Source organism: Streptomyces sp. NPDC030995, from assembly GCF_055571215.1.
In genome coordinates this window covers 1-57,671 of record NZ_JBVIFS010000034.1, presented here as the reverse complement: position 1 = coordinate 57,671, position 57,671 = coordinate 1, and the positions used below count along the sequence as shown (strand labels likewise).

Below are 57,671 nucleotides of genomic sequence, written 5' to 3'. Positions count from 1 at the left end.
GTACGAGGTACGCGCACCCGAGGAGGCCGCGCTGCTCACCATGGCCTGGCTGCTGCGCGCCGGCGACGGCTCCGGCGCGGCGGAACTCGTCGAGGAGCTACGGCCCCACTCCCACGAAGTCCGCTTCGCCCCGCGGCCCGCGAAGCTCCCCTCCCCCGGCCCGGACCTCGCACACCGCCGTACCGTCGGCGAGGCCGCCGCCCTGCTGGCCCGCCGGAAGCCCCACGCGGGCGTCGAGGCGCAGCGCGAGGCCCTCACGGTGTGGCGGCCCTTCGAGGACGAGCTGCTCGCCCACTGGCTGCGCACCGACACGGACGGCCCGGAGTGGAATGCCGCCGGCGCCACCCTGTTGGAGCGCTACCGAACCCTGGCGGCCGCCCACACCCGCTGCACCAAGCACCTCGACCCCAAGTCGAACGCCTCGATCCTGCGCCGCGCACTGGAAGCGATCCTCGCAGGCCGGGAGTTGGCGCCCCGGCAGGCCGGCCTGCTGCGGCATGCCGTGACCTCGACGGCCGCCAGGCGGGACCGACCGCGACAGCCGGACCGGCCCACGCACCACGAGTTGGCCGCGCTGGTGCTGCGCCGGCTCTCCGCCCACCCCGTGGACCGGGGGCTGCCGCAGGCCCAGCTCGGGCCGCTCCTCGGCCCGGTGACCGCCGAGGAGGCCTCGGAGAGCGGCTTGCCCGCCGGGACCGCGATACCGGCGTCGGTGCGCGAGGTCGTCGTCGGCGCCCTCGATGCGCCTTTGGAGGTACTGCTGGAGCACGGGGCGATCCCCTCCGCGGAGGTGCTGGCCGAACTGGCGCCCCAGCTGATCGCGACGCACCACGCCCAGGGCTACGCCGACGCGTCCCTGCGCACCCTGATGGCGGCCGTCCACCGTCCCCGGCGCCACGTCACGAACGTGTGGCTCCCGGCGGCGTACCACGTAGCGGTGTCCGACCTGCCCTGGGTCCGCGCGGTCGACCGGTGGCACCGGCACGAACCGGCGGTTCGGGCCCTCACGGCCCTCACGTGGCTGACCGAAACGTCCCTGCGGGTCTTCCCGGGCACCGGACTGCCCACCCGCCTCCTGTACATGATGTCCCAGCTCGCCGTCCGGGCGGAGCTGGCTACGCCCATCCTCCTGGAGCCCTTCGCGGACGATTTCAGCGGGGCGGCCTCTCCACGCCTTCTCGACGCGGCCTGGAACGCCGCCGCACTGCTGCGCGGCACCCTGTACGAGCGTTACTACGGCATCGACTACGCCGCGGTGCGGGACCTGGCGGAAGCGGACGACCGGGACGGCATCTCGCGACTGTGCGCCGAGCGCGCCGGCCGTCCCGTGCTCATGCCCCAGCCGCACCACTGGCGGCCGAGCCCGACCCTGACCATGGACCCGGCCGTCACCGAACAGGCCCGCATCCTCACCACGTTCAACCTCGCCACCCTGGTCCGGTACGCGGGCATCGCCCCCGGGCCCGACTGGGGCGACCTGGCCCGAGGCGCGTTCGCCGCCGCGACCCGCCCCCGGGCCACCGCCAAGCACACGGAGTGCGCTTGGCGGCAGCTCGTCTTCCACCTCTCGCTGTGCGGCGCGGACGAGCAGGCCTCCGTACTCACCTGGATCGACGCGCGGGCCGCCCGGCTCCCCGTTCGCACCGCCGCCCGGATCGCCCTGCCGCTCGCGGGGCTCCGGCTCGCCGCGGCGGGGCGCGGGGGCGGTGGCGGTAGCGGTAGCAGTGGCAGGACTGCTACATCGGGTACTCGGTCTTTTCTGCGAGCTTTCCGTCCTTGAAGCAGAAGCGGAGCACGGTCTCCTTGCCGTTCTTGCTGTCACCACTGGAGAGGTACCAGGCACACGTGCTGCCCTCGGGCTCGGCCGGGCCGCCCTCCTTGAGGGCGCTCTTGACGAAGCTCTCGCCCGAGGGGAGCTTGCCGCGGACCTCGCTCTCCGCGTCGCCGACCTTCGCGGCCTCGTAGACCTTGGGGTCGACCAGGGTCTTGTCGGCCATGTCGAGGACCTTCCCCATGCCGAAGACCACGGCCACGAGGAGGCCGACGCCCACTACCAGCGCCACGCCGCACCCGATCAGACAACCCTTGCGCTGAGCCACGCCCGTTCCTCCGTGTCGTTTCGCGTCCGGCGGCGATCGCCTGGACTCCCACACCCTCACAAGGACCGGATGCCGCGGGCTGTCCTCGAAAGTCGTCGGCTCCCGCAACGATCGTCGTTCGAGGTCGGACCCCCTGTTCGGGGTATACAGGGAGGAGATCGACTATTCGGGCGAAGCGAGAGGAACCACCGTGAGCGAGCACACCATCGAGCCTCTGATCGTCGTCGGCGTGGACGGTTCGAACCATTCCAAGGAGGCCCTGCGCTGGGCGGTCGCGCAGGCCGGGATGATGGGCGGCCGGGTGCACGCCGTGATGGCCTGGGAGTGGAACCGCAATCCCTTCGCGGTCGGCGCGGCGCCCGAGCAGGCCTCCGACGGTGAGGCGGTGAGCGCCGAGGAGACGGCCCGGCGGAAGCTGGCGGACACCGTCGCCGCGGCCGTCGGCGCCTCGCCGGGCGTGCCGGTGTTCCGTCGCGTCGAGCAGGGAACCGCGGCCCAGGTGCTGGTCGACGCCTCGAAGGAGGCGGACCTGACCGTGGTCGGCACCCGCGGGTACGGCGGTTTCAAGGGCGCCCTGCTGGGCTCGGTGAGCCAGCAGGTCGTCCAGTACTCCACCAGCACCGTCGTGGTCGTCCGCGAGGGCGAGGACGACGAGGACTGACGAAGCCGGCGAGGACCGATGAGTGGCGCGCGCCGACGGCAGGCACGGCCAGGGTCTGGTCCCTCAGGCCCCGGGGGTCACGGCACCAGGTCGCCGGGGTCCGTGTTCGCTCCGCAGAGGATGACGGCGACGCGCTCGCCCAGTGGCTGCGGCGCGCAGCGCAGCGCCGCGAGGGCGGTGGCCGCGCCCGCCTCGACCACGATCCGGTGCTCCTCCCAGAGCGCGCGCCGGGCAGCCGTGATCGCCGCGTCGGGCACGAGGACCGACCGTACGTTCTTCTCCTGCGCGGCGGCCAGTGCGTCCGCCGAGACCCGGGTGGCCCCCAGCGAGTCGGCGGCCACGGAGTCCACGGCCACGTCCACGACCCGGCCGGCCGTCAGGGCCGCGTTCAGGGCCCGGCAGTTCTCCGGCTCGGCCGCGATCACCCGTACGTCGTGTTCGCGCGCCGCGGTGGCGACCCCGGCGAACAGTCCGCCGCCGCCGACCGCGACGACCACGGTGTCCAGCCCGGGCAGGGCGGCCCGGATCTCGTCGAACAGTGTCCCGGCGCCCGCCGCGATGAGCGGGTGGTCGTAGGCGTGGCTGCTCAGGGCGCCGCTGTCGGCGGCGAACTCCCGGCAGGCGGCCAGGGCTTCGGCGTACCGGTCGCCGACGAGCCGGACCTCGGCCCCGTATCCGCGCAGCCGGTCCACCTTCACCCGCGGGGCGCTCTCGGGCAGGAACACGGTCGCGGGCACGGACAGCGTGCGGGCCGCCCAGGCGCAGGCGAGCCCGGCGTTGCCGCCGGAGGCGATGGTGACTCCCGCGGCCGGCAGCGTGCCGGCCCGGTGGTGGGCGGCGAGGAAGTTGCGGGCGCCGCGGGCCTTGAAGGAACCGGTGTGCTGGAGGTGCTCCAGCGCGTACCAGACCCCCTCGGCCGCCGGGACCACGGCGACGGGCCGTATCCCTCCCGCGATCCGGTCGGCGGCGGCGCGTACGGCTGCGTAGTCGAGCTGCTGTTCCATGGTCGGACTGCCTTTCGGGCGGCGGGCGTTCAAGCGGCGGGCTTTCGGGCTGCGGGCATTCAGGCGGCGGGGCTCGGGCCGCGGGCATTCAGGCGGCCGGCTCGGACGACGGCCGGGCCGCCTCGATCAGCTGGCGCAGGGCGCCGTAGTACACCTCGTGGTCGGTCAGGGCGGGCAGTACGTCGGCCAGTCCGCCGGAGAGCACGGGGAAGCGCTCCGGATCCAGCGCGGCCAGGGCCGCCCGCGAGGCGGCGGTGGCTCCGGCCGGATCCCGGTGGTCCACGAAGGCCGCGCTGCCCAGCGTGAGCAGGTACATGCGGCGGTAGACGGTCATCGCCTCGGCCGCGGTCATCCCCGCGGCCACGCTGTCGGCGAGGGCGGGCTCGACGAGCCGGGCCAGCAACTGCCGCCCGAGCCAGGGCCGGCCGCCGCGCAGCACCAGCAGTCCGGGGTGGGCGGTGAGCAGCAGGTACAGCGCGCGGAAGCGCTGCTCGGTGGCCTGCGCCCAGTCCGTGCCGGCGGGGATCTCGGGGAGCTGCGCGGCCAGGTGCTCGGTGCACAGGTCGAGCAGCCCGGCGAGGTCGACGCAGCGGCGCTGGACGGTGGCGTGGGAGATGCCGAGCCGGTCGGCGAGGGTGCGGAAGCTCAGGTGCCCCGGCCCCTCCTCGTCGAGGATCCGCAGGGCGGCGACGGCGATGGCCTCGGGGGTCGCCAGATCGAGGGCGGGTGATCTTCTCGGCATGAGATACACCGTATCATCCGACGTCACATACGACGTATCGCCACTTTCGTGTGACATCTATTGCAGCCATATTGCTGGTGATCGGCCGACAATCAGCGACCTATGTTGACAGTGGGTAGTCGTATCGCTGCACTGGGCGCACGACTGCCCCCACGTCAAGGAGACTCCGTGCCGCTTCGCCTGCGTGCAACGCTCCCCTGCCTGACCGCGGCCGCGCTGTTCGCCCTCGCGCTCTCCCCCGCCCCGGTCGCGGCCGAGCCCCGGGCGACCTCGGACACCCCGCTCGCGCTCACCCCGCCCATGGGCTGGAACAACTGGGCCCACTACATGTGCGACATCGACGAGGCCAAGGTGGTCGCCAACGCCGACGCGCTCGTGTCCACCGGGCTCGCCGCCAAGGGCTACGACACGGTGACCGTCGACGACTGCTGGATGACCAAGAGCAGGGACGCGCAGGGCAATCTGGTCGTCGACACGGCGAAGTTCCCGCACGGCATGGCCTGGCTCGGCGAGTACCTGCACGCCAAGGGCCTGAAGTTCGGCATCTACGAGGACGCCGGCTCCCTCACCTGCGAGAAGTACCCCGGCAGTGGAGCCCCCCAGGGCGGCGGCGCGGACCACTACGCGCAGGACGCCCGGCAGTTCGCCTCCTGGAAGGTGGACTACGTCAAGATGGACGGCTGCAACCTGTGGGTCCCGGAGGGCAGGACCAAGGAGCAGGCCTACCGCGACGCGTACAACGCCGTCGCGAACGCCCTTCGGACCAGCGGCCGGGACATGGTCCTGTCGGCCTCCGCGCCCGCCTACTTCCAGCAGGGCGAATGGGGCGGCTCCGACTGGCACAAGGTCCTCGGCTGGGTCGGCGAGACCGGCCAGCTGTGGCGCGAGGGCCGGGACATCAAGGTCTACAACCCGGCCACGCCCGCCACTTCGCGGTGGAGTTCGGTACTGGGCAACTACGGCTACAACCGCTGGCTCGGCCGGTACGCGGGCCCCGGCAACTGGAACGACCCCGACTTCCTGATCGCGGGCGCCCCCGGGCTCACGGCGGCGGAGAGCCGCAGCCAGGTCGCCCTCTGGGCCATGATGGCGGCCCCGTTCATCCTGTCCTCCGAGGTCGCCAAGCTGAACCAGGCCGGGATCGCGGCGCTCGGCAACACCCGGATGATCGAGCTCGACCAGGACCCGATGGGCCGTCAGGGCGCCGTGGTCTCCTCCAACGCGACCTTCGAGATCCTGGTCCGCGACCTCGCCAACGGCGACCGCGCGGTGGCCGTGCTCAACCGCTCCGCCTCCGCCCGCGAGATCGCGGTGCCGCTCGCCGAGGTCGGGCTGCCGTCCTGCACGGCCGACGCGCAGGACCTGTGGAGCGGGCAACGGCGTGAGCTCTCCGGCACGTTGACCGGGAAGGTCGGCGCCCACGACACCGGCGTCTGGCGGCTCACCCCGGGCGGCGGCTGCGCCGAGGCCGTGCCGACCGGGCAGATCGTCGGCAACGGCGTCACGTGCGCGGACGGGGCCAACACCACGGGCGTCGGCGCGGTCGTGCTCGCCGCGTGCACCGGCGCCCCCGACCAGCGGTGGACCCTCGGCGTCGACGAGCGCCTGCGGCTGGCCGGCGAGTGCCTCTCGGCGGGCGAGGACGGCGTGGTGGAGCTGGCCGACTGCGCGCCCCGGCCGGCGGAGCAGCCCGGCCAGAGCTGGGAGCACCGCCGCGACGGGGCCCTGATCGAGCAGGCGAGCGGACTGTGCCTGACGGCTCCGGCCCTGGTGGCCACCCCGGGCGCCCCGGCCGAGCGGCTGCGGCTGGCCCCCTGCGGCGACCACCGGGTCGACCAGGCCTGGGCCCTGCCGGTCTGACCGACAAGACACCCCCTAGCCGACGGATGACGAACCCGATGCAACGAAGCGGACGCCGCCTGCCCGCCCCCCGCCCGGTGGCCCTCGCCGCTCTTCCCGCGGCGCTGCTGGCCCTGCTCTGTGCGGGGCCGGCCCCCGGGGCCACCGCCCCGGGGGCGGGGGCGCCCGTACGTGCCGACGTCACGGCCGTCGCGCGGCCGGGGGCGCCCGGGACCTTTGACACCGGGCCCGCGCGGGCCGCCCTGGAGCGGCTGCTCCCGCGGCACGCCGGGCAGTTCACCCTGGTGCCCGACACGGCCGCCGCCGAAGACGCCTTCACGGTGTCCGGGACCGCCGGCGCGATCATCGTGCGCGGCAGCACCGGAGCCACCCTGCTCACGGGGGTCGGCTGGTACCTCCAGCACGTCGCCGGGGCCGACATCGGCTGGCCCGGCGACAGCATCGGCATGCTGCCCGACCGGCTGCCGGGCGTGCCCGCGGCGGTCACCCGCAGGGCGCAGGTCCCGCACCGGTACGCGCTCAACGACACCGACGACGGGTACTCCGGCCCGTACCGCACCTTCGAGGAGCACCAGCGGCAGATCGACCTGCTCGCCCTGCACGGCATCAACGAGGTGTTCGTGCAGGTGGGCGCCGAGTATCCGTACTACCGGGCGCTCCAGGACTTCGGCTACTCCGCCGAGGAGCTGCGGCAGTGGATCCCCGGCCCCGGCCACCAGAGCTGGTGGCTGCTGCAGAACCTGAGCGGTTTCGGCGGGCCGGTCTCCGAGCGGCTGATGCGCGAGCGCGCCGAGCTGGGCGGACGGATCGCCGAGCAGCTGCGCGGCCTCGGCATGACCCCGGTGCTGCCCGGCTTCTTCGGCACCGTGCCGCCTGAGTTCGCCGCCCGCAACCCGGGGGCGGCCACCGTGGCGCAGGGCGACTGGGCGGGCTTCGACCGCCCGGACTGGCTGGATCCCGCCTCGCCGGTGTTCGGGAAGCTGGCCGCCGCGTACTACGCGGAGCAGCGCGCGGTGTTCGGGGACAGCACGATGTACCGGATGAGCCCGCTGCACGAGGGCGGCCAGACCGGCTCCGTCGACGTGGGCTCCGCCGCGGGAGCCATCCAGGACGCCCTGCACGCCTCCCACCCGGGCGCGCTGTGGGCGGTGCTGGGCTGGCAGGACGACCCGACCGCGGAACTCCTCGCCGGGGTGGACACCTCGAAGGTGCTGATCCTGGACGGGCTGTCCGACCGGTACAACCGCCTGGACCGCGAGACCCGTTGGGGCGGCGCGCCGTACGCCATGGGCACCATCTACAACTTCGGCGGGCACACCACGATCGGCGCGAACACCTCCGTGTGGATCGAGCGGTTCGGCCCCTGGCGCGACAAGAGCAACAGCGCGCTCACCGGGATCGCCTACCTGCCGGAGGCCACCGGGACCAATCCGGCGGCCTTCGACCTCTTCACCGACCTGGCCTGGGAGACCGGACCGATCGACCAGCGCGCGTGGTTCGCCGATTTCGCGGCCCGCCGCTACGGCCGGCCGGACGCCGAGGCCGCCGCGGCCTGGGAGGAGCTGCGCAAGGGGCCGTACAGCACCTCCTCGGGGCTCTGGTCGGAGTCGCAGGACAGCCTGTTCACCGCGCGGCCAGGCCTGAGCGCGGTGGGGGCGGCGTACTGGAGCCCCAAGTCGATGCGCTATCAGGCCGGTTCGGTGCGCCGTGCCCTGGACCACCTGCTCAAGGTGGATCCGGAGCTGCGGGGCTCCAGCGCCTACCGGTTCGACCTGGTGGACAGCGCCCGGCAGGCCCTCGCCAACCACTCGCGGGTGCTGCTCCCGAAGATCAAGACGGCGTACCAGGCCAAGGACCTGAACCGCTTCCGTGAGCTGACCGCCGAATGGCGCGACGGCGAGCGGAGGTTGGACGCGATCACCGGCGCCGACCCGAACTTCCTCCTCGGCACCTGGCTGACCAAGGCCCGCTCCTGGGGCGACGACCGGGCCGAGCAGGACCGGTACGAGTACGACGCCCGCTCGCTCCTCAGCGTGTGGGGCCGCCGCAGCACCAGCGAGGGCGGTTTCCTGCACGACTACGCGAACCGCGAATGGAGCGGCCTGGTCTCGGAGTTGTACGCCCGGCGGTGGGCGCTGTACTTCGATTCGCTGGAGGAGGCACTGGTCTCGGGGACGCAGCCGCGGCAGATCGACTGGCCCGCGTTCGAGGAGGAATGGGCCGGGCGGACCACCCGGCACCCGAACCGGCCGAGCGGGAACCCGTACACCCTCGCGGCCGGAATCGCCGCGGCCCTGCCCCCGGCGGCCGGATGACCCGTCCCCGGGCCGCCGCCGAGCGCCCGCGGCGGCCGGGGAACCCGGAACGCCCGCGGTACCTGCTCGGCGCCGTCAGCGGGGTGGTCGCCGCGTGCGCCGGGCTGGCGCTGGCGGAACTGGCCGCGGCGGCCGTACGGCCCGAGGCGGCGCCCGTCACCGCCGTCGGCGGGGCCGTCGTCGACCTGACTCCCGTAGGGCTGCGGGAGTGGGCGATCCGGCTGTTCGGCACCGCCGACAAGCTGGTGCTGGCCCTCGGCATCATCACGGTACTGGCCGCCGTCGCCGCGGGGGCCGGGATGCTGGCCGTACGCCACCTGCCCGGCGGGATCGCGATCGCGGCCGGCTTCGGGCTGGTCGGCGCCGCGGCCGCGCTCAGCCGGCCGGAGGCGTCCTGGCAGGACGCGCTGCCGTCGCTGGTGGGCGCGGCGGGCTCGGCCTGCGCGCTGTACCTGCTGGTCAGGGCAGCGAACCGGCCCCGGCCGGCCGGCGCACCGCCCGGAGGGACCTGGGCGATGGACCGGCGCGGCTTCGGCCGGCTGGTCGCCGCGACGCTGGCCTTCTCGGCCGCGGTCGGCTTCGCCGGGCGGCGGCTCGGCGCCCACGGCTCGGCGGGGGCGACCGCCTCCCGGGCCCGTTTCGTACTCCCCCGGCCCGCCGTGCCCGCGCCACCGGTGCCCGCCGGGGCGGACCTGAAGGTCCCCGGGCTGTCCCCCTTCCTCACCCCCAACCGGGACTTCTACCGGGTGGACACCGCCCTGGTCGTCCCGCGCGTGGACGCGGACACCTGGCACCTGCGCATCCACGGCGAGGGGGTGACCCGGCCGCTCACCCTCGACCTGCGGAAGCTGCTGGCCCGCCCGCTGGTCGAACACGACATCACCCTCACCTGCGTGTCCAACGAGGTCGGGGGCCCGTACGCGGGCAACGCCCGCTGGCTCGGCGTACGCCTCGCGGACCTGCTGCGCGAGGCGGGCGTACGGCCGCCGTCCCAAGGGGGTCCCGCCGACCAGCTGGTGGCGCGTTCGGTGGACGGCATGACCATCGGGACACCCGTCGAGGCCGTCATGGACGGCCGGGACGCGCTGCTGGCCGTCGGGATGAACGGCGAGCCGCTGCCCTTCGCGCACGGGTTCCCGGTCCGGATGGTCGTCCCGGGCCTGTACGGGTACGTCTCCGCCTGCAAGTGGCTGACCGAGCTGCGGCTGACCACCTTCGCCGCGTACGACGCGTACTGGGTGCGCCGGTCCTGGGCGCAGCAGGCCCCGGTGAAGACGCAGTCGCGGATCGACACCCCGCGACCGCACGCCGATCTGGCCCCGGGCCGGGTGGCGGTCGCCGGGGTGGCGTGGGCGCAGCACCGGGGGATCGAGCGGGTGGAGGTACGGGTGGACGCGGGTCCCTGGCAGGAGGCGCGGCTCGGGGCGGCCGACGGGAACGACACCTGGCGCCAGTGGGTGTGGCCGTGGGAGGCGACTCCCGGCCGGCACACCCTGGAGGTGCGTGCCACGGACGGCACGGGCGCCGTCCAGACGGGCGAACGCACCGGGACCGTCCCCGACGGGGCGACCGGCTGGCACGTGGTCACGGTGCGCGTGCGGCCGCTGCCCGAAGGGGCCGGGTCCGTACGGTCGCTGCCCGAGGGGGCGGGACGCCGGTGGAGCTGACCAGTACCTCCTTCCTCGTCGCGCTGTTCGTCGTCACCGCGCTCGCCATGCTCGCCGCGCTGCTCCTGTGGAACCGGATCCCCGGCCCGGGGTGGGTGCGGTGGCCCGCACGGGTGCTGATGATCGGGCTGTGCCAGCTCACCGCCATCTGTGTGGTGGCCACCTGGATCAACGGCAGCTACGGGCTCTACTCCTCCTGGAACGACCTGCTGGGCACCGACACCGCGCAGGAGGCGGGCGCGACGACCGGACCGCCGGTGGGCCGGGCCACCTTCACGCAGGGCGGGGACGGCACCCGGACCACCTTCTTCCGGGGCTCGCACTCGAAGCTCTCCGGGCAGGTCACCGTGTGGACTCCCCCGGAGTACAGCGCGCCGGGCGCGGACCGGACCCGCTTCCCGGTGCTGATGCTGCTGCACGGCTACCCGGGCACGCCGCGCACCTGGATCGACCTCGGCGACATGCCCGGCGCGCTGGCCGAGCTGGTGAAGCTGGGCGCGGCGCACCCCTTCATCGTGGTGATCCCCGAGATCTACCCGGGCGGGGTGAACACCGACTGCAGCAACACCCCGCAGCGCAAGATCGCCGACTGGCTCGCGCAGGACGTGCCGGAGCTGGTCGCGCGGAACTTCCGTACGCTGCCCTCCCCGCGCGGCTGGGGGCTGATGGGCGTCTCGACGGGCGGCTTCTGCGCGGCGAAGCTGCCGCTCCAGTACCCGAAGGTGTTCCGGGCGGGCGCGGCCCTGGATCCGGACCCGCTGACGGGCGACCCGGAGGTGCTGGCCGATCCGACGCTGCGCGAGCGCAACAGCCCGATGTGGCTGGTCGAGCACACGCGTAAGGCGGACGTCGGGCTGTTCCTCGCCACGTCCGCGCAGGACAAGGACAGTCCGCCCCGGCAGCTGGCGGCCTTCGCCGAGGCCGCGGCCGCGGCGGGCAGCGGGGTCCGGGTCAAGACGCTGGTCCGCCCGGCCGGCGGCCACAACTTCCAGACCTGGATCGGGATGTACCCGGACGCGCTGGGCTGGCTGAGCACGGAACTGGCGCCGCCGAGCGCCCGGTAGACGCCGTCGGGCGCCGTCACTCCCGGAAGGCCTCCGGAGTGCGGCGGGCGCCACCCCCGGCTAGCGTCCGTGACGAGGCCTGCAATCGCGAGTGGGGGAACGTCCGCCTTCGACCTGTATGGAGGCACCACCGTGCGTCGTTCCAAGACCCTCACCCTCAGCTGCCTGAGCCTTCTTCTGGGTGCTTCGCTGGCGGGCGGCTGTACGCTCAGCCGGGCCGAGAGCGCCCAGCAGGAATGCCCGGCCGGCCAGGTCTCCCGAGGCGACACGTGCCTTCCGGCCGATGCGGCGGACTTCACCAAGCAGCAGGTGGCCGACGCGCTCAAGAAGTACAAGCTGACGGCGGCGATGGCCGAGGTGTGGGTCGACGGTGAACGCGTCTCGTCCGCCGCAGCCGGGGAGACGATGACGGGCTTCCCCGCGACGACGGACATGCGCTTCCGCATCGGCTCGGTCGCGATTCCCTATATGACGACCGCACTGCTCAGGCTCGTGGACGAGGGCAAGGTCAAGCTCGACGACAAGCTCTCCCGCTGGCGCCCGGACCTTCCGCACGCGGACGAGATCACGCTGAAGATGCTGTCCTCCGCCTCCTCCGGGTACGCGGACTACGTCACGGACAAGACCTTCATCGCCGAGCTCTACAAGAACCCCTTCCGGACGTGGACGTCGGAGGAGCGCGTACGGATCGCGGTCTCCAAGCCCCTGGTACGGCCCCCCGGTTCGGGCTTCGCCTACTCGCACGCCAACTGGGTGCTCCTGGGCGACATCATTTCGAAGGTGAAGGGGAAGCCCCTGGCCGAGGTGATGCGCGAGGACGTCCTGGGGCCGCTGGGCCTGACCCACACCGACATCTCGTCCAAGGCGGAGATCCCCGCGCCGGTGCTCCACGGCTTCGACAACGAGCGGGGCGTGTTCGAGGACGCCACCTACTGGAACCCGTCGTGGACGGTGGCGGAGGGCGCGGTGATGACCGGAACGCTGGAGGACATGGCGAAGTCCTTCGCGGCGATCGGCGAGGGGAAGCTGCTGACGCCCGAGTCGCACAAGCTTCAGCTCACACCGGTCGTCAAAGTCAAGGGTGACACCGGGTTCGCCCTGGGTCTGCCGGTGCAGAACACCTGGATCATCCAGAATCCCTCCTTCGCCGGCTACGCGGGCACGGTCGCGTACCTCCCGTCCAAGAAGATCGCCATCGCGACGGTGGCGACGCAGGGCCTCGGCAGCACCGTCCAGAACGCCAGCTCGAACGTCCTGCAGGCGATCGCCAACCACCTGGCCCCTGAGCGGCCCCTGAACCTGGAGTGACGGGCCGCCCGCCGGGTCCGGCCCCGGCGGGCGGTCGCTCCTCTACTCCCTGACCAGGCGGACCGGCAGCGACTGGACGTTGTTGCTGATGAAGCTGCGCTGATGCGGGAGTTCGGCCTCGGAGACCACGAGATCGAGGTCCGGGAAGCGGGTGAAGAGCCGTTCCAGCGCGATCGTGGCCTCGAGCCGAGCGAGCGGGGCGCCCATGCAGTAGTGGGCGCCGTGGCCGAAGGAGAGATGGCGGGCGGCCGTGGGACGCGTGATGTCGAAACGGTCGGCGTCCGGGCCGTGGAAGGCCTCGTCGCGGCCGGCCGCGGTGTATCCGGCGAGCACCGGGGTGCCCTGCGGGATCACGGTGCCGTCCACGGTCAGGTCGCGGGTGGGGTAGCGGAAGGGGAACCAGCTGACCGGACCGTCCCAGCGCAGGGTCTCGTCCACCACGTCCGACCACGTCGCCTTGCCGTCCAGGACGAGGGCGAGCTGATCGCGGTGGGCACACAGGGCGCGGACCGCGTTGGTGACGAGATTGAGGGTCGTCTCGTGGCCGGCGACGAGCATCAGCCGCATGGTGCCGATGAGTTCGGCCTCGCTGAGCCGGTCGCCGTCGTCCTCGCGGGCGGCTATCAGGGCGCTGGTGAGGTCCTCCCCCGGATCGGCGCGCCGGGTGGCCGCGATCGTGCCGATCAGAGCGACGAGCTCCTGGAGGGCGGCCATCTTCTCGGCCGGCGTGATGTCGGTCGCGATGATCACCGTGTTGGTCAGGTGGTGCAGCCGCCCCCGGTGCTCGGGGTCCACGCCGAGCAGCTCGCAGATGACGTTCATGGGGAGCGGGAGCGCGAAGTGCGCGTACAGGTCGGCGACCCCGTCGGAGGCCTCGGCCGCGGCCCGGCCAAGGTCGTCGAGGAGCTCGGCGGTCAGCTCCTCGACGCGCGGCCGCAGGCGCTCCACCTGGCGGGCCGTGAAGGCCTTGCCGACCAGCGAACGCAGCCGGCGGTGGTCGGCGTCGTCGGCCGTGTGCATGCCCTGGGCGTTGGCGAAGACCCGCAGCGGCCAGTCGGCGGGGATGGTGCCGTCGTGCAGGGCCGGGAAGTGCCGGGCGTCCTTGGCCACGTCGGGGTGGGCGAGGAACTCCTTGAGCGCGTCGTGCCCCAGGACGACCGCGCCGGGCACCCCGCCGGGGAGCACGACCTGCGCCACCGCGCCCTGCTCGGCGCGCAGCCGGGCGTTGAGGGCGTGCGGGCAGCCACCGGCGGGGTCGATCACGTGCGGGGTGCCCGAGGCGTGCGAGGTGTCCGAGGCGTGCGGGACGGGTTCGATGTGGGACGACAAGCCGGCTCTCCTGACCTGATGGACGCATACCGGTCAACAGTGCGGCTTCGGTGGCGGGTTGGACAAGTCCGCCCCGGTTCCTCGTCAGAACCAGCTGAGGGTCAGCGCGAAGGTGGTGCCCGCGGTGGCTCCGGTGGAGTCGTTCGCGGTGGCGGTGACCTGGACCGTTCCGCTGCCCCAGGGCTTGCCGGTGATGCGTCCGGTGGCGCTGTCGAGGGTCAGTCCCCAGGGCAGGCCCGTGACGGCGTACCGGACGGGGGGCTTTGCGCCGGTGGTGGCGAGCTGGATGGTGCAGGGCTGGTTGAACTTGCACGTCTGGGGCCCGGGGTTGGTGAGTTTCAGGCCACCGGGGGTGGGGGTCGGGGTGGGTGTGGGCGTCGGGGTCGGAGTGGGCGTGGGGGTCGGTGTGGGGGTCGGGGTCGGCGTCGGGGTGGGCGTCGGGGTGGGCGTGGTACCGCAGCCCGGGGTGGCCTCCGGTGGCAGCGGCACCTTCCAGATCTGGGTGTCGTTCTCCGACCCGACGAGCAGGTTCGCGCAGTCGAGGTACGTCACCGTCTCGCCCTGCGACTGGGCCGGCAGGGCGACGTCCGCGAGCTTGACCCCTGCGGTGTCGTACACGGAGGCGGTGTTGGCCCCCATGGGGCCGCCGCTGCGCAGGGTGTACGAGGCACCCGACGGCGAGAACGCGCCGTCCGTGGCGAACACGGGGCCGGGCCGGACCGCGGTGAGGGTGTTGACCTGGCCGGTCACCGGCGGCAGCGGGGCCTGGTACAGCTGGCCGGGGGCTCCGATGAGCTTGCTCGCGATGGAGAGCCGGCCGGTGACGGGATCCGCGAGGAGGGACTCGGCGTCGTGCTTTCCGTCGGCGTAGGCGAAGCGGTAGGTCACCGGCGTGACCGTGGCGTTGGCGAGCTGATCGGGCTCGGCGAAGCTGTGCACGGTGATCTCGGCGCGCCCGCTGAAGTTGTCCCCGATGTCGCCGACCAGGATCGCCGGGCCGCCCGTGGCGTCCTTGCCGAGCGCCAGGCCTTCCCAGTCGGTGTTGCCGACGCCGGAGACGGTGAAGGTGGCCAGCAGCCGGCCGGTGGCGCTGTTGCAGTCGATGGCGAAGACCTGGTTGGTGTTCCCGCTGTCGTTGACGGCGTAGAACACGCCGGGGTGCTTGCGGCTCATGGCGAGGCCGCTCAGCTCGGCGAGGCCGCCGGGGAGGGTGCACTTCTTCTCCGGCGCCAGGGCTTCGGCGGCCACCACCGCGGCGGACGGGGCCGAGGAGGCGGTCGCACTGGCCATCCAGGCGACGGCGGGCAGGATCGTGGCGAGGGCCGCGGTCGCGAGGGCGGCGGCCCTTGGGGGTGTGAGGAGTGGGGACATGCCCACAATGTGATGGGGCGTCAGTCCATGGCACCAGGGCCAATCACCTCCCGTTCGAGCATCGTTCAATGCCGCGAGGGCATGCCTCGGTCAGCGCACCGGCTCCCGTACGGGCGCCTTGTGCCCGGCCTGCGCGATGAAGGCGCGGGCCGCGCGGCTCAGCGGGCGCCTGGCGTGCACGATGCCCACCGGCCGCAGCAGGGGCGGCGTGAAGGACCGGATCTCGGCCCGGCTGCCGAAGGCTCTCAACACCACGTCGCGGTACCAGATGAGCGAGCCTCGGCCGTCCGTCACGCCCGTCACCCAGGCAAGGCGTTCGTCGACCTCCAGGGAGGGGACGGGCCGCACTCCGAGGCAGCTGAACATGGCCTCCATCTCGGTGCGCCGGCCGGTGCCCGGGGTGGGCAGCACCATCGGCAGCCCGTCGAGCATGCGGAACGGCATCGGGTGGGGCAGCCGGGAGCCGAGTGGCGAGATCAGCACCACCTCGCGCTCCTGGATGTAGTGGGTGGAGAGCTCCTTGTCGACGGGCAGGTCGACCAGGGCCAACTCCGAGCGTCCCTGGTTGAGTTCCTCGACCAGGGCCTCCCTGCTGTCGTGCTGCTGGAGCCGGACGTCGACGGTCGGGTGCCGCTCGGTGAAGGCCGCGACCAGGTCGGTGGCCAGGTCCAGGGCGAGGGTGGGGGTGCTGACGAGGGTCAGGACGGCCCGGCTGTCCTTGCCGTGCGGGGTCCCGATGTCGTCGATGGCCTCCACCGCGTTGAGTACGGTGCGGGCCAGCCGGACGACCCGGGCCCCCTCCGGTGTGAGGTCCACCCCCCTTCCCCGGCGGGCGAGAAGTTCGACTCCGAGATCGCGTTCCATGGCCTGGACGGCCCGGGACAGGGCGGACTGGGCGACGAAGACCGAGGCGGCGGCGCCCGTGATGGAACGGCAGTCTGCGACGGCGACGAGGTAGCGGAGCTGCGCGAGGGTGGGGGTCATGACCGGACGGTAACCGCGTGAGGCTGTACCTGTAAGGGCTCGTCAGGTGAACAACTGACCGGCTCCGGCGTGGCTTTCATGCCCGGTCGGCGGCTACGCATGCCCGTGCGGCATGCCCGCGGGGATGCGGCGCCCTGCGAGGGGCTCCGGGGGCGGCCCGCCCGGGCGGGAATCGCCGCAGGCCACCGGCGGGGCCGGGGTCCGCCGTGGCTCCGCCCGGGGTGCGGCCCGGCCGGTCCGCGTGCACCGATGATACGAAGCACCGTACTCCGCATGGCTGTTGACAGTGCACGACGGCCACCGCACGATGCATCGCGGCGTGAGGGTGTTTGACCACTGTTCAAGCCCGCCGTCCCGGCGGCGGGCCGCCCTGCCGATGTGCGAGAGAGCCGCGCCCCCACCCCCTGTCGCCTCCCCGCATTTCCGTTCTCCCGTTCTTCCGTTCTTCCGTCCTGCACTGCGCCATGTCACACAGCACTGGAAGAGGAGCGCCCGTGAGCCCCCAGCCCCCGCAGTCCGCCGCCACCCGTGACCTCGTCGTCGCGGTCAGCCCCTTCGAGGAGCCCCACCCGCGGATCGTGACCGCCGCCGAACGCGCCGGGGCCCTCGGGCTGCTCGACCTCGGCCGGGACGCGAGCGCCGCGCGGCGCGGTTTCGCGGAGCTGGGCCGCCGGCTCGGCAGCGGTGGCCGGTACGGAGTGCGGGTGCCAGCCGGCTGCCCGGCCCGGCCCGAGGAGCTGCCCGCCGAGGTGGACACGGTCCTGCTCGCCGACCCCGCCTCGCACACCCCCGAGCAGGTGGCCGCGTGGGCCGCGGCGGCCGGGCGGCCCCGGGTGTGGGCGGAGGTCACCAGCCTGGCGGAGGCCACCACCGCCGTGGCCGCCGGGGCGGGCTCGCTCGTCGCCAAGGGCCACGAGGCCGGCGGCCGGGTGGGCGGGGCCACCACCTTCGTGCTGCTCCAGCAGCTGGTCGGGGACCCCGGAATCCGCGTACCCGTACGGGCCTACGGCGGGATCGGCCCGCACACCGCGGCCGCGGCCGTCGCGGGCGGAGCCGCCGGGGTGCTGCTCGACGTACAACTGGCCCTGACCGCCGAGGGCGAGGACGGACTGACGCGGGAAGTGGCGGCCGCGCTGCGGACGATGGACGGCTCAGAAACCCGACTGGCCGACGGCCACCGGGTGTTCGCGCGCCCCGACCTGACACCCCCCGAGGGTCCGGTGCCCGCCCTGCTCGGCTCCCGAGACCTGCGCGCGCAGCTCCTGCCCGTCGGGCAGGACGGGGCCTCGGCGGCCCGGCTGGCCGCCCGGTACCGGACCACCGGCGGCGTCCTCCAGGCCGTACGGGCGGCCATCCCCGGGCACCTGGCGGCGGCCGTACGGGCCCGCCCCCTCGGGCGGCCGCTCCCCGTCGCCCAGGGGCCGATGACCCGGGTCAGCGACCAGGCGGCCTTCGCAGAGGCGGTGGCCGCCGCGGGCGGGGTCCCGTACCTGGCCCTCGCGGTCATGGAGGGCCCCGACGTACGCCGGCTCCTGGCCGAAACCGCCGAACGGCTCGGGGAGCGCCCGTGGGGCGTGGGTCTGCTCGGCTTCGCCCCGCCCGAGCTGCGGCGGGAGCAACTGGCGGCCGTGACCGCGGCCCGCCCGCCGCACGCCGTCATCGCCGGGGGCACCCCGGCGCAGGCGGCCCCGCTGGAGGCGGCCGGGATCCGGACCCATCTGCACGTGCCCTCGCCGGGCCTGCTGGAGCGGTATCTCGCCGAGGGCGCCCGGCGGTTCGTCTTCGAGGGGCTGGAGTGCGGCGGACACGTCGGGCCGCGCGCCTCGTTCCCGCTGTGGGAGGAGCAGATCGAGCGACTGCTGTCCTGCCCCGAACCAGCGGCCCTGGACCTGCTGTTCGCGGGCGGGATCCACGACGAGCGGTCCGCCGCGATGGCGGTGGCGGCCGCGGCTCCGCTGGCCGAGCGGGGGGCGCGGGTAGGGGTGCTGATGGGCACCGCGTACCTGTTCACCGAGGAGGCCGTGGCGGCGGGCGCGGTACTGCCGGGCTTCCAGCGGGCGGCGGTGCAGTGCGCGGACACGGTGCTGCTGCGGACCGCGCCCGGGCACGCCACCCGCTGCGCGGCCACCCCGTACGCCGAGACCTTCGAGGCCACCCGGCGGCGGCTCGCGGAGAGCGGGGCCGCGCCGCGGGAGGTCTGGGAGGAGCTGGAACGCCTGAACCTGGGCCGCCTGCGCATCGCCGCCAAGGGCCTGCGGCGGGCCGGGCCGGATGACTCCGCCCGGCCGGGCGAGTCGGGCGCCGACGCGGCGGACCCCTCGGGCGGGGACCGGCTGCAGGCCGTGTCCGAGGAGCAGCAGTACAGCGAGGGGTTGTTCATGCTCGGGCAAGCCGCGACCCTGCGGTCCTCGACCACCACCGTTGCGGCGCTGCACGCCCAGGTGACCGAGGGGGCGACGCGGGTTCTGGAGCGGCGGGCCCGCGAGTTCACCCCGGCCGAGGCACCGGCGGGCGACCCGCTCGACATCGCCATCGTCGGCATGGCCTGCGCCTACCCCGGCGCCCCGGACCTCGCCGCCTACTGGGCCATGGTCCTCGCCGGGACGGACGCCGTGACCGAGGTGCCGGCCGAGCGCTGGGACCCGGAGCTCTACTACGACCCCGACCCGGCCCGGGCCGGCGAGCGCACCCCCTCCCGCTGGGGCGGATTCCTCGGCCCGGTGCCCTTCGACGCCCTCGCGCACGGCATCCCGCCCGCCTCCCTCGCCGGGATCGAGCCGGTCCAGCTGCTGGCCCTGGAGATCTCCGCGCGAGCCCTCGGCGACGCGGGCTACGGCAAGGACCGCGCCTTCGACCGCAGCCGGACCTCGGTGGTCTTCGGCGCGGAGGCCGGTACCGAACTGGCCGGCGCGTACGGGCTGCGCGCCCTGCACCCCGCCTACCTGGGCGAGCTCCCGCCCGCCCTGGACGAGCAACTGCCGCGGCTCACCGAGGACTCGTTCCCCGGGATCCTCGCCAACGTCATCGCGGGCCGGGTCGCCAACCGCCTCGACCTCGGGGGCGCGAACTGCACGGTCGACGCCGCCTGCGCCTCCTCCCTCGCCGCCCTGGACCTGGCCTGCCGGCAACTGCGCGACCGGGACAGCGACATGGTGATCTGCGGCGGCGCCGACGTGCACAACGGCATCAACGACTACCTGATGTTCTCCTCCGTCCGCGCCCTGTCCCCCGGCGGCCGCTGCCGGCCCTTCGACGCGGCCGCCGACGGGATCGCCCTCGGCGAGGGGGTGGGCGCGCTCGTCCTGAAGCGGCTCGCGGACGCGGAGCGGGACGGCGACCGGGTGTACGCCGTGATCAAGGCCGTCGGCGCCGCCAGCGACGGCCGGTCCCTCGGCCTGACCGCTCCCCGGCCGGAAGGCCAGCGACGGGCCCTGGAACGGGCCTACGCGCGGGCCGGCATCGCCCCCGGCGAGGTGGGCCTGATCGAGGCGCACGGCACGGGCACGGTGGTCGGCGACAGCACCGAACTGGCCGTGCTGAGCGATCTGTTCACCGCCTCCGGGGCGGCGGCCGGGTCCTGCGCCCTGGGCTCCGTGAAATCCCAGCTCGGGCACACCAAGTGCGCCGCCGGGCTGGCCGGGCTGATCAAGGCGGCCCGGGCCGTCCACGCGGGGGTGCGGCCACCGACCCTGCACATCGACACACCGAACCCGGCCTGGCACGCGGAGACCAGCCCCTTCTCCTTCGACACCGAGGCCCGGCCCTGGGCGGTGCCCGCGGAGCGGCGGATCGCGGGGGTGAGCGCCTTCGGCTTCGGCGGCACCAACTATCACGCGGTGCTGGCCGGTTACGGGGGCTCCCCGGAGCCCCGGCACGGCCTGGAGGAGTGGCCCGCCGAGCTGCTCTGCTTCCGCGGCGCGGACCGGAAGGCCGCCGGCCGGGCGATGGCGCGGCTGGCGGCCCGACTGGAGGAGAACGACATGGCCGGGCGCCCCTGGCCCCTCCGCGACCTGGCGGCGGAGGCCGCCGCGGACTCCGGCCCGGTCCAGGTGGCGGTCGTGGCCGCCGACCTCGACGAACTGGCGACCCGGCTGGAACGGGCCCGGTCCTTCACCCCGGGCCCAGGGGTCCACGTGACGGGGGACGCGGCGGACCCGGGCCTGACAGCGTTCCTCTTCCCCGGCCAGGGCAGCCAACGACCCGGAATGCTCGGTGAGTTGTTCATGGCATTCCCGGCCCTGCGCGGGCTCCTGGACTCGGCGCCGACGCCGGTGGTGTCGGCGATGTTCCCCCCGGCGGCCTTCACCGCACAAGGGCGGGCGGAGCAGCGGACGGCGGTCACCGACACCCGGGTTGCCCAGCCGGCCCTCGGGCTGGCGGGGGCGGCGGCGCACCTGCTGCTCGGCGAGCTGGGCGTAAGGCCGGACTGCGTGGCCGGGCACTCGTACGGGGAGCTCACCGCGCTGTGGGCGGCGGGCGTCTACGACACCGAGAGCCTGCTGCGGCTGAGTGCGCGCCGGGCCGAGGCGATCCTGGCGGCCGCCGGGGCGGATCCCGGGACGATGGCGGCGGTGTCCGCCGCGCCGGACGAGGTACGGGAGATCGCGGCCGGCGCCGGGTGCGTGGTGGCGAACCACAACGCCCCCCGGCAGTGCGTGATCTCGGGCCCGACCGCGGCCGTCGCCACGGCGGTGTCGGAGCTGCGCGAGACGGGCCTGTCCGCGGAACCGATCCCCGTGGCCTGCGCCTTCCACAGCAAAGTGGTGGCAGAAGCGGCGACCGCCCTCACCGCAGAACTGGCGGCGACGGAAGTATCCGCCCCCCGCATCCCCGTCTGGTCGAACACCACGGCCGCCCCCTACTCACCATCCACCGACGACGTACGAGGCCTTGCGGCCCGCCAGGTCGCGGAGCCGGTCCGGTTCGTGGACCAGGTGGAGGCCATGTACGCGGCCGGAGTCCGGACCTTCGTGGAAACGGGGCCCGGGCGGGTGCTCAGCTCCCTCATCGGCCGGATCCTGTCCGACCGCCCGCACACGGTGGTGCCGCTGGACGTGCCGGGCGAGCACGGCCTGGTCCGGCTGGTCACGGCGCTGGCGGAGCTGACCGCGGCGGGCGTGCCGATCGCGCCGGAGGCGCTGTTCCGCGGCCGGACCTCCCCCCTCCCGGACCGCGCTCCGCGCCGACCGGGCTGGCTGGTGGACGGCCACCTGGTCCGCACCGCGGAGGGCACCCCGGTCGAAGGAGGCCTCCAACCGGCCCGCCGGGTGCCTCCAACGATGCCGGCGGGTGGGACTTCGGCTTCAAGCCCCTCTCCCTCATCGGACCGGCGCGAGGAGGCAGTCCTGGAATACCTCCGCAGCACCCGCGAACTGGTAGAGGCCCAGCGGCACATCATGCTCGGCTACCTGGGCACGCCTGCGGGTGAGCGGCCCTGGCCCGACGGCCCGGGCGGTTCCGGCGGGGCCGGGAGCGTGTCGGGGCGATCCCCGCAGGGCGCCGAACACAACACCGCCGCAATCCCCGACCCCTCGCCACGTTCGGCGCCCGAGGAGACGCCCCGGCGCGCGCCCGGCCCCGACGGAACCGCCCCCACCGCAGCCGCTCCCACCCCCCGTACCGCCGAGCAGGTCATGGAAGCCGTCCTGGAGATCGTCCACACCCGGACCGGATACCCCCGGGACATGCTCGACCCCGAACTCGATCTCGAAGCGGACCTCTCCATCGACTCCATCAAGCGCGTGGAGATCATCGGGGCCCTGGCCGACCGGATCGGCCTCCCCCAAGACCCGGGCGGCTCCACCGAGTCCGCGGTCGAGGAACTGTCCCGGATCAAGACCCTGCGCGGAATCGTCGACTGGGTCACCTCCCACACGCCCGACCCCCCGGCCCCCGCCCCGGACTCCGCCGCGCCCGCCGCGCCCCCCGCGCCCCCGGCGCCCGCCGCACCCCCGGTCACCCGGCTCCGGGTGGACACGGTCCCCGTACCACTGGCGGCCACGGACCCGGACGCCCTCCGCGGCCTGCGCATCGGCATCGTCGAGGACGGCCAGGGCCTGGCACTCACCCTCGTCGCGGCCCTGGACGCGCTGGGCGCCGAGGCGAAGGTCCTGCCCGACCCCGAGCCCGGGTTCGACGGGATCGTCGATCTGACCGCCCTGCGGCCGGGATCCGAGCCCGTGCTGCCCGACGCCTTCCCGGGGCTGCGGCGCACGCTGACCGGCGGGACGCACCGCCTGCTCCTCGTCACCATGCCCGGCACCCCCGGCACTCCCGGCGTCGGCCTGCACGGCTTCGCCCGCAGCGCGGCCCTCGAATTCCCCGGCACGCTGATCCGCGCGGTGCAGATCCACCCCAAGGAGGCCCCCGAACAGCTCGCGGCGCAGCTCCTCGCCGAGCTGAGCAACGACGCACCCGACGGCCCCGCTTCCGTCGGGTACACGGCCGAAGGAACCCGCATCACCCGCAGCCCGATACCCGCTCCGCTCGCCACCCCGGCGGGAGCCAGACGGCCCCTCGACCGGGACTCGGTGGTCCTCCTCACGGGCGGGGCCCGCGGGATCACCGCCCGCACGGCCCTCGCACTGGCCCGCGCCACCGGATGCCACGTCGAGCTGATCGGGCGCACACCCCAACCCCCCGCCGAAGCCGATGACTTCGGGCAGGCCCAGGACCGGGTCGCGCTGCGCGCGGCCCTGATCGCCGCAGGGCTCCGTACACCCGTCGAGATCGAGGCGACGGCCACGCGGATCCTCGCCGAGCGCGAGGTACGGGCCACCCTGGCCGCCCTCGCCACGGCGGCGGCCTCCGTCCGCTACCACTGCGCGGACGTCACCGACGAGCGGGCCGTACGGGCCGTGGTCGCCGACGTCCGGGCCCGGCACGGCCGGCTCGACGGCATCGTGCACGGCGCCGGGATCCTGCGTGACGGACTGCTGCGCGACAAGCAACCGGCCGACTTCGCCGAGGTGTTCACCACCAAGGTGACCGGCGCCCGCCACCTGGCCGCCGCGGCGGCCGAGCACGGCACGGCGCCCGCGCCGCGATTCCTGGCGCTGTTCGGCAGCGTCGCCGGCGTGTACGGCAACCGCGGCCAGAGCGACTACGCCGCGGCCAACGACGCCCTCGACGGCCTCGCCCACACCTGGGCGGAGTCCTTCCCGGGCCGCGTGCTGTCCGTCGACTGGGGCCCCTGGGCGGCGGAGGCGGGCGGGATGGTCACCCCCGAGCTGGAGCGTGCGTACGCCCGGCGCGGCATCCCGCTCATCGCCCCGGACGCGGGCACCGGCGCGTTCCTCGACGAACTCGCGCACGGGACCGACGTACAGGTGGTCCTGATGGCGCGGGAGGGCGGCGGCGATGAGTGAGCCGCAGCGGCGCGGGCCCCGCCCGACGGACGCCGCGATCGTCGGGATGGGCGCCGTCTTCCCGGGGGCCGCCGACCTGGCCGGGTACCGGCGCAATCTCTTCGCCGGTACGGACTCCATCGGCGACGTCCCCCCGGGCCGCTGGGATCCGGAGGTGTACTACGACCCGGACGGCGCCACCGGCCCGGCGAGCGGCGACCGGTTCTACTGCCGGCGCGGCGGCTTCGTCGACGGCCTCGCCGCCTTCGACCCGACCCGGTTCGGGATCATGCCGGCCGCCGTGGAGGGCGCCGAGCCGGATCAGATGCTGGCCCTGCACGCGACGGCCGAGGCCATCGCCGACGCGGGCGGTGAGGAGCGGCTGCCGGGCGACCGCTCGCGGATCGGGGTGGTGCTGGGGCGCGGCGGGTTCATGGGCGTGGCCACGGCGCGGCTGGACCAACGGGTGCGTACGGCTCACCAGTTGGCGCAGACCCTGCGGGAGCTGGCGCCGGAGCTGGGCGAGCGGCGGATCGCAGCGGTGCGGTCGGCGTTCCAGGAGGCGCTCGGTCCGGAGCGGCCGGAGGCGTCGATCGGGCTGGTGCCGAGTTTCACCGCCGCCCGGACGGCGAACCGGCTGGACTTCCGCGGCCCCGCCTACACCCTGGACGCGGCCTGCGCCTCCTCGCTGCTGGCGGTGGACCAGGCGGTGGGGCTCCTGGCCACGGGGCGCTGCGACGCGGTGGTCGCCGGGGCCGTCCACCACTGCCACATCGCGACGCTGTGGAGCGTGTTCACGCAGTTGCGGGCGCTCAGCCCGAGCGAACGGATCCGGCCCTTCGACCGCCGGGCCGACGGGACCCTGCTGTCCGAGGGCACCGGGGTGGTGCTGCTGAAGCGGCTGGCGGACGCGGAGCGGGACGGCGACCGCGTGTACGCGGTGATCCGCGGGACGGGCGTGGCCGGGGACGGCCGCGCGGCGAGCCTGATGAGCCCCCTCGTCGCGGGCCAGGTGCAGGCGCTGGAGCGGGCCTGGCGGGAGGCCGGTCTGGATCCGCGGGCGCCGGGCGCGCTCGGGCTGCTGGAGGCACACGGCACCGGTACCCCGGTCGGGGACGCGGCCGAACTGGACACGCTGGCCCAGGTGTTCGGCCCGCCCGAGCCGGGGGGCCGGCCCGGGATCGGCTTCGGCTCGGTGAAGTCGATGCTCGGGCACACCATGCAGGCCTCGGGCATGGCGGGGCTCATCAAGGCCGCCCTCTCCGTGCACGAGGGGGTGCTGCCGCCGACCCTGCACTTGGAGGAGCCGCACGCGGACCTGGCACGGACCCGGATGCGGCCCCTGGCGGCGGCGGAGCCGTGGGAGCGCGGGCGGGAGCCCCGCCGGGCCGGGGTCAACGCCTTCGGCTTCGGCGGGATCAACGCGCACGTGGTGCTGGAGGAGGCCCCGGCGGCCCGAACCGGGTCGGGGGCACGCCCGGCGGCTGCGGTGCGGCGCTTCCTGCCGCTGGGGGCCGCGGCCGCGCCCGTCGGGCCGGTCGCGGGGGGCGGCGTACTCCTGATCGGCGCGGACACGCCCGGGGAGCTGTCGGCCAGGCTGGCTTCCGGTTCCCCGGTGTCCGGCGGTGACGGGCCCTGCCGGGTCGCGGTGGTCGGGCCGACGCCACAACGGCTCGCGCTGGCCGCGAAGGCGGTGGCGCGCGGCCGGCCGTGGCGGGGCCGTGGCGACGTGTGGTTCACGCCGCAGCCGCTGGGCGGCCGGGTGGCGTTCCTGTTCCCGGGCCTGGAGCCGGAGTTCGCGCCCGTGGTGGACGACGTGGCGGACCGGCTCGCGCTGGCGGCGCCCCGGCTCACCCGCGGCTCGTCCCTGGTGGAGCGGGCCCTGGACGCGATCGCCACGGGCCGCTTCTTCGCCCGGGTCCTGCCCGGGCTCGGCATCGAGCCGGACGTGCTGGCGGGCCACAGCCTGGGCGAGTGGGCGGCGATGGTGGCCGCCGGGATGTATCCGCAGGAGGCCGCCGACACCTTCCTGGACTCACTGCGGCCCGGCGACCTGCTGGTCCCGGATCTCGTGTACGCGGCGCTGGGCTGCGGTGCCCGGCGGGCGGAGGCGGCGCTCCACGGCATGGACCGGGTCGTGGTGAGCCACGACAACTGCCCGCACCAGTCGGTGATCTGTGGCGATCCGGACCAAGTGGCCGCCGTGGTCGCGCGGTTGCGCGCCGACGGGGTGCTCGGCCAGGAGCTGCCGTTCCGTTCGGGCTTCCACACCCCGATGTGGGAGCCGTACCTGGGCCAGGTCCGCGCCGCCTTCGGACGGCTGCCGCTGCGGGCCGGTTCCCTGCCCGTCTGGTCGGCGACCACGTGTGCGCCGTTCCCCTCCGCGCCCGGTGACGTACGGGAGTTGGTGGTGCGCCACCTCCTTGAGCCGGTCCGCTTCCGGGAGTTGACGCTGCGGCTGTACGAGGAGGAGGGCGTGCGCAGCTTCGTCACGCTCGGCCCCGGGAGCCTGCCGGGATTCGTCGAGGACACCCTGCGCGAACGCCCGCACCTCGCGGTGTCCACCTCCTCTCCCCGGCTCTCCGGCCTGGCGGCGCTCAACCGCACCTGCGCCGCGCTGTGGGCGGAGGGACACACCCCGCGCTGGGACCGCCTGGCGGAGGCCGATGCGGGCGGCTCGGCCGATGCCACTGCGGGCGGCTCGACGGACTCCTCCGGCCCGGCGGCCGGCCGCCTCGGCCACCCGCCCGCACCCACCGGCAGCGGCTCCGGCCGTGCCGCCGGCCCAGGCTCCGGCTCCGGCTCCGGCCGTGTCGTGTCGCTGGACCTGGGTTCGCCGCTGGTCCGGCTCGGCGAGGCGTCCCGGGCCTCCCTCTCCGGCCTCCTGACACCGACACGGCCGACACCGCCCACACCGCCCACACCGCCCACACCGGCGGAGCCACCCGGCACTCGGCCCGTTCTGCTGTCCGCCCTGGACGCGGTCCTCGCCGAAACGGGCGCGGCCGCCCGGAGCGTCACCGAGGCCTGGTCGGCGGCCGCGCCAGACCCGGGCAGCCGCGGTTCGGGAAGGGCCACGGGGAAGGAACGCCTGCGGATCTCGCTCGCCGCGCTGCCCTACGTACGGGACCACTGCGTGTACCTCCAGCCCGACGGCTGGCCGGAGGACTCCGACCGGTTCCCCGTCGTGCCCATGACCACCATGCTGGAGCTGGCCGCGGACGCCGCCCGGCGCCACGCCCCGCCCGGCCTCGCCGTCGTCGGCTACGAGGACGTACGGGCCCTGCGGTGGCTCGCCGTCGAGCCGGCCGTCGACATCGACGTCGAGGTCACCGCCGTCGGTGACGGGCCCGGCCGGATGCGCGTCGCCCTCGGGGAGTACGCCTCCGTGGTCGTGCTGTTCGGCGAGCGGTACGCGCAGCCGTCCGCGCCCGACGACACTCCCCTGCGCGACCCCGGGGCCGCCCCCGTCAGCGCCGCGGCGCTCTACCGCGACCGCTGGATGTTCCACGGGCCCCGCTTCGCGGGGGTCCACGAGGTGCGGGCCGTCGGCTCGGACGGCATCCAGGGGGTCCTGCGGGCTCTGCCCGACCCGGGCGCGCTGCTCGACGCCGCCGGGCAGCTGTTCGGTCACTGGATGCAGCTGCGGCTCCCGGTGGACCGGCTGGTGTTCCCGGCCACCGTGGACCGCATCCGGTTCTGCGGCCCCCCGCCGGCCCCGCGGGAGCTGGTCGCCGCGACGGCCCGGATCCGGGAGGTGCACGAGGTCACGGTGCGCGGCGACCTCGAACTGCGCCGCGCCACCGGGGAGGTGTGGGCGCGGATCGAGGGGTGGACGTACCGCCGGTTCGGCGCCGACGAGCGGGTCTGGCCGATGAAGTTCACCCCCGAGGTGTGCGGCATCGGCGAACCCCGGCCGGAGGGCTGGTGCCTGGCCCGGCGACGCTGGAGCGATCCCGCCTCGCAGGAGCTGGTGATGCGCCGCTACCTCGGCGCCGCCGAACGGGCGGCCTACGAGCGGCTGTCGCCGCGCGCCCGGGCGCCCTGGCTGCTGGGCCGGATCGCGGCCAAGGACGCGTTGCGCGGGCTGCTGTGGGACGCCGGGGCGGGGCCGGTGTTCCCGGTGGAGGTGCCGGTGGGCAACGACCCGGCCGGCCGGCCGCTGGCCGAGGGTCCGCTGACCCGCGGTTTCCGGCTGTCGATCGCCCACAAGGACCGGCTCGCGGTCGCGCTGGCCCACCCCGCCCGGTCGGTCGGCATCGACGTGGAGCCGGTGACCGGCGACCCGGACGCACTCATCCGCATCGCCCTCGGGCCTGACGAACTCCGCCTCGCCGAACGGCTCGCGGCCCGTGAGGGCGCCGGCCTGGCGGCCGCGCTCACCGCCCTGTGGTGTGCCAAGGAGGCCGCCGCCAAGGCGGAGGGCGACGGGCTGCGCGGCCGGCCGCGGGACTGGCGGGTGGCCGACGACCCGGATTCCGGCGGCCTGCTGGTGACCTCCCCGGGCGGGCACCGGTACCCGGTCCGGACCGCACGGCTCACCGCCACCGCGCCCACCACCCTGACGACCGACCCCGCGCTCGACCACGTCGTCGCCTGGACCGCCCACCCGGCGGCGCCCTCCCCCGTCCCCTTCCCCCTCACGGAGACCCGTCATGGCACCTGACATCCTCGCCGAGATCACCCGCATGCTCGTGGAGATCGTCGGCGACGAGTACCTGCTCGCCGAGGAGGTCACGATGAAGACGACGTTCAACGAGGATCTCGCCCTGGAGAGCATCGAGTTCGTCGCCCTCGCCGAGCTGCTCCACCACCGCTACGGAGCCGAGGTGGACCTGATGGGCTTCCTTGCGGAGAAGGACATGGACGCCATCCTGGCCATGTCCGTCGGTGAACTCGTCACGCACATCGGCCGGATCACGCACGCCTCCCTCGCCCGTACGGCGACCGCCCCGGCGACCTCCGCCGCCACCGCCGCGTCCGCCGCCTCCGCCGCCACCGTCGGCTGAGCCCGCCATGGCCTTCGTACGCGCGGGATCCCTGCGCTTCCACGTCCAGCGGCTCCCGGCCACCGCCGGCGCCGACGCCCCCGACCGGCCCGTCGTCGTCTTCCTGCACGGACTGGTCGTCGACAACCTGTCCTCCTTCTACTGTCCTCTGGCCATGCCGGTGGCCCGGTCCGGGCACGAGGCCGTCCTCTACGATCTGCGCGGCCACGGCCGCACCGAGCGTCCGGCCGCCGGCTACGACAGCCGCACCGCCGTACGGGACCTCCTCGCGCTGCTCGGCGCGCTGGACCTCGGGCGGCGCCCGGTCCACCTGGTCGGCAACAGCTACGGCGGGACCCTCGCCCTGCACGCCGCCCTGGCCCGGCCCGACCTCGTCACGGGGCTCACGCTCCTCGAACCCCCGCTCGGCGGAGCCTGGGTGGAGAACATGCTGGACACCCTGTCGGCCGCCGCGCTCAGCCTGGAGGACAGCCCGGTACCCGCCGAGCTGCTCACCCTGCGCCTGCGCAAGGCCGCCAACCTCACGGCCATCGCCGACGACCTCCTCAACCGCACCTCGCTCATCGACGACATCGCCGCGAGCCGCACCTTCGCCCCGGCCGACTACGCCCGGCTGCGCTGCCCGGTGCTGATCATCTGCGGCGAGCACTCCGAACTGGTCCCCGGCGCCCGGGAACTGGCCCGCCACGCCCCGCACGGCGCGCTGCGGATCCTGCCGGGGCTGGGGCACGACGTCCTGAAGGAGAGCAGCGGGGCCCTACGGGAAGCCGTGCTCGCCCATCTCGACGCGACGGCCGTGGTGGCGGCGCGGCCGCGGGTGGGAGCGCTGGTCCCATGAGGGTGCTGTTCACCGTGCCGCCGCTGGCGGGGCACGTCAATCCGACCGTGGCCGTCGGGGCCGAACTGGCCGCCCGGGGGCACGAGGTCGCCTGGACGGGGCCGGCCGAGCCGCTGGCCCGGCTGCTGCCCGCGCGGGCCCGGATCCTGCCGGCCGGCGAGGAGGCGGGCGGAGAGGGCTATCCGGCGCTCCACGAACGCTGGCGGGATCTGCGCGGGGTCGGGGCACTGCGGTTCCTGTGGGAGGAGACGCTGGTGCCGCTGGCCCGGGCGATGGTGCCGGGGGTGACTCGAGCCGTGCGCGCCTTCGGTCCGGACGTGATGGTCGCCGACCAGCAGGCCCTGGCCGGAGCGCTGGTGGCGCGGCGGCTCGGCGTCCCCTGGGTGACGTCCGCCAGCACATCGGCCGAACTCACCCGGCCCTTCGCGGACTTCCCGAAGGTCGGGGAGTGGGTGGCCGGGCAGCTCTCCGGCCTGCTCGCGGAGTTCGGGGAGGCGTCGGACGCGGACTGGGACCCGCGGTTCTCGGAGCGGCTGGTGCTGGTGTTCTCCACTCCCGAGCTCGTGGGAACGGCCGGGGATCCGCCGCCGCACCACGCCTACGTCGGCCCGGCCTTCGGGGCCCGGCCGGACCAGCCCGGATTCCCCTGGCAGCGCCTCGACCCGGCGCGGCGACGGGTGCTCGTGTCCCTGGGCACCCTCAACCAGGAGGCCGGGGGGCGCTTCTACCGCGCCGTGCTGGGGGCCGCCGAACGGCTCGCCGAAGACGTCCAGTTGGTGCTGGCGGCGCCCTCCGCACTGGTCGGGCCCGCGCCGGAGCACGTACTGCTCCAGGAACGGGTGCCGCAGCTCGAACTGTTGCCGCACCTGGACGCGGTGGTGTGCCACGGCGGCCACAACACCGTCTGCGAGACCCTCGCGTACGGGCTGCCGCTCGTCGTCGCCCCGATCCGGGACGACCAGCCGATCGTGGCCCAGCAGGTGGTGCGGGCCGGGGCCGGGGTCCGGGTGCGGTTCGGCCGGACCCGGGCCGAGGAACTGCGTGACGCGCTCACGGCCGTGCTGGACGACCCCGGCCCCCGCCGGGCCGCCCGGCGGATCCAGGCCTCATTCGCCGCGGCGGGCGGGGCCGCCGCCGCGGCCGACCGGTTGGAGAAGCTATGACCCCACCCCCGCGTTCCCGGGTCCGGTGGACCTCCGCGGTGTTGCTGGCCGCGCTCGGCGCGGGCACCGTACGCGCCGGACGCCGGCTGCGGGCGATCCCCGTGCTGCCGGTGAGTCCGGCCGCCGCGGCGGCCGGCGTGCCGCGCGCCGCCGGCTGGCGGCTGCTCACCGCCCGGGGGGTCGAGCCCGACGCGGCCACCTTCCTCGCCGCCTGCGCGCACGCCGAGCGGGAGGGGCTGCGGGTGCTGGACCTGCTGCCCGCGGACCTGGCCACCGAGCGGGCGCTGGGGCTGCTGCGCCTGGTCGACCCCGCCCGTTACCGGCAGGACCGGCTCGGCGAGGGGCGCGGGGCCGGGTTCGCCGTGCTCGTCGCCGAGGAGGTGCTGGCACGGGCCGGGGTGGATCCAGGCGGATCGCGCCCCGGTCCGGCCGAACTCCTCGCGCTCACCCGCCGTTTGAAGGAGTACGCCGCCGACGCCACGGGCCTGGCCATCGCCCCCGGCCTGAGCTGCGGAAGACCCGAGGAGACCGGGGGGCCGGCCCGGGCCGCCGAGCTGCGGGCCCAGGGGCTGCCGCCGGGGGCGCTGGCCGCCGCGCAGCTCGGCGGGCTCGCGCTGCTGGCGGGGGTCGCCGCGCGCCAGGGCCGGTGGGGCGCCGCCGCAGCCGGGCTGTACTGGCTCCAGCCGTACCTGGCCCTCGGCGGGCCGGACTCCCCGCTGCGGCCCGCCGATCTGGCCCGGGCCACCGCCGCCCGGCCGGCGCGCTCCCTCGGCGCCGCCCTGCGTACGGCAGCGGCCGCCGGGCGGATCCCGTCCGGCCGGGACTCCGCCGCGGACGCCGCGCGGGCCGCCGCCTACCGGGAGGAACTGGCCGCGGGCACCGAGCAGTTCCTGGAGCCGCGCCGCCCGGACTGCCCGTGGTGCGGCTCCCGCCGGCTCACCGTCCGGGTCCGCGTGCCCGACCTGCTCCAGGGCAAGCCCGGCCGGTTCACCCTGGAGCAGTGCGAGGCCTGCGGGCACGTCTTCCAGAACCCCCGACTGACCCTGGAGGGGCTGGAGTTCTACTACCGTGACTTCTACGACGGGCGCGGCGGCGAGGGCGCGGGCACGGTCTTCGGCAGGCTCGGCGCCGCCTACCGGGGGCGGGCCGAGATGCTCCTCCCGCACACCGACCCGGCGTCCTGGCTCGATGTGGGCACCGGGCACGGCCACTTCTGCAATGCGGCGCGGGCCGTCTGGCCGCGGACCCGGTTCGACGGGCTCGACATGGGCGACGGGGTCCGCGAGGCCGAGCGCCGCGGCTGGGTGGAGACCGGATACCAGGGCCAGTTCCCGGAGTTCGCGTCGAAACTGGCGGGCCAGTACGAGGTGGTCAGCATGTACCACTATCTGGAGCACACCCGGGATCCGCTCGCCGAGCTCGACGCGGCGGCGGCCGTGCTCGCCCCCGGCGGGTACCTGACCATCGAGTTGCCCGATCCGGAGTCACGGATGGCGCGGCTCCTCGGCCCGGCGTGGCTGCCCTGGTTCCAGCCCCAGCACCAGCACCTGGTGCCCGCCGCGAACCTGCGGGAGGCGCTGGCCGACCGGGGGTTCACCGTCCTGACCGAGGAGCACGGCCCCGCCCACCAGGGCAACGACTTCTTCGGCGCGGTGGCCCTCACGGCGACACGGCTGGCCCCGGACCCGGACCGGCCGTGGGGTCCCCCGGCCACGCCCCGCGCCCGGGCCCTCGCCGGCGCCGTACGGGTGGCCGCGCTGCCGGCCTTCGCCGGCGCGGCGGTGCTCGACGCGCTGCGCACGGTGGCGGCGCGGCGTACGGACGGCGGGAACGCCTACCGGATGCTGGCCCGCAAGGACGTCCGATGACGGCCGCGGCCCGCACGGGCAGCACAGGCACAGGCACGGGCACGGGCACGGGCACGGGCACGGGCACGGGCGCAGCGGAACTCGGCGACCCCGCCGGAGGCGGCGGCCTGGCGCGGCGGGCCACCGCCGATCCGCTCTTCCGGCTCGTCGCCTACGCCCTGGAGGCCGCGCACGGGCGGCCCCCGGCGGCCGTGTGGAGCGCCCCGTACGCCTTCCACCTGGGCTCCCCCGGGCTGGTCGCGGCGGCGGGCTGGCCCACGGCCGCCGCCGCGGCCCCGCGCACCGACGGGCTGGTGCGGCTCAGTTCCCTCGCCCATCCCGCGGACAGCTGCGATCTGCCGCTGACCCTGACCGGGCCGCCGCCCGACGCCCCCGACTGGGCCGTGCGGCCGTACGCCGTGCTGCGGGCGCTGGCCCGGGCCGGTTACGGCCGGGGCGGGACCGACCTGCACGTACAGGGCTCGCTCACGGGGGCAGCCGGGCTGGCCACGGCGGAGCCCGCCGAGTGCGCGGTGGCGCTGGCGGTGGCCGACGTACACACGGGGGCGGGCGAGCGGCGGCCGGACCGCGCGCGGCCCGACCGCGCCGAGCCCGATCGTGCGCAGTTGGCCCGGCTGCTGGCCGACGCGCTGCCGGACGGGGACGACGGGCTGCGCCGGGCGGTGTTCTTCGCCCGGCCCGGGCGGGCCCTGCTGCTGGGTGCGGAGCCCCGGCGGCGCCGGCGGTACGTCGCCTTCGACCCGGCCTCCTCGGGAGCGCGGCTGGTGCTGGTGGCCGTGCGCGGCGAGGCCGCGGACCGGCCCGGGCAGCTGAAGCGCGCCCTGGCCCGGGCCCAGCGGGCCGGGGCGCAGTGCGCGTGGCCGCCCGGGCCGGAAGCGGGGCGCAGTGCGCTGGTGCTGCTGCCCGAGGCACGACTGACGGCGGTGCGGGCCGCGGTCGCGGAGGACTTCCGCGACCGGGGGCGGCCCGTACCGCGCTTCCTGAACATCGCCGTGGCCGGTGCGGCGCGGCGCGAGGAATGACACCGGGCCGCAGGACCCACAACAAGGAGGAATCACCCATGTCCACCCCCTCACCCAGGGCCGGGCTCAGACGCCGGGCCCGCTGGTCGGCGCTCGTGGCCGGACTCGGCACGATCGGCCTGCTGGGCGCCTTCACCGTGGCCAACTCGCAGGCGGCGGAGGGAACCACCGCCGCCGGGACGGCCCAGGCCGCCGCGGCGACCGCGGCCGCGCTGCCGGCGTACGACCACGTGGTGGTCGTCGTGTACGAGAACAAGCAGTACGGGGAGATCATCGGCAGCGCGAACGCCCCGTACATCAACCAGCTGGCGAACGGCGGCGCGAGCCTGACCGGCATGAAGGCGCTGACCCACCCCAGCCAGCCGAACTACTTCAACCTCTTCTCCGGCGCCACGCAGGGCATCACGGGCGACGGCTGCTACACGCCGCAGTCGATGACGGCGCCGAACCTCGGCCAGGAGCTGATCGCGGCCGGCAAGACCTTCGCGACGTACAACGAGGACCTGCCGAGCGAGGGGTCCACAGCCTGCACGAACGGGCAGTACGCGCAGAAGCACAACCCGTGGTTCGCCTTCAAGAACGTGCCGCTGAACACCGGGAAGACCTGGACGCAGTTCCCGCAGAACAACTTCGGGGCGCTGCCGGACCTCTCCTTCATCGTCCCCAACCAGTGCAACGACATGCACTCGTGCTCGGTCGGCACGGGGGACACCTGGACGAAGAACAACATCGATGCCTACGCGCAATGGGCGAAGGCCAACAACAGTCTGCTGGTCCTCACTTGGGACGAGGACAACTACCTGGGCTCGAACCAGATCGCCACCGTCTTCTACGGCGCCAAGGTCAAGACGGGCACGTACACGACGGCCTTCAACCACCACCACCTGCTGCGGACCTTCGAGGACCTCTTCGGTACGGCGACGCACGCGGGCAACGCGGCCAACGTCCAGCCGATCAGCGAGGTGTTCGACGCCTCGACGGACCCCACACCCACACCGACCCCCACGCCCACGCCCACTCCGACCCCTACTCCGACCCCGACGCCCACTCCGACCCCCACCCCGACCACCGGTGACCTGAAGCTGGCCAACCCCGGCCCGCAGACCTGCAAGTTCAACCAGTCCTGCACGATCCAGCTCACCGCCACCGGCGGCAAGCCTCCGTACCGGTACGCGGCCACCGGCCTGCCCTGGGGCCTGACGGTCGACGCCGGATCCGGACGCATCTCCGGCAAGCCCTGGGGCAGCGGCACGCTCCAGATCACCGCGACCGCCACCGACTCCACGGGCGCGACCGTGACCGCCGCGTTCCCGCTCACCGTCAACTGGTTCTGAGGGAGGCATCCGTGTACCTGTCGACCAGCCGCGCCGCGGACATCGCCGGGGAAACCCCGGCTCCGAAAGGCCCGCTGCGGGCCGTCCCCGGCACGGTGTTCGCGCTCGGACTGGTCAGCCTGGTCACGGACGTCTCCGCGGAGATGGTCACCGCCGTCCTGCCGCTGTACCTGATGGCCGGACTCGGTATGTCCCCGCTCGCGTTCGGCGCCCTGGACGGTCTTCACCAGGGCGCCACCGCGCTGCTGCGGCTCGCGGGCGGCCGGATCGCGGACCGCACCCGTCGCCGCAAGCTCGTCGCGGGCGCCGGCTACGCGCTGTCCGCCGTGTGCAAGGCGGCGCTGCTCGCCGCGACCACCCCCTGGTCGGTGGCGGCGGTGCTCGCCGCCGACCGGACCGGCAAGGGGCTGCGCACCGCCCCGCGCGACGCGCTGATCTCGCTGTCCTGTCCCCCGGAGGAGCAGGGCCGCGCCTTCGGGGTGCACCGCGCGCTGGACACGGCGGGCGCGCTGCTGGGGCCGCTGGCCGCGTTCGGGGTGCTGTGGGTGGCGGTGGACGGGTACGAGGCCGTGTTCACGGTGAGCTGCTGCATCGCCGTACTGGGGGTGGTGCTGCTCGCGCTCTTCGTACGGGAGGCACCCGCGCCCGCGCCGTCCGCCGCCGCCACCCGGGCTCCGCTGCCCCCCGTCGCCACGCTCCTGAGGCTCCCCGGCCTGCGCCGGCTGTGCCTGACCGCCGCCGTGCTCGGCCTGTTCACCGTCGGCGACGCCTTCCTCTATCTGCTGCTCCAGCGTCGGCTCGCACTGTCCGCCGGGTACTTCCCGCTGCTGCCCGTGGGCACGGCGGCCGTGTTCCTGCTGGCCGCGCTGCCCGTCGGCCGGCTCGCCGACCGGCTGGGCCGCCACCGGGTCTTCCTCGGCGGGCACGTGCTGCTGCTCGCCGGCTGCCTGCTGCTCCTGGCCCCGGTGCCGGCCGGGGCGGTGCTGGTCATCGGCGTGCTCACGCTGCTCGGCCTGTTCTACGCGGCCACCGACGGGGTGCTGATGGCCGCCGCCGGACCGCTGCTCCCGGCCGAGCTGCGCACCACCGGGCTCGCGGTGCTGCAGACGGCGCAGGCGCTGGCCCGGTTCGGGGGTTCCCTGCTCTTCGGGGCGGCCTGGACCCTGTGGGGACCGGGCCCGGCGCTGGGCCTGGCGGCGGGCGGGCTGCTGCTGTCCTTGGTGGCGGTCGCCGTGTTCGGCGGGCCGCGGGCGAGGGGGACGTCGTAGGGTCGGGGCATGCCGGAAACACAGCGGACTCTCGAAGGCAGGGTGGCCCTCGTGGCCGGGGCGACGCGCGGCGCGGGCCGGGGCATCGCGGTCCAGTTGGGCGCGCAGGGCGCGACCGTGTACGTGTCGGGGCGCAGTACCCGGGGCAGGCGCTCGGAGTACGACCGGCCCGAGACGATCGAGGAGACGGCCGAGCTGGTCACCGCGGCGGGCGGTCGGGGGATCGCCGTGGTCGCCGACCATCTGGTGCCGGGTGAGGTGGAGTCGCTGGTCCGGCGGATCGATACCGAGCAGGGGCGCCTGGACGTCCTGGTGAACGACGTCTGGGGCGGGGAGCTGCTCTTCGAGTGGGACAGCACGGTCTGGGAGCACGACCTGGACAAGGGCCTGCGGCTGATGCGGCTGGCCGTGGAGACCCACGCCATCACCAGCCATTTCGCCGCGCCTCTGCTGCTGCGCGAGCCGGGCGGGCTGGTGGTGGAGATGACGGACGGCACCGCCGAGTACAACGCGAGCCGCTACCGGGTGTCGTTCTTCTACGACATCGCCAAGTCCTCCGTGCTGCGGATGGCGTTCGCGCTGGGGCACGAGCTGGGGCCGCGCGGGGCCACGGCGGTGGCGCTGACCCCGGGCTGGCTGCGCTCGGAGATGATGCTGGACAACTTCGGCGTGACGGAGGCGAACTGGCGGGACGCCCTGGCCAAGGTCCCGCACTTCGGCATCTCGGAGACCCCGTCGTACGTGGGCCGGGCGGTCGCGGCGCTCGCCGCGGACCCGGAGGTGGCGCGCTGGAACGGCCAGTCCCTGTCCAGCGGGCAGCTCGCGCGGGTCTACGGCTTCACGGACCTCGACGGCAGCCGCCCGGACGCCTGGCGCTACATGGTCGAGGTCCAGGACCCGGGCCTCCCGGCGGACGCCTCCGGCTACCGCTGAGCCTCCGGCGGCTTGGAGGTCCGGCTCAGCCGCGGCTGAAGTCGCCCTCGGGCAGGCGTAGTTCGCGGTCCTCCCCGAGCGGGGCGAAGAACCGCTCCACGTCCGCGCCGGTGACCTCGGCCAGGGTGGGCGGGTCCCAGCGCGGGGAGCGGTCCTTGTCGATGACCTGGGCCCGGATGCCCTCCACGAGGTCGGGCGAGCTCAGCGCGTTGCAGGAGACCCGGAACTCCTGGGCCAGCGCCCGTTCCAGCGTGCCGAGGTCCGCGGCCCGGCGGACGGCGGCGAGGGTGACCTTGAGGGCGGTCGGGGACTTGGCCAGGATGGTCTCGGCGGCCTCCTTGGCCGCCGGCTCGCCCTGGTCGAGCAGCCGGTCCACGATCTGCTCGACGGTGTCCGCCGCGTAGCAGTGGTCGATCCAGGGCCGCCGGTCGGCGAGTTGACCGGGCTCGGGCGTGGCGGCGTACCGCGGCACCACCTCGTGGGCGGGGGCCGCGCCGAGTTCGGCGGTGAGCTCCGGGAGCCGGTGGGCCGGGACGAAGTGGTCGGCGAGCCCGCACAGCAGCGCGTCGGCGGCGCCGACCGCGGCGCCGGTGAGGGCGAGGTGGGTGCCGAGCAGGCCGGGCGCGCGGGCGAGCAGCCAGGTCCCGCCGACGTCGGGGACGAAGCCGATGCCGGTCTCGGGCATGGCGACGCGGGAGCGCTCGGTGACGATGCGGACGCCGCCGTGGGCCGAGATCCCGACGCCGCCGCCCATGACGATGCCGTCCATGAGGGCGACGTACGGCTTGGGGTAGCGGGCGATGCGGGCGTTGAGCCGGTACTCGTCGCGCCAGAAGCCGGCGGAGGCGGTGTTCCCCGCCTTGGCGTCGTCGTGGATGGCCCGGATGTCCCCGCCCGCGCACAGGCCGCGCTCGCCGGCCCCCCGGATCAGGACCTGGTGGACGGCGGGGTCTCCGGCCCAGGCGGCGAGGGCCTCGTCGATCCGCAGCACCATGGGGTGGGTGAGCGCGTTGAGGGCCTTGGGGCGGTTGAGGGTGACCACCCCGGTCCGGCCCTCGATGTGGAGCAGGACGGTGTTCGCGGCGGTGTCGTCTTCGGCATTCACAGCGATCAGTATGGCCGCGGCGTAGGCTCAGCCGGTATGCGGAAGATCATTCTCATGATGGGGGTGTCCCTTGACGGATACATCGAAGGTCCCGAACGCGAGATCGACTGGCACGTCGTGGACGACGAGCTGCACCAGTACTTCAACGACGAACTCCGCACGATGGGCGCCTTCCTGAGCGGCCGCGTCACGCACGAGCTGATGGCCGACTTCTGGCCGACGGCCGACGCCGACCCCGCGAACGCCGGGCCCATGGCCGAGTTCGCCGGCATCTGGCGGGACATGCCGAAGTACGTCTACTCGCGCACCCTGAAGCAGGCCGACTGGAACACCACGATCGTCCGGGACGTCGTTCCGGCGGAGGTCGCCGCTCTCAAGGCGGAACCCGGCGGCGACATGGCCCTGAGCGGCGCGGACCTCGCCGCCGCCTTCCTGCGCCAGGACCTGGTGGACGCGTACCACATCTGTGTGCACCCGGTGCGGATCGGCCGCGGCAAGCCCCTGTTCCCGCCCGTCGACAGCGGCCGGGTGCCGCTGCGCCTCGAAAGCACGCGCACCTTCGGCAACGGGGTCGTACTCCTGCGCTACGGCCGCCCGTAGGCTCCGGGCGTCTGCCCGAAGGCCCTGCGGAAGACGTCGATGAACGCGCTCGCGGACGACCACCCGCAGCGGTGCGCGACGGCGGTCACCGGGGTGCCCTCGGCCAGCAGGCGCAGCGCCCGGTGCAGCCGCAGCTGGGTGCGCCACTGCGGGAAGGTCATGCCCAGCTCGGCGCGGAACAGCCTGCTCAGCGTCCGCTCGCCGGCCCCGGCCCCCGAGGCCGTGGCGAGCGCCGCCAGCCCCCTCGGGTCGGCGGGATCCTCGTGCAGCAGCGCGCACACCGCGGCGAGCCGCGGGTCGGCGGGGGCGGGCAGGTGCAGGGGCTGCAACGGCGAGGCCCGCAGCTGGTCGAGGAGCACCGCGAGCAGCCTGCGCCGTTCGGGACTGTCCTCCTCGGGGGCCCGGGTGTAGGCGAGGATCAGCTCGCGCAGCAGCGGGCCGACGGCGATGACGGCCGGGGCGTCCAGGGCCAGCGGGTTGAGGCGGGTCGGCAGGCCCACGGAGTGCAGGTCGGCACGGCCGAACCCGCGGTGCGCGTGCACCGTCCCGGCCGGGATCCACAGGGCCCGGGTCGCGGGGGCCACCCAGGTCCCGGCGTCGGTGGTGATGGACAGCACCCCGGAGCCGGCGTAGGCGATCTGGTGGTCGTCGTGGTGGTGCGGGTCGATCCCGACGTCGGTGTCGAGCTCGCGGATGCTGGTCGCGGCTCGCGGGGTGTGGCGGATGCCCGCGCGGTCCCGGTGGGCGGCGCGGTCCTGTTGGCCCTGTTGGCCTGGCCGGCCCTGTGTGCCCTGCTGGCCCTGCTGGCGGATTTTCTGCATCACCCGGCAATTTATCGGAAGCGGCACGCTCCCGGCGAGGGCGATCCTCGATCGGTGAAACCAGAGATGCGAACAACCCCGCTGCGGCGCCGCACCGCCGCCTTCTCGGCCGGCCACTCCTGTGTGGACGTCTACCAGGGCGCCGTCGCCGCGCTCGTGCCCTTCCTCGTGGCGGAGCGTGCGTACGGGTACGCCGCCGCCTCCGGCATCGTGCTCGCCGCCTCCTTGCTCTCCTCCGTGGTCCAGCCGCTCTTCGGAATCCTGACCGACCGTCGACCGATGCCGTGGCTGATACCGCTGGCCACAGCCGCCGCCGGGACCGGCATCGCGCTGGTCGGGCTGGACGCCGGCTACGCGGCGACGGTGGCCGCCGTGGCCCTCTCCGGGCTGGGCGTCGCCGCCTACCACCCGGCGGCCGCCCGGCTGGTCCGCGCCACGGTGGGCGGGGCCGGGCACACGGCGATGAGCTGGTTCGCGCTCGGCGGCAACATCGGCTTCGCCTGCGCGCCGCTGCTGGTCGCCGCCGCCCTGGCGGTGCCCGGTCCGGCCGGCTGGTGGCTGCTGGCCCTCCCCGCCGCGCTCGGCGTGCTCCTGAGCCGGCCGCCCGCCCGGACCGGAGCGGCCGCCTCCCCCGCCGACCGGCCGGCCGCGGCCCCCGTGGCCGCCCCGGAGGAGAACCGGCCGGCCTTCCTGCGGCTGTCCCTGGTCGTGATCGTCCGGTCCGTCGTCTTCACCGGCCTCAGCACCTTCGTCGCCCTGTACGTACGCGAGCGCGGCGGCGGTGAAACCGCGGGAGCCGTGGCCCTGTTCGCCCTCTTCGCGGGCAGCGCCGGCGGCACCCTGCTCGGCGGCCGGCTGGCCGGGCGGTGGGGCCGGGTGACCACCGTCCGGCGGGCCTATGCCGCCGCCGTGCCCGCCGTGGCCGGGATCCTCTTTCTGCCACTGCCGCTGGTGTACGTCTGCGCGGCGCTCGCCGCCGTCGCGCTGTACGTGCCCTTCTCCCTCCAGGTCACCCTCGGCCAGGACTACCTCCCGACGCGCATGGGCACGGCCAGCGGGGTCACCCTCGGCCTGACCGTCAGCGTCGGCGGCCTCGCGAGCCCGCTCATCGGCGCCGCCGCGGACGCCGCCTCGCTGCACACCGCCCTGCTGCCGCTGGCCGCCCTGCCCGTCCTCGCGTGGGCGCTGGCCCGACGTCTGCCGGAACCGGCGGACCCCTCTGCGGAACCCGCACCACGGACCGTGGCCACGACGAAACCGGCCGCCTGAGCCCCGCCCGGGCGTGTGACCCCTTGACCCGGACCTCGTGGCTCAGTCGCGGGGGCGGGCCCGGTGGGCCTGCCAGGCGGCGAGGGCCTCGGTGCGGGCGCCGCCGGGGTGCCGGGCGTGCCAGGCGCGCAGGAACCGGTTGAAGTCGAACTGGGCACCCACCTCCTGGGGTTCGGCTGCCTGCGTGCGGGTGTCGTGCCAGTGGGCGACGGCCTCGGCGAGGGTGTGGCCCGCATGCTGGGCGACGTACTCCCGCATGAAGGCGTCGAAGTGGAACCCGGGGCCGATCTCCCGTACGAAGAACTCCCGCAGCACCTGGCTGCACCGCTGTCCCTGTGGGATCACGGTCGCGCCGTCGACCGGGGCGGCGAGCTGTCGCCCGGCGCGGCGGGCCGCGGGGGCGGGCGGGGCGGCGGGGGCGGGGAGACCGTCGAGCGCGGCGGCGAGCCGGGCCGTGACGGCGGCCTTGCCACCTCCGGCCGACAGGCCCATCTCCCGCGCCAGCGCGCTCAGCTCGGCCAGCGTCCAGTACCAGCGCGCCAGCTCCGCCCCGGTCAGTGCCGGGGTCAGGGCGGGCCGGGACTCCCCCGTATTCGTACTCACGTTCCCATTGTATGGCGTTGCAGGCTTGACCAAATGTCCCATAACGTCGGGAAGATGACCGCCGACCCGAACCGCCTCACCCTCGGCCAGGACACCGCCCTGGTCCTCATCGACCTCCAGACGGGCATCCTGGCCCTGCCCACCGCCAAGCCCGCCCCCGACATCCTCGAGAAGGGCATCGAGCTCGCGGCGGCGTTCCGCGCCCACCGGCTGCCCGTGGTCCTGGTCAAGGTGGCCTGGTCGCCCGACGGCGGCGACCTGCCCACCGCCAACGTGGACCGCCCGGGTCCGGCCGCCGCCCCGCCCGCCGCGTTCTCCGAGATCCCCGCCGAACTCGCCGCCCTCGCCGACGTGGTCGTCACCAAGCGCCACTGGGGCGCCTTCACCGGCACCGAGCTCGACCTCCAGCTGCGCCGCCGCGGCATCCACCGCATCGTGCTGGCCGGCATCTCCACCAGCGTCGGCGTCGAATCCACCGCCCGCACGGCGTGGGAGCTCAGCTACGACCTGGTCTTCGCGGAGGACGCCACCGCTGACATCGACGCCGATTCCCACGCCCACAGCTTCGGCAAGATCTTCCCGCGCATCGGCAAGGTCAGCACCACCGCAGAGGTCATCTCGGCCCTGGATTCCTGACCCGCGGCCGCGACGGCGACCGGCCACGCAACAAGCACACCCTCCCATTTCTAGGTCAGATGACCTAGAGTCTGCGTCATGACTGATGCCCTACGGCACGACCCGTCCGCCCCCGTCCTGATCACCGGCGGATACGGAACCGTCGGCGCCGAGATCGCCCGCATGGTCGCGCTCGCCACCCCGACCCTGTTGACCGGCCGTTCGCCCGAGCGCGGCCGCGCCCTCGCTGCCGAACTCGGAGCCGAGGTCCGCGCCTGGGACCTCGGTGCGCCCGCACCCTTCCGGGCCGACGTGCGGGCCGTGATCAACTCGGTGAACGACCCCGAGGACCGCGTACTGCGCGCCGCCGTCGCGGGCGGTGTCCCCTACGTCGACATCACCCGGTGGACGGCCCGGCTCCAGCGCGCGGTCACCGTGGCCGCGCTGCTCCGGCCCACCGCCCCCGTGCTGCTGTCCTCGGCCTGGATGGGCGGGGTCAGCAGCCTGGTCGCCGCGTCGCTCGCCGCCGAACTGGGCGGCGCCGAACAGGTCGAGATCGCCGTGCGGTGGGACATGGCCGACCGGTCGGGCGCGGACTCCGTGGAGTTCATGGACCGGCTCGGCGTTGAATTCGAGGTGGTCGACGACGGCCGGCGCCGGTTCGCCTCCCCCCTCACGGACGCCCGTACGGTGCTCATCGGCGACACACCCGTGCGGGTCGCCCGCATCGACACCCCCGAGCAGTTCACCCTCCCGCTGACCCTGGGCACCTCCACCGCGGTCACCCGGATCGGCTTCAGCTCCCCGTCCGCCACCCGCGCGCTGCTGGCTCTGCGGGGCACGGGCTTCTTCCGCTGGGCCGGCGGCGAGCGCTGGGCTCCGGCCCGCCGCGCCCTGCTCCACTCCCCCGGAGACGGCGGTACGGCCCGGCTGCGCATCGACGTCTCCCACCAGGGCAGCGGCCGCACCGCGACCGTCACCGACCGGCGCGGGCAGAGCCATCTGACCGCGGTCGGGGCGCTCCTGGGGCTCCACCGGGTCCTGGGCACCGACGGGGCCCCGGCCCCCGAGGGCGTGGTCTTCCCCGAACAGCATCCGGATCCGGTCCGCGCGGCCGGCCTGCTCGCGGCACACGGTGTCCAGGTCGAGCTCGGCCCGGCGGCGCGGAGCGAGGCCGCCGCATGAGCGCGGGGGCGCCGGGCGGGCCGACCCCGAAGGGCCACCAGCGACGTACGGCCCTGCTGGACGCCGCGGAACGGATCCTGAGCTCCTCGGGCGGCGCCGAGCTCACGATGCGCGCGGTCGCCGACGCGGCGGGCGTCCGGCTCGGCCACCTCCAGTACTACTTCCCGGCCCGCTCCGACCTGCTGGCGGCGCTGCTCGACCGCGTCCTCGCCGCCTCCCTGGCGCGCGTGGCCGGACTCGCGGACGCGGGCGATGCCCGTACGGATTCGGATACGGATTCGGATACGGATGCGGATGCGGACCCGGGTGCCGCGGCCGTCCTGGACACCGTGCTCCGCGACCACGAAAACCTGCCCCTGGTACGGCTGTTCACCGAGGTCTGGTCCATGGCCGCGCACGACGAGGACGCCGCCGAGGCGGTCCGCGCGTTCTACGTCGCCTACGCCGGGCACGTGGCCGAGTTCATCCGCGGCCACTCACCCGGCCTGACCCCCGCCGCCGCGCGCTCCCGTGCCGAGGTCTTCGTGATGCTCATGGAGGGGTCGGCGCTGTTCCGCTCCGGCATCACGGGCCGGCCCACGGCGACGACCGACACCCTCCTGCGCGGCGTCCTGCTCGGCCTCCTCGAAGGGCGCGGTGAACCGTAGATCAGCTCTCCATCGGCCGAGGCGTTCCCGGAGCCGGGAGAACTCACCCGTAACCGATCGGATCCTGGCGGGTTAACAAACGGTCGATATGAGGGAGTTCGGATGGCGCAGCAGCACGTGAGGCCCCTCCGGCTGCGCCTCCGGTACCGGTTCGACAACCTGGTGGCAGGGGGAACCACCGCGCTCATCGGCTGGTTCGCCCTGGCCTGCCTGGCCGTCGTGGTCCCGGCGAGCACGGTGCTCGTCTGGGCCGACCGGTCCGCCCCGACGACCCTCTCGGGCCGGCTCACCGCGGTGTGGGTGAGTGTCGGGCAGACGCTCAAGATCGGGGGCGCGGTCGGCTCTCCCCTCTACGTGCTGGCCTCGGTGGCGCTCGCCCTGGTCGCCCTGCTGTTCGTGTCGACGCTGGTCAGTCTGATCACCACCGGCATCAACCGGCGCATCATGCTGCTGCGCCGCGGCCACTCCACCGTCCTGGAGGCCGGGCACACGGTCGTGCTGGGATGGTCCGACCAGATCTTCCCGGTGGTCGGGGAGCTGGTGGCGGCCAACGCCAACCAGCGCCGGTCGGCCATCGCCATCCTGGCTCCGATGGACAAGGTCGAGATGGAGGACGAGATCTCCACGGGTGTCACGGACACCGGCCCGATGAGGATCATCTGCCGCAACGGGCCGACCACCGACCCCGCGGTGCTGGCCAGGGTGAGTCCGCAGACCGCGAAGGCCGTGCTCGTCCTGCCTCCGGACGGGGAGGGGGGCGACGCCCACGTGGTGAAGACGCTGCTCGCCCTCGACGCGGCCGCCGCCCCCGAGGCCGGTGACGCCGTGGTGGTCGCGGCCGTCCGGGACACCCGCAACCACCTCACCGCCAAGCTGGCCGCCGGGTCCGGCGGGCACGTCCTGTGCGTGGACGACATCATCGCCCGGCTCCTCGTCCAGACCGCCCGCCAGCCCGGACTCTCCCTCGTCTACCAGGAGTTGCTGAACTTCGAGGGCGACGAGTTCTACACCGCCGCGGCCCGGGACCTCGCGGGACGCACCTTCGGCGAGGCCCTGCTGTCGTTCACCACCTCCTCGGTGGTCGGCCTGCTGCGCGCCGACGGCGCCGTCGCGCTCAACCCGGACTCCGGTACGACGATCGGCCCGAGCGACCTGATCATCCTCATCTCGCAGGACGACGACACGGCCGTTCGGGCGGACGCGGCCTCCTGCGTCGAGGAGGAGGCGATCGTCACCGCCCTCCCCAGGACCCCGCGCGCCGAACGCCTGCTCCTCCTCGGCTGGAACCGCCGCGCTCCACTGATCCTGGAGCAGCTCGACGAGTACGTGGGCCACGGAACCACCCTGGACGTCGTCGCTCTCGGCGACGATGCGGGGCTGTACGGCGCCCGCGGCCTCGCGATGGCGCGGACCCGGCTCGAAGTGACCTTCCACAGCGGGGACATCACCGATCCCGGGATGCTGGCCAAGCTGGACGTGCCGTCGTACGACAGCGTGATCGTCATCGGCGAGACGGGCCGCGAGCCCACGGCCGCCCTCGCTCCGGCGCGGGAAGCGGAGGCGGAGACCGGAGCCGGGACGGACGACAGAACGCTGGTCACGCTGCTGCATCTGCGGGCCATCGGGGAGGCCGCACACCGGGAACTCGCGCTGACCACCGAGATGGCCGACGACGGCAACCGGCTGCTCGCCCCCACCCGGGAGGGCGCCGACTTCATCGTCAGCGGCCGGCTGATCAGTCTCCTCATGACCCAGATCTCGGAGAGCCGCTATCTGGCCGATGTGTTCGAGGAGTTGTTCAGGGCGGAGGGGAACGAGCTCTACCTGAAGCCGGTGACGGACTACGTCCGGGCCGATCGCGAGGTCACCTTCGCCACCCTCGTCGAGTCCGCGCGCCGCCGCCGGGAATGCGCGGTCGGATACCGGCTGCGCTCGCAGGCCGCCACGGGCCCCGCCTACGGCGTACGGATCAACCCCGACAAGCGGCAGCGGGTCCGCTTCACCGACCAGGACTGGCTGATCGTGCTCGCCGAGAGCTGAGCCGCGCCGGCCGTTCCCCGCGGGTCCCGGCCGGCGCGGCCCTGCGCCGCTCACGGCGCCGAGTGGACCTCCAGGGCGGTCCGTACCGCGGATTCCAGGGCGCCTTCGATCCACGCCGGCTTGATGGAGGTGTGGCACCCGGCGAAGTGCAGGTTGCCTTCGGCCTTGCGGACGTGGGGGAAGAGCTCGGTGTGCTGGCCGGGCAGCAGTACGGAGGCCTCGCCGTAGGCGTACGGGTCGCGCATCCAGGACTGGGTGCGCCCCACGCCGGTGTAGAACACCTCGATCCGCTGCCCGAACACCGCCTGGACCCCGGCGAGCGCGCGCGGGTAGCGCTCCGCGTCGTCCAGGGAGTCCCACTTCAGGGCGTCGTCCGACCAGCTGTAGGAGGCGAGGACCACCCCACCGCTGCTGCCCTCGACGGGGTAGGAGGGCTGGAACATGAAGCGGTTCGGGTTGTCGGTCGCCGAGCCGCCGCCGATGACTCCGGCCGCCTCGGGCTGGTCACGGGTGACGGGTCGGCAGGCGGCGTAGTGGGCGCGCTGGGCCGCGGAGATGTGGCCCTTGGGCACGGAGGGGTGGGCGCCCAGCAGGCTCCCGTCCTCCGGGGTCCGCGCGGTCTGGTAGCTGCGGTGCAGGCCGGGCTTCACCGCCTCCAGTTCGCGCTTCCAGTCGGCCTCGTCGAACTCCCACCAGCGGCGGCTGAACTCCAGCAGCACCTTGGTGGCGGCGTCGTAGTGCAGTTCGGTGATGGCGCGCCGCTTGCCGTACGAGAGCGCGGGCGCGACCGGGATGTGGCGCAGCCCGGAGAAGGGGACGGTGATGATCGCGGTGTCGGCGGTGAAGGTCTCCCGCTCCACGGGGCCGTTACGGCCCTCGGAGACGGTCTCGACGGTGACCTTGCCCTCTCCGTGCGTGATGCGGGTGGCGCGGCGGTCGAGCCGTACGAGGTCGTCGACGCGGGCGTAGAGCGCGTCGGCCAACGTGGCCGTGCCGCCGGGCAGTTCGAAGAAGGCGGTGTCGGGGCTGATCAGCGAGGCCCCGATGAAGCTGTGAACGAAGGCGAGGTGCAGCCGGGAGGTGAGGTTCTCGACGGTGCCGATCAGGTCGATCGTGCGCTCGTCGAGCTTCGCCTCCTCGGTGAGGTAGCGGAACATCGACATGTGGCCGTAGCGCTGGATGACGCGGGCCCAGCCCTCGACGAGCTCCTTGTCCTTCTTGCCCTCGATCTCTTTCCGCACGGGAGCGAAGGCATTGCGCACGATCTGGGAGGCGGGCAGGGATTCGTACGCGGCGGGGACCCCGAAGGAGCGGTTGAGGGCCTGCGGGTTGCTCGCGTAGTCGGCGCGGCGGACGCGGACGCCGTTGACGTAGATCCACGTGCGGTACGCGGGGCGGCCGGCCCCGTCGACGTCGACGAGGTGGAAGCGCCTGCGCTTGAGGCCGAGACCGTCGATCAGGCCGGTGACCAGCGGGTGGCTGTCGGGGATGCGCATGGCGCCGGCCTCGGCGTACTGCTTCGGGTCGGCGAAGGGGGCGGTGGACCTCTCGTGGCCACCGGTGCGGAAGGTCTTGATCCGGCCGCCCACCCGGTTCGCGTTCGCCTCGATGACCGTGACCTTGTGCCCGGCCTCGCGCAGCAGGTGGGCGGCGGTGAGCCCGGCGGGCCCGGCGCCGACGACCAGTACCTTCTTGCCGGGGCGGCGGGAGCGGGGCAGACCGTTCTTCAGGAGGACGTCCGCGTAGCGCGGCACCAGAGGCTGGTCGTCGTCGTCCCGCACGAGGATGGCCCGGGCGATGGTGAGGCAGGTCTCCCAGTCGGCGCTCGTGGCGCCGGACGGGGCCTTCACGGCCCCGGCGGACGCGGCGGCGACGGTGAGCGCACCGGCTCCCGCCACCGCGGCGGCGCCCGCGCCGGCGATGACGGTACGGCGGGACGGCCGGCGGGCGGGCGCAGGCGTCGGCCCGCCCGAGGGGCCCGGAACTGCGTCGGGCATCGGGTCGGGCATCGGGTCAGAGTCGATGATCATGAGTCAACTCTCGCTGCCCACAAGTGCCTTCAACGCCGAAAGGTGCCTGGGCGCAGAACAATCACCCGGACGTGCGGCACGGTCCACCCGGCGCTGACGAACTGGGATTCGGCCGGTCAGTGGATGCGGCGCACCCGCTGACTGGTGAGTTCGTACCGGGCTCCGACGACGGCCAGTTCCCCGGCCCTGACCTTGGCCGCCAGCTCGGCCTCCGCGGCCAGCCGCGACCGCACGCGCCGCACGTTCGCGGTGATCGCCGCGTCGACGCGGGCGGCGCCCCGGAGCGTACGGTCGATCGCGGGCCGGATCTGATCGACCAGGTACTGCATGTGCCCCGGCAGCGGCGCTCCGCCCTCCGCGGCCCGTACCGCCGCGGCGACGGCCCCGCACGACTGGTGTCCCAGGACGACGACCAGCGGGATGCCCAGCTCCAGGACGCCGTAGGTGATGCTCCCGAGCACCGCCTCGTCCAGGACCTCGCCCGCCGACCGTACGGTCAGCAGGTCGCCGAGGCCCTGGTCGAAGATCAGCTCCGGAGGAACGCGGGAGTCGACGCAGCCGAGGACGGCGGCGAACGGATGCTGGCCGCGGACCAGCGTCTGGCGCACCGTGCGGGTCTCGTCGGGATGTCGCTCGTGGAGGGTCCGCCACCGCACGTTCCCCGCCACCAGCTCCCGCAGCGCGGACTCGGGCGTGCCGGGCCGCGCCCCGTTCGCTCCCCCGGCACGGGAGCCGGGCCGGGTCGCGGGGGGACCCGCCACCAGCCCGGCCCCCACGGCGACCGCACCCGTCAGGGCCACCCGGACCAGCCGGCGCCGGCCCGGAACCCCGTGATCTTCGGCGTGAACCGTCATGTCACGACAAACTAGGCACATCCCGTGTCAGGAAGTGGAAGCCGGGCCGCGGGTGCATCAGGAAGTCGTGGTGCGAGATGTTCCACGCGTAGGCGCCCGCGAGCCCGAAGGCCACGCGGTCCCCGGCCCGCAGACCGGGCGCGGGCACGTTGCGGGCCAGCAGGTCCTTCGGGGTGCAGAGCTGGCCGGTGAGGGTGACCCGCTCCGTACCGGCGGCGGGCCTGGGCCAGGGGTGCGGCCACTCGTCCACGGGAACGACGCTGCAGGGCTGGTCGTGGCCCTTGGTCGCAGGGGTGCGCATGTGGTGGGTGCCGCCGCGGACCACGGCGAACTCCTCGCCGTGGCTGTGCTTCACGTCCAGCACCTCCGTGGCGTACCAGCCGCAGTACGCGGTCACCGCGCGCCCCGGCTCGATCCGCAGGGTGAGCTCCGGATGCGCGTCCGCGAGCCGGCCGAGGCCCGCCCCGTACGCCGCCCAGTCGAAGCGGTGCTCCGGGGCCGCGTAGTCGACGCTCATGCCGCCGCCCACGTTGACTTCGGCGATCCGGATCCGGTGCCGCGCGGCGAGGTCGGCCGCCCAGCCCACGACGGACCCGGCGACCGCGAGCTGTTCGGGGGCGTCGAGGCCGCTGGCCAGGTGGGCGTGCACGCCCAGCAGCTCCAGCTGCGGGTAGGTGCCGTCGGTGAGCAGGCGGACGGCCGTGTCCGCCTCATCCGGGTCGAACCCGAAGGGGGTCGGCCGGCCTCCCATGGTCAGCGAGCTGCCTTCCAGGGAGGCGGCGGCGAGCGGGAGGTTGAAGCGGAGCAGGACCCCGGGGCGGTACGGGCGGCCCGATGCGCCGGATGCGCCCGATGCCCCCGGTGCGCCGGGGACGGTGCGGGCGGCGAGAGCGGCCAGCATGCGGAGCTCGTGCAGGCTCTCGACGTGGAAGCGCTCCACGCCCAGTTCGAGGGCGGTCGTGAGCTCGGCCGGGGTCTTGCCCGGGCCGCTGAGGGCCAGCGGGCGGCCCGGCATCGCCTTGGCCACATGGGCGAGTTCGCCGCCGGAGGAGACCTCGTAGCCGTCGACGTACGGGCCGAGGGCGGCCAGGATCTCCGCCTCCGGGTTGGCCTTGGCCGCGTAGTACAGCTCGACCCGCTCCGGGAGAGCGGCCCGTACGGCGGCGGCGTGCTCGCGCAGCGCCGTCAAGTCGTAGATGTAGGCGGGCAGTTCGGCCTCGCCGAGGGAGAGCAGGCGATCGCGCACCGCGGGGGTCGGGGTGGTCATCGGGCGCTCCGGGTGTCGTGATCGTGGTCGTGGTCGCCGTCGGCCTGCTGCTGAAGCACCTGGGACAGCACGTCCTCGGCGAGCGGGGAGGCGAGCCGGACGTAGCCGGCGTCGCGGTCGGCCTTGCGCTCCCAGCGGGTGAGCAGGTTGGCCTTGGCGGGCAGCGGCACCCCCGCGAGCAGGGCGGCCAGGCGCGGCGGGCAGCCGTGCCGGTCGGCGTACGTCTGGAGGGTGGCGCGGACCTGGGCCCACAGGGCGGCCTCGGACTGCGGATGCAGGTCGGCGAGGGCGGCGAGCACCTCGGCGATGTGGTTGACGAACAGGCAGTAGACGACCCGGTCCCACCCGCGCTGGGCGTCGTACGTCATCGGGTTCGCGACGTCGGCCGGCAAGGACGCGAGGAGATCCGCGTGCTGCTCGGGGACGAGCTTGGTGCCCTCCAGGTCGCGGAAGAGGACCTGGGCGGGCATGCCCTCCTCGTCGACGCAGACGACCACGTTCTGCAGGTGCGGTTCGAGGACGAGCCCGTGGTCGAAGTACGCGGCCAGGACGGGCGGGACGAGCAGCTTCAGGTACGCCGCCCACCAGTCGAGGCCGGCCTGCGCCGATCCGCCGGACGCCCCGCCGAGGAGGCGGGAGATGTGGCCCGGTCCGGTGGGGTACTCGTCGGCGACGGCCGCGGCCAGCAGCGGGGTGGTGCCCGGCATGAGACGGGCGAGCAGTCCCTCCCGGACGATCACGCCGAAGCCTTCGAGGAGCGAACGGTCCGGGGTGCCGTCGGGGCCGGGCAGGGCGATGCTGCGGTAGCCGGGCTCGCGGAGCATGGCGGTGCCGGGGAAGCGGGTCTCCAGGTCGGCGAGGACCGGGGCCAGTAGACGGGTCAGGGCGACCGCGCCGGACAGTTCGTAACTCGCGTTCTTGCGCAGGCAGTTGGTGATGCGGATGTTGAGGCTGAACTTCAGGAAGGTGTCCCCGTCGTACAGCGTGCGCACCGAGGCGGTGGCGGCGAAGGGCTTGCCGCCGGTGCCCAGGTCCAGGATGTCGCCGCGGTCGAACGCCGCGCGCAGCTCCGGGTGTTCGCTCAGCATCTCGTACTGCCACGGGTGCGCGGGCAGCAGCCGGTAGCCCTCGGGGACATCGGCGCGCAGCCGGTCGAGCGCCTGCACGGCTCCCTCGGCGGCGGTCTCCTGCGCGATCAGGTGCTCGCGGACGGCGAGGTGGCGCAGCCGGAAGGAGGCGCCGGTCTCGGGTGCGTACGCGAGCCAGGAGGCGGTGTCGCCGGTGCGGGCCTTGGGGGTGGGGTGGAAGCGGTGACCGAAGACGAGGGACTGCTCGGACTCCAGGTAGGCGGCGAGCCCGTCGCCGTCCCCGACCACGGTGCCGGTGGCCGGCCGGCCGGCGCGCACGGCGAGCGCGGCGGAGACGGCCTGGTGGCTGGAGGCGACCTGCTCCAGGAACTCCTCGTTGCGCACGTCGGTCCGCAGGGCCAGCTCGTCCTGGACGTACTCGGCGAGGCGGCGCCAGCCGAGCTCGGCCCAGCCCCCGTCCTGCTGCTCCCGCACCGGTCCCGTGAACCGGTGCGCGCCCAGCAGTGACGTGCGGCGCAGGGCGGCGCGCAGCAGCACCCCGCGGCGGGGCAGCCACAGCAGCAGGTGCCCGTCCGCCACGGCGGTCTGGTGTTCCGGACCGGACAACTCGCGCAGCAGGCAGTTCAGGAGGGTGTGGGCGACCGCCTCGTCGGCCGTGGGCAGCCCGGCGGGAACGGCGGATGGGGCGGCGGGGGCGGTACCGAGTGCATCGGTCAGAGACATCAACGGCTCCAGCGGGTGCGGAGAGAGCGGGGGGAGCTGAGGGAGCGGAGGTTCAGGGCCGGGAGGGCGGTGGCGCAGACCGTGACCAGCGCCACGGCGGTGCCGGTCAGCACGGGCGCGGTGGGCCCGTACAGGCTGTTGCCCGCGGCGGCGGCCAGGCCGGCGACGACCGCGCCGGCCTTGGAGAAGAACTCGATCGAGCCGAACAGCCCGCCGGGGGCACGGCCCTTGGCGCAGTCGGAGGCCATCACGGAGAGGCAGACGAGGCCGAGGGTGAGGCCGGTGCCGAGCAGCAGCCGGACGGCGACCAGGGTGGCGAGCGAGTGGGCCAGTCCGTGTCCGGCCAGCCCGAGGGCTATGCAGGCGAAGCCGATCGCCACGCCCAGGCGGGGACGCCGGTGGAAGGCCGAGTGCACCCACATCGCGGCGGCGAGGTAGCACAGGTGGGGCAGGGCGAAGAGGATGCCGGAGACCACCGGGGAGGTTCCGGGGATCCGCTCCTCTATGAGCGAGATCAGGTACGGGAAGGAGATGACCGTGGAGAAGACGAAGGCGAACTCCAGGGCGTACAGGCCGTGCAGCGAGGTGACGCGCTCGGTGCGGGCGGCCTCGCCCTGAGCCGACGCCGCCGGTGCCGGTGCCGGTGCCACGCCGCCGTCGGCCGGATCGTCGGCCGCGGGGGTACGGGGCTCCGCCCGCCCGCCGCGGGACTCCGGCAGTGCGGCGATCAGCAGCGCGGCCGTCAGCGGCAGGACGGCGAGCAGGGCGTACTGGCGGTGCGGGGACAGCCAGGGCGACAGACTGCCCACCACGATCGGGGCGAAGACGAGGGCCGCGCGGGCGGCGCCCTGCATCAGGGTCAGGGCCTTGGACAGGTCCGGGCCCTCCAGCCCGGCGCCCAGATAGCCGTTGGAGGCGGCGAAGGTGCCGCCGAGGATGCCCTGGAGCACCAGGGCCACGGTGAAGGTGGCGATCGAGTCGGCCCAGCCGGCCAGCAGGAAGGAGACCGCCAGGCCCAACTGGGCGCGCAGCAGCAGTCGTTTGCGGCCGAACCGGTCGGCGAGCCGCCCCCACAGGGGGGCGCCGACGGCTGCGAAGACGGTGGGGACGATGTAGAGCACGCCGGCCCAGCCGGCGTCGCGGTCGCCGAGTCCGGGGAGGATCTCGGTGAGGAAGGGCGGCAGGCCGAGCGCGGCGAAGGAGGCCACGAAATAGCATCCGGCGACCGCGTGCACCTGCTTGCGGCCGAGGGCCGGGCGGGCCTCCACCGCGGCCGGAGCGACCGGAGCGACCGGGGCGACCGGGGCGACCCGGGAGGCCGGAGCGGCCGGAGCGGCCGCCGGGGAGGCCGTCCCGCGGCGGCGGTCCGGGGGCGCGCTCGCGCTCACGGTGAACCCTCCCCTCTCAGCAGGTAGTTGGGGCCCGTGGTGTAGTGCTTGTTGATGTCGGCGGCGCCCGAGCGTTCCTTGCTGAGCAGGGTTCCGGCGCTGACCATGGCCTTGACGGGCAGCTGCGGGGCGTCCAGGACGTGGGCGCGCAGCGTGGCGCCGGGCTCGCCGGGTCCGGTGCCGAGCCGTTCGACGGCCTCGGCGAGGCGGTCCCGTACGAGGTCCAGCAGGGCCGCGGCCTCGGCGCGGCCGTGCCGTGCCAGCCCGAAGGCGTACGAACCGGCGCACAGGTGCAGGGTGATCGTGGTGAACATGTCGGTGAGCGGGCGGTCGTCGTCGCAGAGGACGCGGACGTCGTCGAAGCCGAGCGGGGCGTCGGCGCCGAGCGTCGCGCGTACGCGGGCGGCATTGACGCGCGGGCTGTCGTCGTCCTTGAGCAGCAGCCGCATGCGGGTGTGTCCGGCCGGGCCGTGGTCGAGGACGAGGGAGATGTTCTGCTGGTGCGACTCCAGGGCGATGCCGTAGCCGAAGAGGGTCGTCTGCCAGTCGAAGAGCAGCCGCAGGTAGGTGTCGAGCAGGGCGATCGGGTCACCGCCGTAGAACCGGTCGGCGAGGTGGTCGATCAGCAGCCGGCCGCCGGGGGCTTCCGCGAGCAGCGCGGCGAGCGGGGTGACGACCGCGTTCTCGAGGCCGGCCGGGTAGCGGCGGCAGAGCGCGACGAGGAGCTCGTGCCCGGCGTGGGCGTAGACGGTCTCGTCGGCGTGCAGGATCACGCCCTGGAACCGCGGTTCGCGTGCGACGACGGCTTCTATCAGGCGCTGGCCCGCGACCCCGTCGGCGAGGAAGCCGGGCCGGATGATCCGGCGGTTGCGCAGCCCCAGCGTGGCGGTGGCCATCGGGACCTTGATGTGCAGGGTGGGGTCGTCGGCGACGGCGACCGTACGCATGGACAGCGTGGGGACGACGTCGAGGTACGGGCGCTCCGCGAGGACGGCCCGGTCGGCCAGGCCCGCGGCGCTCAGGGCCTCGCGCAGCGGCGCGCCGACGGTGAGCGGGTGGACGGGCAGCGCGAGGTGGCTGTGGTCGAGCTCGGGCAGGCCGAGATCGGAGGGCGTGGGCCAGACGGCGGGCAGCGCGGCCGGGCCGCCGGCCACGGTGAGGTCCTGCTGCGGCACGGCGATCCAGCGCATCGCGAAGCGCGGGTGGAACTCCGGCGCGTAGGCGCGTAGTTGGTCCTCGTCGAGGCCGGAGCGGCCGCGCGCGGTGGGGTACACCGGGTGGTCGAGGCGCGCGGCGAGGGTGTCGTACGCGAGCCCGCCCGCGAGCCCGGTCCAGTCGGCGGGGTCGGCGCCACGGGTGGAGGCGAGGGTGCCGGCGGCCAGGCCGGCGGCGACCTCGTCCGCGGTGTCGGCGTGCAGCCGCATGGTGGCGAGGGTCTGACGGCATTCCTCGGCGAAGGCGTCGAAGCCGCCCCGGTCGACGGGGTCGGCGAGCGCGCCCAGGGCGTCGAGGACCTCGTCGTGGGTGGTCAGTTCGCGGCCGTCCGACTCCCGGGCGAGCAGCGGCAGCCGGGCGGCGTACACGCTCTGGTAGCCGTCCTCGACGACCGGGAGGAGCAGGGCGTCGCCGTCGTCGGCGGGCAGCCGCAGCCAGCGGCCGTCCGTGCGGTCGACGGCGGTGGTGCGGGTGCGCAGGCCGACGACGTCCTCGCGCAGGAGCGCGCCGAGGACGCGGAGCAGCAGTTCCGCTTCGGTGGTTTCGGCGGACGTGACGATGGCGGCCGGAGCGGTCGTGGTCACGGGGTGATCTCCCAGCGCTGGGCCGCGAGGTACTCGGCGGCGACCCGGTCGACGGTCTTCTGGTTCTGGCCGATCGCGCGCAGCACTCCGATGTAGTCGCGATTGGTGTGGTACAGCTCGTGCCGCTCCCCCACCGCGCGCAGCGGACGGTACGTCAGCTCGACCCCGTCTACGACGAGGTCGACCGGCTCGGGTGCGGAGGTGAGCGTGCCGGCGCTCTGGGCGCAGGGGTAGTCGACGAGGGCGGCGCCATCCGTGCGGGCACCGAGGTCGGCGGGCAGCGGCTCTCCGAGGTGGGTCCGCAGGACGTGCTCGAACAGCGGGATCTCCAGCAGCCGCGCGAGCATCAGGTCGATCTGGTCGCCGATGGCCCGGTAGTTGACCTCGATGATGCGGGCCCGGCCGTCCTTCACGACGAACTCGGTGTGGCAGATGCCGAATCCGACGCCGAGGGCGTCGAGCTGGGCGAGGACCTGCTCGACGACCGGTTCGGGGTGGGCGCTGACGAAGGTGCAGCGCTCCTCGATGAAGTACGGGGGCGCCGACAGCCGGGTGCGGAAACCGCCCAGCACGTGGCGGACCCGTCCGTCGCCCAGCGTCTCCAGACTGCACAGTTCGCCGGCCAGGTACTCCTCCACCACCAGGGCGGCCTCCGGTCGGCGGGCCTGGATCTCCTTGCAGCGCAGGACGAGTTCCTCGAGCCCCTCGACCAGCACCACGTCCTCGCTGGCCACGCCCTCGCGGGGCTTGACCACGCAGGGATAGGGCACGTCGAGGGCGGAGAGGACCGCCGGATCCTGACCCGCGGACAGCTCCGTCGACCACGCCGTGTCGAGCCCGCTCGCGGCGAGGTGGCGGCGCATCTGGGCCTTGTCCTTGACGCGCAGCGCGGTCCGCCAGTCCTTGGCGGGGAGACCGAAGTAGTCGGCGGCCAGGGCCGCCTGGGTCTGGAGGTGATCACTGTTGGTGAACACCGCGTCGGGCGCGTGGTGGGTCGATATCCGGCTGATGACCGCGCGGAAGTCGCGGACGTCGCACTCCAGGACCTCGATGTCCGGCCCGGCGTGGCGGTGCGCCTGGGGCTGGTCGGTGAGGACGGTCACGTCGAGGCCGAGTCGGGCCGCGGCGGGGAGGAACCCCTCGGTGACCGAATCGGTGGGGTTGAGTGCGAGCAGGTACAACCGCATGGGCTGAGCCCCTTCCGAATCCTGAGCAGTGGGGGGTGGGTGGTGTGAATGTTTTCCGGCACGCCTCCGTGCCGACGGATTCCCGCATCCGCCGGCAAAGGCAGCTTAGGTTAGCCAACCCTTAGTCTCAACTCACGTTCGGGACATGAGACCTGACGTGCGGCATGATCATAGATCATTGGGTTAAGGTAAGGCTTACCTACTCTCCCGTACCGGAGTTTCCGTGCCGCACATGATCGAGAACCGATGACCGCACGTCAGCGCGTCGCGTCGGCCGAACGGCCCGCTCTGGACGCCGCCGCCACGCTCGCGCGAACGTACGGCCGCCTCACGGCCGCCTGTGAGGTGCTGGACGTCCGGGTGGCGACCTCCGCCGCACGGCCCGGACGCTGGGTCAGCGGCGCGGAACTCGCCGAACCGGCCGAACCGGCCACGAGCGGTCAGGCCCTGGACGCCTTCATCGCCGCCGAGGCCGCCCGCATCCTGGCGGGCCACGGGCACGATCCGCGCCCCGACGTCGCCGCGTCCCGCGCCCTGCACGACTACCTCTGGTCCGTCAGCCTGCTGATGAGCGGCGCCTGGTACCTGGAGCGGCGCGTACCGCGCATCCGCCCCCGCGAGGTGCGCGTGGACCTGTCCACGGGCGCCTTCGAGATCGTTCCGGGGGCCGGTTTCGCATGCCTGCCCGGCGATCCGGCGGCGCACCTGCCGGGCGCCCGGGTGGTGGCCGACGAGGAGGCGCTGCGCGCCGAACTGCGCGCGGCCGTCGCCGATCACGTACGGCCGCTGCTGGCCGCGATCGGGCCGCGGGTCCGGCGCCGGGACCACGCCCTGTGGGGCATGGTCGCCGACGACCTCGTCTCCGGGATCTGGTACCTCGGGCGCACCCTCGGCCAGGAGGAGCACGCGGTACGGGAGGCGACCGAGCTGCTCCCGACCGCCATCGCCCCCTTCCCCGGCGGCGCCGACTTCAGGCGCCTCGCGGACCGTCGGGGGAACCTGCACCCGACCCGCACCCGGCTCGGCTGCTGCATGTACTACACCCTCGACTCGGCCCGGCCCTGCGCGACCTGCCCACGGACCTGTGACGCGGAGCGGCTGCGCCGGATCGAGGACGAGGGCTGAGCGAGGCCGCAGCGCCTCCCCCGTAGAAACCGAAAAGGACCGGCCCGGGGGGGGGGGGGGGGGGGGGGGGGGGGGGGGGGGGGGGGGGGGGGGGGGGGGGGGGGGGGGGGGGGGGGGGGGGGGGGGGGGGGGGGGGGGGG

40 protein-coding genes (1 of these 40 running past the window's edge) are annotated in these 57,671 nt (G+C 74.5%); 24 read left to right on the top strand and 16 right to left on the bottom strand.

Translation table 11 applies throughout. The annotated features are described in order from the left end of the window. Positions 1 to 1,780 carry the 3' portion of a hypothetical protein gene (locus tag ACZ45T_RS32940; protein ID WP_468447806.1) on the top strand. 107 nt of this gene lie to the left of the window's left edge, so the window shows 1,780 of its 1,887 coding nt (coding positions 108-1,887); its start codon lies off the left edge, out of view; the stop codon is at positions 1,778 to 1,780. On the opposite strand, the gene ACZ45T_RS32935 is transcribed toward ACZ45T_RS32940, so the two are convergent. Next, positions 1,737 to 2,099 carry a hypothetical protein gene (locus ACZ45T_RS32935; protein ID WP_468447805.1) on the bottom strand — a complete coding sequence of 121 codons (363 nt, stop codon included), beginning with the start codon at positions 2,097 to 2,099 and terminating at the stop codon, positions 1,737 to 1,739. The two genes, ACZ45T_RS32940 and ACZ45T_RS32935, sit on opposite strands and share 44 nt — an antisense overlap. Before the next feature lie 190 nt (positions 2,100 to 2,289). On the opposite strand from ACZ45T_RS32935, the gene ACZ45T_RS32930 reads away from it, so the two are divergent. Further along, a complete protein-coding gene (locus tag ACZ45T_RS32930; RefSeq protein WP_468447804.1) occupies positions 2,290 to 2,760 on the top strand; it encodes a universal stress protein in 471 nt (156 codons plus the stop codon). A 77-nt stretch (positions 2,761 to 2,837) separates the two neighbouring features. On the opposite strand, the gene ACZ45T_RS32925 is transcribed toward ACZ45T_RS32930, so the two are convergent. Beyond that, entirely contained in the window at positions 2,838 to 3,764 is a 927-nt protein-coding gene (locus ACZ45T_RS32925) for a serine/threonine dehydratase (protein WP_468447803.1), read from the bottom strand. An 88-nt stretch (positions 3,765 to 3,852) separates the two neighbouring features. Beyond that, positions 3,853 to 4,506: a TetR/AcrR family transcriptional regulator gene (locus ACZ45T_RS32920; RefSeq protein ID WP_468447802.1), complete on the bottom strand. Its 654-nt coding sequence runs from the start codon at positions 4,504 to 4,506 to the stop codon at positions 3,853 to 3,855. 168 nt (positions 4,507 to 4,674) lie between these two features. Between ACZ45T_RS32920 and ACZ45T_RS32915 the strand changes: the two genes are divergently transcribed. The 5 genes from ACZ45T_RS32915 (at position 4,675) to ACZ45T_RS32895 (ending at position 12,720) form a co-directional block, all read left to right on the top strand. Next, positions 4,675 to 6,366: a ricin-type beta-trefoil lectin domain protein gene (locus ACZ45T_RS32915; protein WP_468447801.1), complete on the top strand. Its 1,692-nt coding sequence runs from the start codon at positions 4,675 to 4,677 to the stop codon at positions 6,364 to 6,366. A gap of 38 nt (positions 6,367 to 6,404) precedes the next feature. Continuing rightward, a complete protein-coding gene (locus tag ACZ45T_RS32910) occupies positions 6,405 to 8,681 on the top strand; it encodes an alpha-N-acetylglucosaminidase (protein ID WP_468447800.1) in 2,277 nt (758 codons plus the stop codon). Further along, positions 8,678 to 10,348 (top strand): molybdopterin-dependent oxidoreductase, encoded by a 1,671-nt coding sequence (locus ACZ45T_RS32905; RefSeq protein WP_468447799.1) that lies wholly within the window; start codon positions 8,678 to 8,680, stop codon positions 10,346 to 10,348. Before ACZ45T_RS32910 ends, ACZ45T_RS32905 begins: the two co-directional genes overlap by 4 nt. Beyond that, positions 10,339 to 11,412, top strand: coding sequence for an alpha/beta hydrolase (locus ACZ45T_RS32900; protein ID WP_468447798.1), 1,074 nt, complete (start codon positions 10,339 to 10,341; stop codon positions 11,410 to 11,412). Before ACZ45T_RS32905 ends, ACZ45T_RS32900 begins: the two co-directional genes overlap by 10 nt. 132 nt (positions 11,413 to 11,544) lie before the next feature. After that, positions 11,545 to 12,720, top strand: coding sequence for a serine hydrolase domain-containing protein (locus ACZ45T_RS32895; protein WP_468447797.1), 1,176 nt, complete (start codon positions 11,545 to 11,547; stop codon positions 12,718 to 12,720). Between the two features lie 42 nt (positions 12,721 to 12,762). On the opposite strand, the gene ACZ45T_RS32890 is transcribed toward ACZ45T_RS32895, so the two are convergent. The 3 genes from ACZ45T_RS32890 to ACZ45T_RS32880 form a co-directional block, all read right to left on the bottom strand. Continuing rightward, positions 12,763 to 14,049, bottom strand: a complete 1,287-nt coding sequence (locus ACZ45T_RS32890; protein ID WP_468447796.1) for a cytochrome P450 family protein — start codon at positions 14,047 to 14,049, stop codon at positions 12,763 to 12,765. Between the two features lie 84 nt (positions 14,050 to 14,133). After that, entirely contained in the window at positions 14,134 to 15,420 is a 1,287-nt protein-coding gene (locus ACZ45T_RS32885; protein WP_468447795.1) for a putative Ig domain-containing protein, read from the bottom strand. 90 nt (positions 15,421 to 15,510) lie between these two features. Beyond that, positions 15,511 to 16,404, bottom strand: coding sequence for a LysR family transcriptional regulator (locus ACZ45T_RS32880; RefSeq protein WP_468447794.1), 894 nt, complete (start codon positions 16,402 to 16,404; stop codon positions 15,511 to 15,513). A 464-nt stretch (positions 16,405 to 16,868) separates the two neighbouring features. Here ACZ45T_RS32880 and ACZ45T_RS32875 point away from each other — a divergent pair, with 464 nt between their 5' ends. From ACZ45T_RS32875 to ACZ45T_RS32830, 10 genes are read left to right on the top strand one after another with little or no spacing between them, the layout of a single operon-like run. Beyond that, positions 16,869 to 23,771, top strand: coding sequence for an SDR family NAD(P)-dependent oxidoreductase (locus ACZ45T_RS32875; RefSeq protein WP_468447793.1), 6,903 nt, complete (start codon positions 16,869 to 16,871; stop codon positions 23,769 to 23,771). Then, entirely contained in the window at positions 23,764 to 28,416 is a 4,653-nt protein-coding gene (locus ACZ45T_RS32870; protein WP_468447792.1) for a beta-ketoacyl synthase N-terminal-like domain-containing protein, read from the top strand. The genes ACZ45T_RS32875 and ACZ45T_RS32870 overlap by 8 nt, the downstream gene beginning before the upstream one ends. Then, entirely contained in the window at positions 28,406 to 28,759 is a 354-nt protein-coding gene (locus ACZ45T_RS32865) for an acyl carrier protein (protein ID WP_468447791.1), read from the top strand. Before ACZ45T_RS32870 ends, ACZ45T_RS32865 begins: the two co-directional genes overlap by 11 nt. A gap of 7 nt (positions 28,760 to 28,766) precedes the next feature. Continuing rightward, a complete protein-coding gene (locus ACZ45T_RS32860) occupies positions 28,767 to 29,597 on the top strand; it encodes an alpha/beta fold hydrolase (protein ID WP_468447790.1) in 831 nt (276 codons plus the stop codon). Continuing rightward, on the top strand, positions 29,594 to 30,760 hold the full coding sequence (locus ACZ45T_RS32855; RefSeq protein ID WP_468447789.1) for a glycosyltransferase: 1,167 nt from the start codon (positions 29,594 to 29,596) through the stop codon (positions 30,758 to 30,760). Before ACZ45T_RS32860 ends, ACZ45T_RS32855 begins: the two co-directional genes overlap by 4 nt. Further along, positions 30,757 to 32,628, top strand: coding sequence for a class I SAM-dependent methyltransferase (locus ACZ45T_RS32850; protein ID WP_468447788.1), 1,872 nt, complete (start codon positions 30,757 to 30,759; stop codon positions 32,626 to 32,628). Before ACZ45T_RS32855 ends, ACZ45T_RS32850 begins: the two co-directional genes overlap by 4 nt. Next, positions 32,625 to 33,650, top strand: coding sequence for a galactokinase (locus tag ACZ45T_RS32845; protein ID WP_468447787.1), 1,026 nt, complete (start codon positions 32,625 to 32,627; stop codon positions 33,648 to 33,650). The genes ACZ45T_RS32850 and ACZ45T_RS32845 overlap by 4 nt, the downstream gene beginning before the upstream one ends. 38 nt (positions 33,651 to 33,688) lie before the next feature. Then, entirely contained in the window at positions 33,689 to 34,984 is a 1,296-nt protein-coding gene (locus ACZ45T_RS32840) for an alkaline phosphatase family protein (protein WP_468447786.1), read from the top strand. Between the two features lie 11 nt (positions 34,985 to 34,995). Beyond that, on the top strand, positions 34,996 to 36,252 hold the full coding sequence (locus ACZ45T_RS32835) for an MFS transporter (protein ID WP_468447785.1): 1,257 nt from the start codon (positions 34,996 to 34,998) through the stop codon (positions 36,250 to 36,252). Positions 36,253 to 36,261: 9 nt separating this feature from the next. After that, the gene (locus ACZ45T_RS32830; RefSeq protein WP_468447784.1) at positions 36,262 to 37,185 is read left to right on the top strand and encodes an SDR family oxidoreductase; all 924 of its coding nucleotides are present in this window, start codon (positions 36,262 to 36,264) and stop codon (positions 37,183 to 37,185) included. Between the two features lie 25 nt (positions 37,186 to 37,210). Here the strand turns inward: ACZ45T_RS32830 and ACZ45T_RS32825 are convergent, their stop codons facing one another. Continuing rightward, positions 37,211 to 38,290, bottom strand: a complete 1,080-nt coding sequence (locus ACZ45T_RS32825; protein ID WP_468447783.1) for an enoyl-CoA hydratase/isomerase family protein — start codon at positions 38,288 to 38,290, stop codon at positions 37,211 to 37,213. Between the two features lie 36 nt (positions 38,291 to 38,326). On the opposite strand from ACZ45T_RS32825, the gene ACZ45T_RS32820 reads away from it, so the two are divergent. Continuing rightward, positions 38,327 to 38,890, top strand: coding sequence for a dihydrofolate reductase family protein (locus ACZ45T_RS32820; protein ID WP_468447782.1), 564 nt, complete (start codon positions 38,327 to 38,329; stop codon positions 38,888 to 38,890). On the opposite strand, the gene ACZ45T_RS32815 is transcribed toward ACZ45T_RS32820, so the two are convergent. Further along, on the bottom strand, positions 38,875 to 39,711 hold the full coding sequence (locus ACZ45T_RS32815) for an AraC family transcriptional regulator (protein ID WP_468447781.1): 837 nt from the start codon (positions 39,709 to 39,711) through the stop codon (positions 38,875 to 38,877). The genes ACZ45T_RS32820 and ACZ45T_RS32815 overlap by 16 nt on opposite strands. A 66-nt stretch (positions 39,712 to 39,777) precedes the next feature. On the opposite strand from ACZ45T_RS32815, the gene ACZ45T_RS32810 reads away from it, so the two are divergent. Then, complete coding sequence (locus ACZ45T_RS32810) at positions 39,778 to 40,980, top strand: MFS transporter (protein WP_468447780.1); 1,203 nt, start codon at positions 39,778 to 39,780, stop codon at positions 40,978 to 40,980. Between the two features lie 42 nt (positions 40,981 to 41,022). On the opposite strand, the gene ACZ45T_RS32805 is transcribed toward ACZ45T_RS32810, so the two are convergent. After that, positions 41,023 to 41,583 carry a DUF6434 domain-containing protein gene (locus ACZ45T_RS32805; RefSeq protein WP_468447779.1) on the bottom strand — a complete coding sequence of 187 codons (561 nt, stop codon included), beginning with the start codon at positions 41,581 to 41,583 and terminating at the stop codon, positions 41,023 to 41,025. A 33-nt stretch (positions 41,584 to 41,616) separates the two neighbouring features. Between ACZ45T_RS32805 and ACZ45T_RS32800 the strand changes: the two genes are divergently transcribed. From ACZ45T_RS32800 to ACZ45T_RS32785, 4 genes are all read left to right on the top strand, one after another. Continuing rightward, positions 41,617 to 42,219 (top strand): hydrolase, encoded by a 603-nt coding sequence (locus ACZ45T_RS32800; RefSeq protein WP_468447778.1) that lies wholly within the window; start codon positions 41,617 to 41,619, stop codon positions 42,217 to 42,219. A gap of 78 nt (positions 42,220 to 42,297) precedes the next feature. Beyond that, the gene (locus tag ACZ45T_RS32795; protein ID WP_468447777.1) at positions 42,298 to 43,383 is read left to right on the top strand and encodes a saccharopine dehydrogenase family protein; all 1,086 of its coding nucleotides are present in this window, start codon (positions 42,298 to 42,300) and stop codon (positions 43,381 to 43,383) included. Next, positions 43,380 to 44,030, top strand: coding sequence for a TetR/AcrR family transcriptional regulator (locus ACZ45T_RS32790; protein WP_468447776.1), 651 nt, complete (start codon positions 43,380 to 43,382; stop codon positions 44,028 to 44,030). The genes ACZ45T_RS32795 and ACZ45T_RS32790 overlap by 4 nt, the downstream gene beginning before the upstream one ends. Positions 44,031 to 44,132: 102 nt before the next feature. Continuing rightward, entirely contained in the window at positions 44,133 to 46,070 is a 1,938-nt protein-coding gene (locus ACZ45T_RS32785; RefSeq protein WP_468447775.1) for a CASTOR/POLLUX-related putative ion channel, read from the top strand. A 50-nt stretch (positions 46,071 to 46,120) separates the two neighbouring features. On the opposite strand, the gene ACZ45T_RS32780 is transcribed toward ACZ45T_RS32785, so the two are convergent. From ACZ45T_RS32780 to ACZ45T_RS32750, 7 genes are all read right to left on the bottom strand, one after another. Then, the gene (locus ACZ45T_RS32780; protein WP_468447817.1) at positions 46,121 to 48,067 is read right to left on the bottom strand and encodes a flavin monoamine oxidase family protein; all 1,947 of its coding nucleotides are present in this window, start codon (positions 48,065 to 48,067) and stop codon (positions 46,121 to 46,123) included. A 149-nt stretch (positions 48,068 to 48,216) separates the two neighbouring features. Next, a complete protein-coding gene (locus tag ACZ45T_RS32775) occupies positions 48,217 to 48,954 on the bottom strand; it encodes a carbonic anhydrase (protein WP_468447774.1) in 738 nt (245 codons plus the stop codon). A 1-nt stretch (position 48,955) separates the two neighbouring features. Next, positions 48,956 to 50,221 carry a type III PLP-dependent enzyme gene (locus ACZ45T_RS32770; protein WP_468447773.1) on the bottom strand — a complete coding sequence of 422 codons (1,266 nt, stop codon included), beginning with the start codon at positions 50,219 to 50,221 and terminating at the stop codon, positions 48,956 to 48,958. After that, positions 50,218 to 52,032, bottom strand: a complete 1,815-nt coding sequence (locus ACZ45T_RS32765; protein WP_468447772.1) for an IucA/IucC family protein — start codon at positions 52,030 to 52,032, stop codon at positions 50,218 to 50,220. Before ACZ45T_RS32765 ends, ACZ45T_RS32770 begins: the two co-directional genes overlap by 4 nt. After that, positions 52,032 to 53,300, bottom strand: coding sequence for an MFS transporter (locus ACZ45T_RS32760; protein ID WP_468447816.1), 1,269 nt, complete (start codon positions 53,298 to 53,300; stop codon positions 52,032 to 52,034). The genes ACZ45T_RS32765 and ACZ45T_RS32760 overlap by 1 nt, the downstream gene beginning before the upstream one ends. A 116-nt stretch (positions 53,301 to 53,416) precedes the next feature. Beyond that, complete coding sequence (locus ACZ45T_RS32755) at positions 53,417 to 55,219, bottom strand: IucA/IucC family protein (protein ID WP_468447771.1); 1,803 nt, start codon at positions 55,217 to 55,219, stop codon at positions 53,417 to 53,419. Continuing rightward, the gene (locus ACZ45T_RS32750; RefSeq protein ID WP_468447770.1) at positions 55,216 to 56,406 is read right to left on the bottom strand and encodes an ATP-grasp domain-containing protein; all 1,191 of its coding nucleotides are present in this window, start codon (positions 56,404 to 56,406) and stop codon (positions 55,216 to 55,218) included. Before ACZ45T_RS32750 ends, ACZ45T_RS32755 begins: the two co-directional genes overlap by 4 nt. A gap of 246 nt (positions 56,407 to 56,652) precedes the next feature. Here ACZ45T_RS32750 and ACZ45T_RS32745 point away from each other — a divergent pair, with 246 nt between their 5' ends. After that, positions 56,653 to 57,531, top strand: coding sequence for an iron-sulfur protein (locus ACZ45T_RS32745; protein WP_468447769.1), 879 nt, complete (start codon positions 56,653 to 56,655; stop codon positions 57,529 to 57,531). Positions 57,532 to 57,671 lie beyond the last annotated feature (140 nt).

What these genes read in the sequence shown, in the direction of transcription:
- ACZ45T_RS32925 (WP_468447803.1), bottom strand. Translation starts at nt 3,764, where the DNA reads ATGGAACAGCAGCTCGACTACGCAGCCGTACGCGCCGCCGCCGACCGG.
- ACZ45T_RS32920 (WP_468447802.1), bottom strand. Translation starts at nt 4,506, where the DNA reads ATGCCGAGAAGATCACCCGCCCTCGATCTGGCGACCCCCGAGGCCATC.
- ACZ45T_RS32910 (WP_468447800.1), top strand. Translation starts at nt 6,405, where the DNA reads ATGCAACGAAGCGGACGCCGCCTGCCCGCCCCCCGCCCGGTGGCCCTC.
- ACZ45T_RS32905 (WP_468447799.1), top strand. Translation starts at nt 8,678, where the DNA reads ATGACCCGTCCCCGGGCCGCCGCCGAGCGCCCGCGGCGGCCGGGGAAC.
- ACZ45T_RS32885 (WP_468447795.1), bottom strand. Translation starts at nt 15,420, where the DNA reads ATGTCCCCACTCCTCACACCCCCAAGGGCCGCCGCCCTCGCGACCGCG.
- ACZ45T_RS32880 (WP_468447794.1), bottom strand. Translation starts at nt 16,404, where the DNA reads ATGACCCCCACCCTCGCGCAGCTCCGCTACCTCGTCGCCGTCGCAGAC.
- ACZ45T_RS32875 (WP_468447793.1), top strand. Translation starts at nt 16,869, where the DNA reads ATGTCACACAGCACTGGAAGAGGAGCGCCCGTGAGCCCCCAGCCCCCG.
- ACZ45T_RS32870 (WP_468447792.1), top strand. Translation starts at nt 23,764, where the DNA reads ATGAGTGAGCCGCAGCGGCGCGGGCCCCGCCCGACGGACGCCGCGATC.
- ACZ45T_RS32865 (WP_468447791.1), top strand. Translation starts at nt 28,406, where the DNA reads ATGGCACCTGACATCCTCGCCGAGATCACCCGCATGCTCGTGGAGATC.
- ACZ45T_RS32860 (WP_468447790.1), top strand. Translation starts at nt 28,767, where the DNA reads ATGGCCTTCGTACGCGCGGGATCCCTGCGCTTCCACGTCCAGCGGCTC.
- ACZ45T_RS32855 (WP_468447789.1), top strand. Translation starts at nt 29,594, where the DNA reads ATGAGGGTGCTGTTCACCGTGCCGCCGCTGGCGGGGCACGTCAATCCG.
- ACZ45T_RS32850 (WP_468447788.1), top strand. Translation starts at nt 30,757, where the DNA reads ATGACCCCACCCCCGCGTTCCCGGGTCCGGTGGACCTCCGCGGTGTTG.
- ACZ45T_RS32845 (WP_468447787.1), top strand. Translation starts at nt 32,625, where the DNA reads ATGACGGCCGCGGCCCGCACGGGCAGCACAGGCACAGGCACGGGCACG.
- ACZ45T_RS32840 (WP_468447786.1), top strand. Translation starts at nt 33,689, where the DNA reads ATGTCCACCCCCTCACCCAGGGCCGGGCTCAGACGCCGGGCCCGCTGG.
- ACZ45T_RS32830 (WP_468447784.1), top strand. Translation starts at nt 36,262, where the DNA reads ATGCCGGAAACACAGCGGACTCTCGAAGGCAGGGTGGCCCTCGTGGCC.
- ACZ45T_RS32820 (WP_468447782.1), top strand. Translation starts at nt 38,327, where the DNA reads ATGCGGAAGATCATTCTCATGATGGGGGTGTCCCTTGACGGATACATC.
- ACZ45T_RS32815 (WP_468447781.1), bottom strand. Translation starts at nt 39,711, where the DNA reads ATGCAGAAAATCCGCCAGCAGGGCCAGCAGGGCACACAGGGCCGGCCA.
- ACZ45T_RS32810 (WP_468447780.1), top strand. Translation starts at nt 39,778, where the DNA reads ATGCGAACAACCCCGCTGCGGCGCCGCACCGCCGCCTTCTCGGCCGGC.
- ACZ45T_RS32800 (WP_468447778.1), top strand. Translation starts at nt 41,617, where the DNA reads ATGTCCCATAACGTCGGGAAGATGACCGCCGACCCGAACCGCCTCACC.
- ACZ45T_RS32795 (WP_468447777.1), top strand. Translation starts at nt 42,298, where the DNA reads ATGACTGATGCCCTACGGCACGACCCGTCCGCCCCCGTCCTGATCACC.
- ACZ45T_RS32790 (WP_468447776.1), top strand. Translation starts at nt 43,380, where the DNA reads ATGAGCGCGGGGGCGCCGGGCGGGCCGACCCCGAAGGGCCACCAGCGA.
- ACZ45T_RS32785 (WP_468447775.1), top strand. Translation starts at nt 44,133, where the DNA reads ATGGCGCAGCAGCACGTGAGGCCCCTCCGGCTGCGCCTCCGGTACCGG.
- ACZ45T_RS32780 (WP_468447817.1), bottom strand. Translation starts at nt 48,067, where the DNA reads ATGCCCGACGCAGTTCCGGGCCCCTCGGGCGGGCCGACGCCTGCGCCC.
- ACZ45T_RS32775 (WP_468447774.1), bottom strand. Translation starts at nt 48,954, where the DNA reads ATGACGGTTCACGCCGAAGATCACGGGGTTCCGGGCCGGCGCCGGCTG.
- ACZ45T_RS32770 (WP_468447773.1), bottom strand. Translation starts at nt 50,221, where the DNA reads ATGACCACCCCGACCCCCGCGGTGCGCGATCGCCTGCTCTCCCTCGGC.
- ACZ45T_RS32765 (WP_468447772.1), bottom strand. Translation starts at nt 52,032, where the DNA reads ATGTCTCTGACCGATGCACTCGGTACCGCCCCCGCCGCCCCATCCGCC.
- ACZ45T_RS32750 (WP_468447770.1), bottom strand. Translation starts at nt 56,406, where the DNA reads ATGCGGTTGTACCTGCTCGCACTCAACCCCACCGATTCGGTCACCGAG.
- ACZ45T_RS32745 (WP_468447769.1), top strand. Translation starts at nt 56,653, where the DNA reads ATGACCGCACGTCAGCGCGTCGCGTCGGCCGAACGGCCCGCTCTGGAC.